Source organism: Stutzerimonas stutzeri, from assembly GCF_024448935.1.
Classification (GTDB): domain Bacteria; phylum Pseudomonadota; class Gammaproteobacteria; order Pseudomonadales; family Pseudomonadaceae; genus Stutzerimonas; species Stutzerimonas stutzeri_AO.
Genome location: NZ_JAMOIE010000018.1, coordinates 1 through 57,671, shown reverse-complemented (window position 1 = coordinate 57,671; position 57,671 = coordinate 1). Strand labels below are relative to the sequence as shown.

At 61.9% G+C, this 57,671-nt stretch carries 51 protein-coding genes and 3 pseudogenes (1 of these 54 running past the window's edge); 25 read left to right on the top strand and 29 right to left on the bottom strand.

The features are described 5' to 3' along the window. A protein-coding gene (locus NA637_RS07710; protein WP_256071723.1) for a serine hydrolase domain-containing protein crosses the window boundary here: on the top strand, positions 1-816 show its 3' portion. The gene continues 462 nt to the left of window position 1, outside the view; only the last 816 of its 1,278 coding nucleotides appear in the window; its start codon lies beyond the left edge, outside the window; it ends in the stop codon at positions 814-816. 126 nt (positions 817-942) lie between these two features. Here NA637_RS07710 and NA637_RS07705 read toward each other — a convergent pair whose 3' ends face one another. Beyond that, positions 943-1,317, bottom strand: a complete 375-nt coding sequence (locus tag NA637_RS07705; protein WP_256071722.1) for a transposase — start codon at positions 1,315-1,317, stop codon at positions 943-945. Between the two features lie 131 nt (positions 1,318-1,448). On the opposite strand from NA637_RS07705, the gene NA637_RS07700 reads away from it, so the two are divergent. The 5 genes from NA637_RS07700 (at position 1,449) to NA637_RS07680 (ending at position 5,660) form a co-directional block, all read left to right on the top strand. Beyond that, the gene (locus tag NA637_RS07700; protein ID WP_256071721.1) at positions 1,449-1,643 is read left to right on the top strand and encodes a hypothetical protein; all 195 of its coding nucleotides are present in this window, start codon (positions 1,449-1,451) and stop codon (positions 1,641-1,643) included. 32 nt (positions 1,644-1,675) lie between these two features. Next, positions 1,676-3,232: a long-chain-fatty-acid--CoA ligase gene (locus NA637_RS07695; RefSeq protein ID WP_256071720.1), complete on the top strand. Its 1,557-nt coding sequence runs from the start codon at positions 1,676-1,678 to the stop codon at positions 3,230-3,232. Between the two features lie 61 nt (positions 3,233-3,293). Next, positions 3,294-4,451 (top strand): C4-dicarboxylate TRAP transporter substrate-binding protein, encoded by a 1,158-nt coding sequence (locus tag NA637_RS07690; protein WP_256071719.1) that lies wholly within the window; start codon positions 3,294-3,296, stop codon positions 4,449-4,451. A gap of 181 nt (positions 4,452-4,632) precedes the next feature. Further along, positions 4,633-4,941, top strand: a complete 309-nt coding sequence (locus tag NA637_RS07685; protein ID WP_256071718.1) for a hypothetical protein — start codon at positions 4,633-4,635, stop codon at positions 4,939-4,941. Positions 4,942-5,390: 449 nt separating this feature from the next. Then, positions 5,391-5,660 (top strand): DUF4404 family protein, encoded by a 270-nt coding sequence (locus tag NA637_RS07680; protein ID WP_256071717.1) that lies wholly within the window; start codon positions 5,391-5,393, stop codon positions 5,658-5,660. Positions 5,661-5,718: 58 nt separating this feature from the next. Here the strand turns inward: NA637_RS07680 and queF are convergent, their stop codons facing one another. The 3 genes from queF to NA637_RS07665 all read right to left on the bottom strand — a co-directional run bounded on the left by queF (position 5,719) and on the right by NA637_RS07665 (position 8,363). Then, positions 5,719-6,549 carry an NADPH-dependent 7-cyano-7-deazaguanine reductase QueF gene (gene queF / locus NA637_RS07675; RefSeq protein ID WP_256071716.1) on the bottom strand — a complete coding sequence of 277 codons (831 nt, stop codon included), beginning with the start codon at positions 6,547-6,549 and terminating at the stop codon, positions 5,719-5,721. A gap of 105 nt (positions 6,550-6,654) precedes the next feature. Further along, positions 6,655-7,434, bottom strand: a complete 780-nt coding sequence (locus NA637_RS07670; RefSeq protein WP_256071715.1) for an ABC transporter permease — start codon at positions 7,432-7,434, stop codon at positions 6,655-6,657. Continuing rightward, complete coding sequence (locus NA637_RS07665) at positions 7,431-8,363, bottom strand: ABC transporter ATP-binding protein (RefSeq protein WP_256071714.1); 933 nt, start codon at positions 8,361-8,363, stop codon at positions 7,431-7,433. Before NA637_RS07665 ends, NA637_RS07670 begins: the two co-directional genes overlap by 4 nt. Before the next feature lie 410 nt (positions 8,364-8,773). On the opposite strand from NA637_RS07665, the gene NA637_RS07660 reads away from it, so the two are divergent. After that, a complete protein-coding gene (locus tag NA637_RS07660) occupies positions 8,774-11,221 on the top strand; it encodes an acyl-CoA dehydrogenase (protein WP_256071713.1) in 2,448 nt (815 codons plus the stop codon). Positions 11,222-11,514: 293 nt separating this feature from the next. Continuing rightward, the gene (locus tag NA637_RS07655) at positions 11,515-11,922 is read left to right on the top strand and encodes a PA2817 family protein (RefSeq protein ID WP_256071712.1); all 408 of its coding nucleotides are present in this window, start codon (positions 11,515-11,517) and stop codon (positions 11,920-11,922) included. Between the two features lie 127 nt (positions 11,923-12,049). Here the strand turns inward: NA637_RS07655 and NA637_RS07650 are convergent, their stop codons facing one another. The 7 genes from NA637_RS07650 to NA637_RS07620 all read right to left on the bottom strand — a co-directional run bounded on the left by NA637_RS07650 (position 12,050) and on the right by NA637_RS07620 (position 19,452). After that, complete coding sequence (locus tag NA637_RS07650; protein WP_256071711.1) at positions 12,050-13,039, bottom strand: TRAP transporter substrate-binding protein; 990 nt, start codon at positions 13,037-13,039, stop codon at positions 12,050-12,052. Positions 13,040-13,091: 52 nt separating this feature from the next. Continuing rightward, on the bottom strand, positions 13,092-13,919 hold the full coding sequence (locus NA637_RS07645) for an HpcH/HpaI aldolase/citrate lyase family protein (protein WP_256071710.1): 828 nt from the start codon (positions 13,917-13,919) through the stop codon (positions 13,092-13,094). 148 nt (positions 13,920-14,067) lie between these two features. Then, positions 14,068-15,273, bottom strand: a complete 1,206-nt coding sequence (locus tag NA637_RS07640; protein WP_256071709.1) for a CaiB/BaiF CoA transferase family protein — start codon at positions 15,271-15,273, stop codon at positions 14,068-14,070. A gap of 192 nt (positions 15,274-15,465) precedes the next feature. Then, on the bottom strand, positions 15,466-16,818 hold the full coding sequence (locus tag NA637_RS07635) for an MmgE/PrpD family protein (RefSeq protein WP_256071708.1): 1,353 nt from the start codon (positions 16,816-16,818) through the stop codon (positions 15,466-15,468). Then, positions 16,815-17,219, bottom strand: coding sequence for a VOC family protein (locus tag NA637_RS07630; protein WP_256071707.1), 405 nt, complete (start codon positions 17,217-17,219; stop codon positions 16,815-16,817). The genes NA637_RS07635 and NA637_RS07630 overlap by 4 nt, the downstream gene beginning before the upstream one ends. 134 nt (positions 17,220-17,353) lie before the next feature. Beyond that, complete coding sequence (locus NA637_RS07625; protein WP_256071706.1) at positions 17,354-18,517, bottom strand: acyl-CoA dehydrogenase family protein; 1,164 nt, start codon at positions 18,515-18,517, stop codon at positions 17,354-17,356. 113 nt (positions 18,518-18,630) lie between these two features. Then, on the bottom strand, positions 18,631-19,452 hold the full coding sequence (locus NA637_RS07620; RefSeq protein WP_256071705.1) for an FAS1-like dehydratase domain-containing protein: 822 nt from the start codon (positions 19,450-19,452) through the stop codon (positions 18,631-18,633). Positions 19,453-19,575: 123 nt separating this feature from the next. On the opposite strand from NA637_RS07620, the gene NA637_RS07615 reads away from it, so the two are divergent. Further along, positions 19,576-20,466 carry a LysR substrate-binding domain-containing protein gene (locus NA637_RS07615; RefSeq protein WP_256071704.1) on the top strand — a complete coding sequence of 297 codons (891 nt, stop codon included), beginning with the start codon at positions 19,576-19,578 and terminating at the stop codon, positions 20,464-20,466. A 279-nt stretch (positions 20,467-20,745) separates the two neighbouring features. After that, positions 20,746-22,056, top strand: coding sequence for an MFS transporter (locus NA637_RS07610; RefSeq protein WP_256071703.1), 1,311 nt, complete (start codon positions 20,746-20,748; stop codon positions 22,054-22,056). Positions 22,057-22,223: 167 nt separating this feature from the next. Here NA637_RS07610 and arfB read toward each other — a convergent pair whose 3' ends face one another. Then, positions 22,224-22,637 carry an alternative ribosome rescue aminoacyl-tRNA hydrolase ArfB gene (gene arfB / locus NA637_RS07605; RefSeq protein WP_256071702.1) on the bottom strand — a complete coding sequence of 138 codons (414 nt, stop codon included), beginning with the start codon at positions 22,635-22,637 and terminating at the stop codon, positions 22,224-22,226. A 137-nt stretch (positions 22,638-22,774) separates the two neighbouring features. Between arfB and NA637_RS07600 the strand changes: the two genes are divergently transcribed. Continuing rightward, positions 22,775-23,815, top strand: a complete 1,041-nt coding sequence (locus NA637_RS07600) for a metal-dependent hydrolase (RefSeq protein WP_256071701.1) — start codon at positions 22,775-22,777, stop codon at positions 23,813-23,815. Between the two features lie 160 nt (positions 23,816-23,975). Here the strand turns inward: NA637_RS07600 and NA637_RS07595 are convergent. Next, positions 23,976-24,149 (bottom strand): annotated as a pseudogene (locus tag NA637_RS07595) (amino acid permease); the annotation flags it as partial. A 232-nt stretch (positions 24,150-24,381) separates the two neighbouring features. Next, the gene (locus NA637_RS07590; protein ID WP_256071700.1) at positions 24,382-26,334 is read right to left on the bottom strand and encodes a HAMP domain-containing methyl-accepting chemotaxis protein; all 1,953 of its coding nucleotides are present in this window, start codon (positions 26,332-26,334) and stop codon (positions 24,382-24,384) included. Positions 26,335-26,669: 335 nt separating this feature from the next. On the opposite strand from NA637_RS07590, the gene NA637_RS07585 reads away from it, so the two are divergent. Then, complete coding sequence (locus tag NA637_RS07585; RefSeq protein WP_256071699.1) at positions 26,670-27,392, top strand: TorF family putative porin; 723 nt, start codon at positions 26,670-26,672, stop codon at positions 27,390-27,392. A 306-nt stretch (positions 27,393-27,698) separates the two neighbouring features. On the opposite strand, the gene NA637_RS07580 is transcribed toward NA637_RS07585, so the two are convergent. The 5 genes from NA637_RS07580 to NA637_RS07560 form a co-directional block, all read right to left on the bottom strand. Beyond that, positions 27,699-29,477 (bottom strand): ABC transporter ATP-binding protein, encoded by a 1,779-nt coding sequence (locus NA637_RS07580; RefSeq protein WP_256071698.1) that lies wholly within the window; start codon positions 29,475-29,477, stop codon positions 27,699-27,701. Next, entirely contained in the window at positions 29,470-30,102 is a 633-nt protein-coding gene (locus NA637_RS07575) for a DsbA family protein (RefSeq protein ID WP_256071697.1), read from the bottom strand. Before NA637_RS07575 ends, NA637_RS07580 begins: the two co-directional genes overlap by 8 nt. Before the next feature lie 58 nt (positions 30,103-30,160). After that, on the bottom strand, positions 30,161-31,096 hold the full coding sequence (locus tag NA637_RS07570; protein WP_256071696.1) for a rhodanese-related sulfurtransferase: 936 nt from the start codon (positions 31,094-31,096) through the stop codon (positions 30,161-30,163). Between the two features lie 203 nt (positions 31,097-31,299). Beyond that, complete coding sequence (locus tag NA637_RS07565; RefSeq protein ID WP_256071695.1) at positions 31,300-31,599, bottom strand: BolA family protein; 300 nt, start codon at positions 31,597-31,599, stop codon at positions 31,300-31,302. 13 nt (positions 31,600-31,612) lie between these two features. Further along, complete coding sequence (locus tag NA637_RS07560; protein ID WP_256071694.1) at positions 31,613-32,122, bottom strand: DUF2059 domain-containing protein; 510 nt, start codon at positions 32,120-32,122, stop codon at positions 31,613-31,615. Positions 32,123-32,271: 149 nt separating this feature from the next. Between NA637_RS07560 and NA637_RS07555 the strand changes: the two genes are divergently transcribed. Then, entirely contained in the window at positions 32,272-33,663 is a 1,392-nt protein-coding gene (locus tag NA637_RS07555) for a class II fumarate hydratase (RefSeq protein WP_256071693.1), read from the top strand. Positions 33,664-33,848: 185 nt separating this feature from the next. Here the strand turns inward: NA637_RS07555 and NA637_RS07550 are convergent, their stop codons facing one another. Together NA637_RS07550 and pap are read right to left on the bottom strand one after the other, a co-directional pair. Next, a complete protein-coding gene (locus NA637_RS07550) occupies positions 33,849-35,033 on the bottom strand; it encodes a thiolase family protein (protein ID WP_256071692.1) in 1,185 nt (394 codons plus the stop codon). Positions 35,034-35,212: 179 nt separating this feature from the next. After that, positions 35,213-36,700 (bottom strand): polyphosphate:AMP phosphotransferase, encoded by a 1,488-nt coding sequence (gene pap, locus NA637_RS07545; protein ID WP_256071691.1) that lies wholly within the window; start codon positions 36,698-36,700, stop codon positions 35,213-35,215. 159 nt (positions 36,701-36,859) lie between these two features. Here pap and mnmC point away from each other — a divergent pair, with 159 nt between their 5' ends. Together mnmC and NA637_RS07535 are read left to right on the top strand one after the other, a co-directional pair. Beyond that, complete coding sequence (gene mnmC / locus NA637_RS07540) at positions 36,860-38,833, top strand: bifunctional tRNA (5-methylaminomethyl-2-thiouridine)(34)-methyltransferase MnmD/FAD-dependent 5-carboxymethylaminomethyl-2-thiouridine(34) oxidoreductase MnmC (protein ID WP_256071690.1); 1,974 nt, start codon at positions 36,860-36,862, stop codon at positions 38,831-38,833. Between the two features lie 39 nt (positions 38,834-38,872). After that, positions 38,873-39,091: pseudogene (locus NA637_RS07535) on the top strand (hypothetical protein); the annotation flags it as partial. Here the strand turns inward: NA637_RS07535 and NA637_RS07530 are convergent. After that, on the bottom strand, positions 39,092-39,565 hold the full coding sequence (locus NA637_RS07530; protein ID WP_256071689.1) for a MarR family winged helix-turn-helix transcriptional regulator: 474 nt from the start codon (positions 39,563-39,565) through the stop codon (positions 39,092-39,094). A gap of 221 nt (positions 39,566-39,786) precedes the next feature. Between NA637_RS07530 and NA637_RS07525 the strand changes: the two genes are divergently transcribed. The 6 genes from NA637_RS07525 (at position 39,787) to NA637_RS07500 (ending at position 49,854) form a co-directional block, all read left to right on the top strand. Further along, on the top strand, positions 39,787-41,559 hold the full coding sequence (locus NA637_RS07525) for an N-acetylglutaminylglutamine amidotransferase (protein WP_256071688.1): 1,773 nt from the start codon (positions 39,787-39,789) through the stop codon (positions 41,557-41,559). Between the two features lie 83 nt (positions 41,560-41,642). After that, a complete protein-coding gene (gene ngg / locus NA637_RS07520; RefSeq protein WP_256071687.1) occupies positions 41,643-43,385 on the top strand; it encodes an N-acetylglutaminylglutamine synthetase in 1,743 nt (580 codons plus the stop codon). A gap of 141 nt (positions 43,386-43,526) precedes the next feature. Next, the gene (locus NA637_RS07515; RefSeq protein WP_272888946.1) at positions 43,527-44,726 is read left to right on the top strand and encodes an osmoprotectant NAGGN system M42 family peptidase; all 1,200 of its coding nucleotides are present in this window, start codon (positions 43,527-43,529) and stop codon (positions 44,724-44,726) included. Positions 44,727-44,898: 172 nt separating this feature from the next. Further along, positions 44,899-47,664, top strand: a complete 2,766-nt coding sequence (locus NA637_RS07510) for a hybrid sensor histidine kinase/response regulator (RefSeq protein ID WP_256071686.1) — start codon at positions 44,899-44,901, stop codon at positions 47,662-47,664. A gap of 10 nt (positions 47,665-47,674) precedes the next feature. Further along, complete coding sequence (locus NA637_RS07505; RefSeq protein WP_073300565.1) at positions 47,675-47,905, top strand: YheU family protein; 231 nt, start codon at positions 47,675-47,677, stop codon at positions 47,903-47,905. A gap of 353 nt (positions 47,906-48,258) precedes the next feature. Then, complete coding sequence (locus NA637_RS07500; protein WP_256071685.1) at positions 48,259-49,854, top strand: class I adenylate-forming enzyme family protein; 1,596 nt, start codon at positions 48,259-48,261, stop codon at positions 49,852-49,854. Here the strand turns inward: NA637_RS07500 and NA637_RS07495 are convergent. Beyond that, the gene (locus tag NA637_RS07495) at positions 49,770-50,279 is read right to left on the bottom strand and encodes a hypothetical protein (protein ID WP_423836706.1); all 510 of its coding nucleotides are present in this window, start codon (positions 50,277-50,279) and stop codon (positions 49,770-49,772) included. The genes NA637_RS07500 and NA637_RS07495 overlap by 85 nt on opposite strands. 123 nt (positions 50,280-50,402) lie before the next feature. Continuing rightward, a complete protein-coding gene (locus tag NA637_RS07490) occupies positions 50,403-51,017 on the bottom strand; it encodes a glutathione S-transferase family protein (RefSeq protein ID WP_256071683.1) in 615 nt (204 codons plus the stop codon). A gap of 783 nt (positions 51,018-51,800) precedes the next feature. Here NA637_RS07490 and NA637_RS07485 point away from each other — a divergent pair. The 4 genes from NA637_RS07485 (at position 51,801) to NA637_RS07470 (ending at position 53,728) form a co-directional block, all read left to right on the top strand. Then, positions 51,801-52,877: a phosphotransferase family protein gene (locus NA637_RS07485; RefSeq protein ID WP_256071682.1), complete on the top strand. Its 1,077-nt coding sequence runs from the start codon at positions 51,801-51,803 to the stop codon at positions 52,875-52,877. A 190-nt stretch (positions 52,878-53,067) separates the two neighbouring features. Further along, a complete protein-coding gene (locus NA637_RS07480) occupies positions 53,068-53,253 on the top strand; it encodes a hypothetical protein (RefSeq protein WP_423836705.1) in 186 nt (61 codons plus the stop codon). A 68-nt stretch (positions 53,254-53,321) separates the two neighbouring features. After that, positions 53,322-53,507, top strand: coding sequence for a hypothetical protein (locus NA637_RS07475; protein WP_256071681.1), 186 nt, complete (start codon positions 53,322-53,324; stop codon positions 53,505-53,507). A gap of 41 nt (positions 53,508-53,548) precedes the next feature. After that, complete coding sequence (locus tag NA637_RS07470) at positions 53,549-53,728, top strand: hypothetical protein (protein WP_256071680.1); 180 nt, start codon at positions 53,549-53,551, stop codon at positions 53,726-53,728. A 161-nt stretch (positions 53,729-53,889) separates the two neighbouring features. Here the strand turns inward: NA637_RS07470 and NA637_RS07465 are convergent, their stop codons facing one another. The 5 genes and pseudogenes from NA637_RS07465 to NA637_RS07445 form a co-directional block, all read right to left on the bottom strand. Continuing rightward, positions 53,890-54,714, bottom strand: coding sequence for a crotonase/enoyl-CoA hydratase family protein (locus NA637_RS07465; protein ID WP_256071679.1), 825 nt, complete (start codon positions 54,712-54,714; stop codon positions 53,890-53,892). 29 nt (positions 54,715-54,743) lie between these two features. Continuing rightward, positions 54,744-55,631, bottom strand: a complete 888-nt coding sequence (locus tag NA637_RS07460; RefSeq protein WP_256071678.1) for an SDR family oxidoreductase — start codon at positions 55,629-55,631, stop codon at positions 54,744-54,746. Beyond that, positions 55,628-56,443, bottom strand: coding sequence for an enoyl-CoA hydratase/isomerase family protein (locus tag NA637_RS07455; protein ID WP_256071677.1), 816 nt, complete (start codon positions 56,441-56,443; stop codon positions 55,628-55,630). Before NA637_RS07455 ends, NA637_RS07460 begins: the two co-directional genes overlap by 4 nt. Beyond that, a pseudogene (locus NA637_RS07450) lies at positions 56,427-56,998 on the bottom strand (acyl-CoA dehydrogenase family protein); the annotation flags it as partial. The gene NA637_RS07455 and the pseudogene NA637_RS07450, both read right to left, overlap by 17 nt. Before the next feature lie 285 nt (positions 56,999-57,283). Beyond that, positions 57,284-57,475 (bottom strand): SDR family oxidoreductase, encoded by a 192-nt coding sequence (locus NA637_RS07445; protein ID WP_256071735.1) that lies wholly within the window; start codon positions 57,473-57,475, stop codon positions 57,284-57,286. Positions 57,476-57,671: the final 196 nt, after the last annotated feature.

Sequence of the window (57,671 nt, the reverse complement as noted above, 5' to 3'; positions counted from 1 at the left end):
TATCGCAACGACATCACCTTCATGGGGGGTGATACCTCGCTGGCGGAAGTGGTCACCCGCCTGGCGCAGCAGCCGTTGTTGTGTCATCCGGGCAGCGAATGGCACTACAGCGTATCCACCGATGTGCTGGGACGCGTGATCGAAGTCATTTCTGGACAGCCGCTGGATCAATTCCTTCAGGAGCGGATTTTCAAGCCGCTGGGCATGGCCGATACCGCCTTTTCGGTTAGCGAAGATAAGCTGGACCGGTTCACGACCCTGTACACCACGGCCAGCGACGCCCCTCCGGCGCCTCCGCTGGGTCACGACATCACGCACGTAATCCCCGAGCCGCCAAGCGGACTGAAGCTTGCCGATCCGTCCGCCGGGGGCCGTTTCGCCAAGCCCGCCAAAGTGCTGTCAGGCGGCGGCGGCCTGACCTCGACGACCGCCGACTATCTGCGTTTTTGCGACATGCTGCAAAATAAAGGCGCGCTGAACGGCAAACAGGTGCTGGGACGTAAGACGGTGGAGTTCATGACCCGTAACCACCTGCCCGGCAGCATGGCCGATATGGGCCAGCCCCGCTTCAACAATGGCCATATGGGCGCCGGCCTAGGCTTCGGTCTGGGGTTCGCCGTGGTGCTCGACCCCGCCCTGGCACAAACTCAGGGCTCCGCGGGCGAGTACTTCTGGACCGGCATGGCGAACACCCAATTCTGGATCGATCCCCAGGAGGACATGAGCGTCATCCAGATGGCTCAGCTCATGCCGTCTTCGCTGTTACCCTTGCGCCGCGATCTACGCTCGCTGGTCTATCAGGCACTGGTCGAGTAACGCCGACGACGCTAGCCCATGATAACGAACTCCCGTGCAGGCCAGCTGCAGAAGGATGTTTCACCATAGCAGCGCTGGGCCCCTTGTGGGTAATAATCTCCATAAGCCGTCAGTGCGGTCCCACGGTCACCGCCCTCGCGCGCCCGCGAGACGCGAGACGCGAGACGCGAGACGCGAGAACAGGCACTCGCGCAACGCGCCACGCCGGCGCAAGTCGAATCCGCACAACCGGCGCAGCAGCGTATCGGCATTGAGCCGCTCCACCAGGGCAGCGGTCCCGGACAAGCCCAGCACCGCTTCAGCGACGAACGCACGTGCCAACGCCACGCGCTCGCGCGGCGGTCGTCCCACCAGGCCATGCGCCGACGGTACGAACCGCTCGATCTTCACGCATTCCCGGATGCGCAGCAGGCGTGACATCGTCGGCGTCAGCGATGCAGAAACATCCGCTTCGACCAAGGGCAGCAACGGGTGCTGAAAATGATGATGGAATTGCGTCAAACGCCCGCGCAGGGCAGTATTATTCGGCGGGTGTGGTTGCTGTTTTGAGACCACAATCATGCCTTCGATGACGATACCCGCTCCACTCTTTTTGCGCCGTTGCGAGCAGGCAGAAATTCACTGGCGCCGGGGTGTTTTGCAAGAGCCTCGAGAGTTACCGCGAACGCTACGGCATCGAAGACGTTGAGGAAATGCTCGCGACATTTCGCCCCATCCTCGAGCGCTGGACACAACTGGTGGACGCGGTGGAATTCGAGGAAGACCTGACGAAGCTCTACTGGGATCAGGTCTACTCCACGGTGGACGTTGAGAACTATGGCCTTTAATCGAACAAAAACAAGATAAGGAGATTCAGCCAATGTACCTGACTCAACCTTTGCACAAGGCCCTTCAGGAAGCCCCCGGCAGGACCGCAACCGTGTACGGCGACCGCCGCCAAAGTTACCGCGAATTTGTATCCCGCGTTGCCCGGCTGGCGGCGGGGCTTAAGACGCTGGGCCTGAAGACCGGCGACCGGGTGGCGATCCTGAGCCTGAACTCGGACCGCTACGCCGAATCCATCTACGCCACTTTCTGGGCCGGAGGCGTTATTAACCCGGTGAACATCCGCTGGAGCCCGGCGGAGATCATCTACTCCCTCGACGACTGCGAGAGCAGCTTCCTGATCGTGGACGATGCCTTCAGCCCCATGATCGGCCCGCTGAGGGAAGGATCGAAATCCCTGCGCACGGTGATTTTCGCCGGGGATCAGGAAGCTCCGGAAGGTAGCCAGAACTTCGAGGCACTGATCCGGGACAGCGAGGAAACCGAGGACGCCCTGCGCAAGAACGATGACCTGGCGGCGGTCATGTATACCGGCGGCACCACCGGCAAACCCAAGGGCGTGATGCTCAGCCACATGAATCTGTTTTCCAACGGGCTGGGGTCCCAGGCAGTGGCCAATATGCCCCTGCAGTCGGTGACCCTCCACGCGGCACCCACCTTTCACGTGGCCGGCACCGGCCTGATTCTGCAGGCGACCGCACGCCACAGTACCAACGTGATCATCCCCATGTTTGACCCCAGAGCCGTACTGGAGGCTATACAGAACGAGAAGGTGATCGAGACCTTCCTGGTGCCCACCATGTTGCGCATGGTCCTGGCGCATCCTGAGTTCCGGAACTACGACCTTAGCAGTCTGCAGCACATGATGTACGGCGCCTCACCCATGGACAGCACCCTGCTCAAACGAGCACGGGAAGCGATGCCGCAGGCGGGCTTCCTGCAGAGCTACGGCATGACCGAGCTGGCCCCCACGGTGACCATGCTTACCAAGGACTGGCACAGCGACGAAGGTTTCGAGAGCGGCAAGATGATGTCCGCCGGCCAGCCTCTGCCCATGGTGGAGATTCGCATTGTGGATACGGACGACAATCCCGTGCCCCATGGCACCCGGGGCGAAATCGTAGCCCGGGGCCCGGTGGTTATGCAGGGTTACTGGAATAAGCCGGAGCAGACCGCCGATGCCCTGCGTAATGGCTGGATGCATACCGGTGACGCCGGCTACATGGACGATGACGGGTTTGTCTACGTGGTGGACCGCATCAAGGACATGATCGTCACCGGCGGTGAGAACGTGTACTCCGCCGAGGTGGAGGAAGCCGTGTTGCAGATACCCCAGGTAGCCCAGTGCGCGGTGATAGGTGTGCCCGACGATGACTGGGGTGAGCGGGTCCATGCCACCGTGGTTCTGCAGGAGGGTGAAGACCTGACCCTGAATGACCTGATGGCCCACTGCAAGACCCTGATCGCCAACTACAAGGTCCCCCGCAGCCTGGACATTCGGGACGAACTGCCCCTGTCCCCCACTGGCAAACTGCTCAAGTACAAGCTGCGAGAGGAACACTGGGCAGACCGCAACAGGAAAGTCAGCTAACGACGTGATACCGGCACACAATTGTCTCCTACTGATAACAACAAGAAAACCGGAGTAACCCATGATCAACCTTAAAAGTCCCATCGCCGGCTTCTCGGCCGGTGTAGTACTTACCTCCCTCGTGGCCGTCGACAATCTGGCGGCACGGGAATTGAGCTTTGCCTCAGGCGCCACCCCCAACTCTATCGGCTCCAAGAGTATCGAAGTCTTTTCCGATGTCCTGAATGATCGTAGCGGCGGTGAGCTGTCGGTGAAGCCGTATATGCAGTCCCTGCTGAGCTTTATGGAAACCCCACCGGGCCTGCGGGACGGCATGGCGGATTTCGGGGCTGTATTGACCCCCTATTTCCAGACCGAGTTTCCCAGCACCGTCATGCTGACCGAGCTGACCATGCTGCTGGAACTGGACAACACCTCGGCCCGTGAGGCGACCTACGCCTTCGGCGGCACCATTTCTGAGTATGTGTTCAACAATTGCCCCGAGTGCCAGGAGGAATATCGCAACAACAATCAGGTCTTCCTCGGCATCTCCGGCAGTACGCCCTATACCCTGATCTGCAACGAGCCGGTAGCCACTCGAGAGCAGATCCGCGGCAAACGTATCCGCAGCGGCGGCCCCCAATGGTCCCGTTGGGTGGAGGCCATGGGTGCATCACCGGTTTCCATGGCGGTGAACGAGGTCTACGAGGGCCTGGGCCAGGGCGTGCTGGATTGCACCGCCCACAACCTGCCCGACCTGACCAACTTCAATTTTATCGAGGTCACCACCGACGTCACCCTCGGGGTTCCCGGAGGGATTTTCGGCGGCATAGCCACCCATATGAATGCGGATGCCTGGACGGGACTTTCAGCTGACCAGCGGAAGGACGTGCTCTACGCGTCCGCGGCCCTGGCTGCCAAGATTGCGCGACTCTATGTGGAAGAGCACGAAGAAAACCGGGCCCTGATCGAGGAGAAAGAGGGCATCACGGTTCACCAGGCAGGAGATGAACTCAAGGCGGCCACCCGCAGTTTCATCCAGAACGACATCGCAACCATCGCCCAGCGGTACCAGGAAAACAGCGGTCTTGAGCGTTCGGACGAGATGATCAATGAATTCCGCGAGATTCTTACCCGCTGGGTGACGCTGGTCAAGGACGTGAAGACGCAGGAAGAGCTTCAGCAACTGTACTGGGACCAGGTCTATTCAAAGGTTGACGTCACCCAGTACGGCCTGTAACCCGCCAGGCCAGTTCCGGTTGCAACCAATCGGCGAGCCGGGCTTTGACTGACTAGACGATCGGGGTCCTGCCCGTAAATCGTCGAATCAGACGAAGCCCGGATTTTGCGTTCCGGGCCACGCTGTTCTGACCTCTTTCCCAACACCCAGGCCCAATCATAACTGCGCCAGGAGACGCACCATGCACGGACTCATGCAGGACCAACCCCTGCTCATTCCATCACAACTGGAGCACGCAGCCACCTTCCATCTCGACTCGGAGATCGTGTCCAAAACCGTGGAAGGCCACATTCACCGGACCAATTACGGGGGAAGTTTCCACCCGGTCAAAAAGGTCGCCAATGCCATCAGGACCATGGGCGTGGAATTCCAGGACCGGGTCGGCACCCTCGCCTGGAAAACCCATAGTGGCGCCGGTACCAGGTCCAGACTCTGCGGTGGCGGTTATATCAGGTGGCGGGGCGGATTGTGCGCGATGCCGGCCAACTGATTCTGAAGAGCAGCGAGCCGATGCGGGCGTTGTACCAGGCGGTGCGGGAACGTAGCCGGGAAACGGCCAGGAGCGGCATACCCTGGACGCCGCCGGAAGGAAGGCAGTCGGAGTCCTGTCCAGGCGGTCGCGCCAGGGTCGTCTGCGCCTGGTGATTGGCCTTTTGCGCCTAGAGGACAACAGTTCGTCGAAACAGGGCAAAAGGGCTCGGCCTTGGCGCAAACCCAGCCTTGCCCTGACCGCTTGCGGACCTCTGAGGCCCGGTATTTGGCCCCTGCGCCAATGGCGATCGCGGATTTTGAGCCAGTGTTTCACACATGCGGATCAGCAGTGCTGAACTTCACCACTCCACCCAATCAAATCAACGACAAGGCTGGGTCGCTGGTTTAATCTGATCTCATCGCGCCTTGGCGAAGCTGGCCCCAAAAAAATCTCAGAGGGATGAAAATATGCCGGAACATGATCTGCAGTCACAGCTTGCGGAGCTGCGTAGTCAGCTAGCCTCGGACGCTCCGCTTACGGAAGAAGAGCGCGCGTCGCTGCAACTGATTGCTCAGGAGATCGAGCTGCGCCTGGCCAACCAGGGCATAGTCGATCATCAGAACGATTCACTGGTCGATGGCGTCAACCTGGCGGTCGAGCGTTTCGAAGTCAGCCACCCCAATACGGCAATGACGCTGCGCAACATCATGCAAACATTGGCGAACATGGGCATCTGAGCGCAATCTGCTCGAGCCAGCAGAGCGTGGATGGGTCCACGCTCTGCGACCACAGCGTTTATTGCCGAACCTGCCGGCCATTGGCTGGCAATAGGTCGTGGGTGCTGCGATAGGGATTGATATCCAGCCCGCCGCGACGCACATAGCGTGCATGAACGCTCAATCGATCAGGTGTCAGCACGCGCTGCAAGTCGAGGAAGATCCGCTCAACGCACTGTTCATGAAAGTCCGCATGTTGGCGAAAGCTCACCAGATAGGCGAGCAGGCTGCCATGGGCCAGCGCGGCGCCCCGATATTCGATCACCACTGTGCCCCAGTCCGGTTGCCCGGTGACGGGGCAGTTGGATTTCAGCAGGTGACTGTAGACGCACTCTTCGACCTGACGCCCAGAGTCGCTGCGTAGTAGCTCGGGGCGCGGTGAATCATAGTCTTCGAGGGTGACATCCAGATCATCGATACAAATCCCGTCTAGCGCTGCAATCCCCTCTTCAGCGACTTCGTCCAGCGTCCGCAGGCGAACGCCAACAGGCTTGCCGGCCGCAGCGGACAGATCCCTGACCATTATTTCGACGAGCGCCTGGCGGCTCTCGAATACCGACTGGTTCAGTGAGTTCAGATAGAGCTTGAAGGACTTGGATTCGATGATGTTGGGCGAGTCCGCCGGAATGCTGAATTCACCGATGGCCACCACCGGCTTGCCGGACGGCAGCAGCCAGGACAGCTCGTAGCAATTCCAGATATCGACGCCGCAATAGGGCAAGGTGTCGGCAGTCAGCCCCAGCTCGGCCCACTTCGGTGCGCGGGGGATAGGAAAGAGTTGCTCAGGACTGTAGGTCGCAACATAGGCGCTGGATTTACCCAGCGGGGACAGTTCGGCGGGGTGCTGCATGACGGGAACCTGTACGAAAAACGACCGCAAGTGTAGCGGTTCCCGCCCGGTTTACCATGGCCCGGCCGCCGTTTGCTCCCGAACGGTCAGCCGCTTGACCTAAAACTACTGGCGCATGCCTCGGCCGCTCTTGAGCAAGTGAATGCACCACAGGTACATGCATACTGCCGCCACCGCCATGAAACTGATGGCGATGCCGATACGGATATCCGAGACGCCCAGGATGCCGTAACGGAACGCGTTGACCATGTGCAGGATGGGGTTGGCCAGCGACAGCGTCTGCCAGAACGGCGACAGCAGGTTGATCGAATAGAACACGCCGCCCAGATAGGTCAGCGGAGTCAGCACGAAGGTTGGAATGATCGAAATGTCATCGAAGTTGCGTGCGAACACCGCATTGATGAAGCCACCGAGCGCGAAAATCGTCGAGGTCAGCGTAATCACGAGCAGCGTGACGCCGAGGTGATGCACCTGCAGATCGGTGAAGAACATCGACAGCAGCGTCACGATCAACGCAACCGCTAGCCCGCGGGTAATACCGCCGAGGGCGAAGCCGATCAGAATCACGTGAGGCGACACTGGCGAAACCAGCAGCTCTTCGATGGATCGCTGGAACTTGCTGCTGAAGAAGCTGGAAACCACGTTGCTATAAGAGTTGGTGATCACCGACATCATGATCAGCCCTGGCACGATGTACTCCATGTACGTGAAGCCACCCATTTCGCCGATCCGCGCGCCGATGAGATTTCCAAAGATGACGAAGTACAGGACCATGGTGATCGCCGGGGGCAGCAATGTCTGCGGCCAGATGCGTGTGTAGCGGCGGATCTCGCGATGAACAATAGTCTGCAACGCGACCAGGTTGGGCCGAAATTCCGCGTTCATTTGGCCACCTTCGGCAGGTTGTTTTCCACCATCGAAACGAAAAGTTCTTCCAGCCGGTTGGTCTTGTTGCGCAAGCTCAGCACTTCGATGCCCTGCGCTGAAAGCAGGCGGAACAGATCGGTCACGCCCTGGCTCTTGTCCACCTGTACCTCCAGGGTGTGGTGGTCGACCAGACGCGCCGGGTAGGCGCCCAGCTCCGGCGGCACCAGTTGCGATTCCTTCAGGTCCAGCAGGAAGGTCTCGACATGCAGCTGTTTTAACAGTTCTCGCATGCTGGTGTTCTTGACGATCTTTCCATGGTCGATGATGCCGATGTTGCGGCACAGCTGCTCGGCCTCTTCCAGATAATGGGTGGTGAGGATGATGGTGATGCCTTCACGGTTCAGTTCGGTGAGGAACGACCACATCGAGCGGCGCAGCTCGATGTCAACACCCGCGGTCGGCTCGTCGAGAATCAGCAGCTGCGGTCGGTGAATCAGCGCGCGGGCAATCATCAGCCGCCGCTTCATACCGCCAGACAGCATGCGCGATGACACATCGCGCTTGTCCCACAGCCCCAGCTGGTTGAGGTACTGCTCGGCGCGCTCCTTGGCGACCTTTGCGGGAATGCCGTAGTAACCGGCCTGGGTGACGAGAATGTCGAAAGCCTTCTCGAACTGGTTGAAGTTGAATTCCTGTGGCACCACACCCAAGCAACGCTTGAGCCCGGATGGGTCGCGGTCAAGGTCGTGGCCGAACACATTGACCGTGCCGCCGGTCTTGTTCACCAGCGTCGAAAGAATGCCGATGGTGGTGGACTTGCCAGCCCCGTTGGGGCCCAGCAAGGCAAAAAAATCGCCTTCAGCCACATCCAGATCAATACCCTTGAGCGCCTCGAAGCCGTTTCCGTAAACCTTGGTCAACTGCCGGATGGACAGAGCAGTACTCATATAAGAATGCACACAACGCGGAGAAAGATTCAGAATAGATAAGGGCGCGGTGAAGCAATTGCAACCGCGCTGCCGCCTGATGGCAGCCGCAGCCCAACGACCTATTCCCGTTTCGCCACGGTCGCGACGAGGCCTACTCTTTGGGATTGGAGCTGTAGGGCCGAACGCGTTCGGCCGTCGCAACCTGCGGCCGATAAATTCGGCCCTACAGGACCCTGGCCGCAGCGGTGACGCGCGTTAGGAGCGATCGCCCCCACAGTTTCACTGCGCCTGGAGAAAGTCATTCCAGAACTCACTATCCCCGCTCCGGTCACTATCTGAAACCAAACGCGTCGTCCTGTCCCTTCACCCTGCACTCCTCGAAAGCCTATGCTCAAGAAGGACGCCATTCGACTAACAAGGAAAACCACATGACCCTGCTCTGGCTGCTCGTGTTACTCATCGGCATCGCCGTGATTGCTCACTTACGGGTTTCCCCCGTCCCCGCGCTGGCTATCGTTGCGGCTTATCTGGTTCTTATGGGCGCGGCCGAGGAGACGCCGGCCTGGCTGATGGTCATCCTCTGGCTGGTGCTGATTGCCGTCGCGGTGCCTTTACTGGTGGCCGATCTGCGCATCAAGTATTTCAGCGGCCCCATGTTCGACTGGTTCAAAAAGGTCCTGCCGCCTATCTCCGACACCGAGCGTGATGCCATTGACGCTGGCACGGTCTGGTGGGACGGACAGCTGTTCAGCGGCAAACCGGATTGGGACGTGCTGCTGGGCTATCCAAAGGCCGTGCTTACCGAAGAAGAACAAGCCTTTGTCGATGGCCCGACGGAAACCCTGTGCGCCATGGTCAGCGACTGGGAGATCGGCCAGCGCATGGACCTCCCTCAGGAAGCGTGGGATTACATCAAGGCAGAAGGCTTCTTTGCGCTCATCATTCCCAAGGAATACGGCGGCAAAGGCTTTTCCGCCTACGCCCACTCACAGATCGTCATGAAGCTGGCCACCCGCAGCGGCGACCTGGCGACCACCGTGATGGTGCCCAACTCCCTCGGCCCGGCCGAGCTGTTGATGCACTACGGCACCGACGAGCAGCGCAACCATTACCTGCCACGCCTGGCCAGTGGCACCGACATTCCCTGCTTCGCCCTGACCGGACCCTATGCCGGCTCCGACGCCGGCGCAATGAACGACAGTGGCGTGATCTGCCGCGGCCAATGGAAAGGCGAAGAGGTGCTCGGGCTGCGTCTGAACTGGGAGAAGCGCTACATCACCCTCGGCCCGGTCGCCACGCTACTCGGTGTCGCCTTCAAGACTTACGACCCGGAGCACCTGCTAGGGGACGAGGAAGAACTGGGCATCAGTCTGGCGCTGATTCCGACCGATACGGCTGGCGTCGAGATCGGCCGCCGTCACCTGCCCCTGGGCGCGGCGTTCATGAACGGCCCGAACTGGGGTAAAGATGTGTTCGTGCCCCTGGACGCGATCATTGGCGGGCGCGACATGATCGGCAAAGGCTGGATGATGCTGATGAACTGCCTCTCGGTCGGGCGTTCGATCTCACTACCGGCTACCGGTGCCAGTGCGGCCAAGACCTGCAGCTACGTCAGCGGGCGATACGCGCAGATCCGCGAGCAATTCAACGTACCGCTGTCGGCATTCGAAGGTATCCAGGAACCGCTTGCGCGAATCGGCGGCAACGCCTGGTTGATGGACAGCGCGCGGATTCTGACCGCCAACGCGGTCGACCTGGGGGAAAAGCCGTCGGTGCTTTCGGCCATCCTCAAATATCACCTCACCGAGCGCGGCCGCGAGTGCATCACCGATGCCATGGATATCCACGGCGGCAAGGGCATCATCATGGGACCGAACAACTACCTCGGCCGCATGTGGTTGTCGGCGCCCATTTCGATCACGGTCGAAGGCGCGAACATTCTCTCGCGCAACCTGATGATCTTCGGCCAAGGCGCAATCCGCTGCCATCCATTCGTGCTTCGCGAAATGGAACTGGTCCATGAGCCTGACCGCGATGCCGCCATCAAGAAGTTCGATACGCTGCTGATGCAGCATATCGGCTTCGCCGTCAGCAACACGGCTAGCACGCTGGTACTGGGTCTGACCTTCGGACTGTTCGGGAAGGCGCCGGGCAACCAACTGACCCGACCGTATTTCCGATCCCTGGACCGGATTGCAGCGGCATTCGCGATGCTCGCCGACCTGTCCATGATGTTGCTCGGCGGCGAGCTCAAGCGCCGTGAACGGCTCTCGGCGCGCCTGGGTGATGTGCTCAGCCACCTGTATCTGGCGTCGGCAGCGCTCAAGCGCTACCACGACCTTGGTCATCCGGCCGAGCAAGCGCCGCTACTGCGCTGGGCGCTGGAAGACTGCCTGTACAAAGCCGAGCAAGCCCTCGCCGACACGCTGGCCAACTTCCCCAACCGCCTGCTCGGTGGCCTATTGAAGGTATTGGTGTTTCCCTTTGGCGCTCGCCACAAGGGACCGTCAGATTTGCTGGATACGGAAGTCGCCGGCATTCTCGGGCGTCCGGAAGGCGACCCCGCCTTGGAGCAGATCCTGGAGGGCGTCTACCGCCCACATGGTCAGGACGAAGCCTTGGGTGCGCTGCGAGACGCGTTCGACACCCTGGCGGCCGCCCAGCCACTGCAGAAGAAGCTGCACAAAGCGCTCAAGGCGGGCGATTTCAAGCCCACTGCAGGCGAGGATCCGATCAGCGCAGCCCTCGCCGCTGGCGTATTGGATGCCGCCGAAGCGCAGCAGCTCACCGCTGCAGAGGCGGCGCGCCGCAAGGTCATCAGCGTGGATGATTTCGACAAGGAGCCGTTGGAGCTAACCGAAGGCATGGTTCGCTAGCTACTGCTGGCGACTCGTTTACTACCGACCCTATGGTCTCTGCCAAGCGTCGCGCGCAACACGCGGCGCTTGGCAAGCCACCTTTCCAACCAATGTCTGTCGCCCTGCAGGCAGCACCGTCAGCTAATGCCGGCTCCAGGTGAGAGCGCCCCGCCTTCTTCAAGGCACGTGACCACGCCGCAGCAATCCGACCTGCGTACCGAACCCAGTCCCACCACTCGAGTCAACTAGACACGTCCCCAATCAATCCGCGCACCTCTATAATCGAGCGCCCAACCCGACACAGGTGAACCATGGCCAATCCTTATCACGATCACAACCTGGCACTTCTGGCCCATCTGCGTGGCATCCTGCTTGCCATGGGTGAAACCGAACAGGTTTCGGAAGAAAGCCATGCGTTGTTTCTCGAGCGGTTCGACGAGCTGATCATGAACCTTCAGAACGTGCCGGAAGAACGGCACATGGGCCAGGACATGATCTGCCAGGTCTTCCACCGCTATCCGCAGATTGCCCATCTGGTCCCGCGAGATCTGCTCTGGTACTTCGGTGGGGATTGCTTGCACTTCATGCCGGACGAAGAGATCGAAATCTTCCAGCGGCTCGAAGAGCGCCGCTATGAAGCGGAGCAGAACGACGAGCCCTTCGACTGGAACATGGAAAGACAACTGATGAGCATGCCGGAACAGAGCCCTCGGCACTAAGCCCCTCCCCCAGATCGCCGTCTTACCAGGGCTTGGGCGCTCTACCGAGCCGAACGGCTGGGCGCCGATTTCTTACCGGCTGGAGCAGGGCCGCCGCAATCCCATGCGCGCGGCTCGCCTTCTGACTTTACGGTTGGTTGGCTGCCTCGGCAGCCTTGATCAGGTCCTTGCCAATGTCGTTCTCGAACTTGTCCCACACCGGTCGCATGGCTTCACGCCACTTGGCACGCTGCTCGGGGGTCAGTTCGATGACCTCGCTGGTGCCGGCCTTTTCGATCGCCTGGCGCGCTTCACGGTTGAGGTCGCCGGCCTGCTTGTTCACCGCGACGGTCACTTCTTCCATCACTTTTTCCAGTTCGCTGCGTACATCCGCCGGCAGCCCATTCCAGAACTCGGTGTTGATGATCACCATGTAGTCGATCACGCCGTGGTCGGAATGAGTAAAGTACGGCTGCACTTCATGCACCTTCTGGCTGTAGTAATTCGACCAGGTGTTCTCGGTGCCGTTGACCACGCCGGTCTGCAGGCCCTGATAGACCTCGGCGAAGCTCATCTTGCGCGGGTTGGCGCGAATGGCCTTGAACTGCTCTTCCAGCACATTGGAGGCCTGTACGCGGAATTTCAGGCCGCGCGCATCGCTCGGCTCGCGCAGCGGCTTGTTTGCCGACAGCTGCTTCATCCCGTTGTGCCAGTAGGCCAGGCCGGTGATGTTCTTGTCCTTCATGCTGTTGAGTAGCTGCTTGCCCTCGGGGCTGGCCTGGAAGCGGTCGACCGCCTCAATGTTGTCGAACAGGAACGGCAAATCGAAAATCTGGATCGCCTTGCTGTAATGTTCGAATTTCGCCAGCGAAGGCGCCAACATATGCACGTCACCGAGCAGCAATGCCTCCATCTCCTTACCGTCGCCGAACAGCGAGGAGTTGGGATACACCTCGACCTTCACCTTGCCGGGCAGGCGCTCCTCGGCCAGCTTCTTGAACAGCAGAGCGCCCTGCCCCTTGGGCGTTTTGTCCGCCACGACATGGGAGAACTTGATGAGAATGGGATCGGCGGCCTGGGCAAGGCCGAAGACGGAGAGAGAGAGCGCACAGGCGAGCGCTTTGAGGCTGATTCGCATGGGTAGTACCCCTTTTGTTTTTGTCGGTTAGTGCATATTCCGGGCGAAGTGGTCAGGGGACCGCTTGCCCGGCGCGTTGTAGCAGGCGGCGGGCACGACCGAGCACCGGAGCATCGACCATTTGTCCGTCCACCACGAAGACCCCATCGCCGGACGCGCCGGCCGTGAGGACACGTTGTGCCCAGGCCAGTTCCTCGGCGCTGGGCATCAGCGTTTCGTGCACCACAGCCACCTGGCTGGGGTGGATGCACAGCAGCCCGCCAAAGCCCATGTCACGGGCGTCGGCAGCGAACTGGGCGAGACCATGCAAGTTCTTGATATCCGGAAAAACGCTGTCAAGCGGCGGCGCCAAACGCGCCAGCCGTGAATACAGTAACAGTGCATAGCGCGCCTGATCGAGGATACGTTCGGCGCCCGGCGTGCCACTGGCAAGCCCCAGATCCAACCCCAGATCCAGCGCGCCGAAGGACAGCCGCTCGACGCCTGCGGCGGCGGCGATTTCCGCCAGCGCAGCCAGCCCGCGGGCGCTTTCGATGATCGGCCAGACCGGCTTGCCACAGGCTGCTGCGTCCGCCACCTGGGCGGCGCTTTCGACCTTGGGCAAGAGCACGCCGGTCACGCCGGCATGGGCCGCGCAAACCTTCAGGTCTTCGGCCTGCTGCGCATGTCCCGCCGCATTGATGCGCACCAGTACATGCGCAGACGGATCGGCAGCAAGAAAGGCGTCCAGATGGTTTCGCGCCGCAGCCTTGAGGTTTTCCGCAACGGCATCCTCGAGATCGACGATCACCGCATCGGCACCGGACGCCAGGGCCTTGGGGATTCGATCTGGGCGAGTGGCAGGGACGAACAGTGCGGTGCGCACAATGCTTGGGGTCATGGCAATCTCGTTTTATCTATTGGCTCATACGCACCCGCAGCAACACCGCTCTGGCAGGAGCGAGCCTGCTCGCGAACAGGCGGCTGCATCATGACGGTCGGATCGCCAGCAAGCTGGCTCCTACACGCGACGGGCTCGTTCAGGCCTGTCACACCGCTCCCTGCTCGTGCAGGCGCTGTATGTCGTCCGGCCCATAGCCCAGTTCCGCCAGCAGCGCATCGGTGTGTTGGCCGAGCGCGGGGATGGGGTCCATACGCGGCGTGAATGCGGCGTTACGCCCCGGCGGCAACAATGCGGGCAGTCGCCCGGATGGGCTGTCCACTTCGCTCCAGCGCTGGCGGGCCTTGAGCTGTGGATGAGCCCAGACACCGGCCATATCGTTGACGTGAGCGTTGGCGATGGAGGCCGCCTCGAGGCGCTCGATCACCTGTTCGTCGGTGAGGGTCGAGAAGGTCTCGATGATGATGGCGCGCAGTACCTCGCGGTTTTGCGAGCGCTTGAAATTGGCGGAAAAGCGCTCGTCATCCGCCAATCCAGGTTGCAGCAGCACCTTGTCGCAGAACATCTGCCATTCGCGCTCGTTCTGCAAGCCCAGCATGACGGTGCCGCCGCCCCCGGTGGGAAAAGGGCCGTAGGGATAGATAGTGGCATGCGCGGCGCCGGCACGCGGTGGCGGTGCCGCGCCTTCATAGGCGTAATACAGCGGATAGCCCATCCACTCCACCAGGCTTTCCAGCATGGACACGTCGATGCGGCTACCCTCGCCCGTCTTGTCACGCAGCATCAATGCCGAAAGCACCCCGGTATAGGCATACATGCCGGCAGCGATGTCGGCGATGGAACAACCGGCCTTGGCCATCTCGGTCTCACCCGGACCACCGGTGACGGAGAGAAATCCCCCCTCACTCTGGATCAGCAGGTCGTAGGCCTTCTTCTGTTCGTAGGGGCCGCCTTCGCCGTAGCCGGAAATGTCGCAGACAATCAACCTCGGGAAGCGCTCGTGCAGCGCCTCGAATGACAGGCCCATGCGCGCCGCAGCGCCGGGGGCGAGGTTCTGCACCAGCACGTCGGCCTTTGCCAGTAGCTGATCGAGCACTTCACCGGCGGCGCCCTGCTTGACGTCGAGGGTCAGGCTTTCCTTGGAGCGATTGGTCCAGACGAAGTGCGAGGCCAGACCGTCCACCCGTTCGTCATAACCCCGGGCGAAATCACCGGAACCAGGGCGCTCGATCTTGATCACCCGCGCGCCGAGGTCCGCCAGTTGGCGCGTGCAGAACGGCGCAGCAATGGCGTGTTCGAGGCTGACCACGGTGATGCCATCGAGTGGGCGGGGCTTGGCTGTTTTGTCATTCATGTTTTCTTCCTGCAATCTCGGTCATGCCAAGCGCTCGTAAACGTGCATGACACTTCTTGTAGGGTGGGCTTCAGCCCACCGGAGCATGTCACCCGGTGGTGGGCTGAAGCCCACCCTACGAGTATGCAATCTCGGTTTAGCCCGGCGTGGTTGCATACACATGGCTTCTTCGTATTGCCCGTAGGCCTCGCGTCAGGCCAGAACCCCAAGGTCCTCGATCTCGCGCAACCGCCAGGTCTTCTCGATCAGTCCGCCCGCCTCGTCGTCGCTGCGCGCCCCCGAGAACTGCACCAGCCGACGGAATTTGTCCTCCAGCTCGGCGCGATCGAGGGTGTTACCTGGATCGCCCTTGGGTTCGTCGATCGCCCCGAGCAGGGTCCGGCCGTCAGTGGTGTTCACCTCGACCCGGCCCAGCCAGCGCGCCGGATAGGCGCCGTCGACCTCTGCATCGAGCCGCATCGAGACCTTGTCGCGAAATGCCGCAACGGCCGGGTCGGTCAAGGCGAGGGAATGAAACTCGGGCAGCCCGGCCTTGCCATGCACGGCGATCAACCCGAGCACCGTGCCCATGGAAAACTTCGCCTGGTGCACGCTTTGCGGCACCGTTACCCGGCCGAGCACGTCGATCGCGCCCTGATGCACGCGGGTGGTGACGCTGGAAATATCCTCGGCGCACAGCCCTTCACGCTGCATCAGTTCCAACAGCGCATCGGCTGCCGGGTGCGTATGACGGCACGACGCGTGATACTTGAACGAGGTTTCCGCCAGTGCCCAGCGCGTGCCGAGACGGTCTGATAGCCGGCTCGGGTCGGCATCGCTGGACATACCGGCGGCCATCCCCTGCTCGCCTTCAAGAATGTTCTGCGCGCCGGTCAGGCCGTCCGCCGTCAGGTAGGCCGCCAGCAGCCCATCAGCGGCGGCCTTGGCCGTGTGCAGCTGTTTGGAGTCGGCGGCGTCGCGGAGAAACTCCCAGAGCCCCGCAGCCTGAGTGCCGGCACTGCCCAGCAAATGGGTGAACTGGTGCTGATCGAAATCCAGCAACTTGCCCACCGCCACCGCCGCGGCAAGGGTGCCGACCGTGGCGGTGGTATGAAAGATGCGGTAGTGCGAGCGACCCAGGAACTCCCCGATACGGATACCCGCCTCGTAGCCGGCGACCGACGCCAGCAGCAGTTCGCGGCCGGTTTTGCCGAGATCCTGCGCGGCAGCCAGCGCGGCAGGGAACACCACCGTTGCTGGGTGCAACACCGAGCTGTTGTGCAGGTCATCCTGCTCGACCAGGTGAGAACTCGCGCCGTTCACCAGTGCGGCAAAATAGGCCGAGCTGCCGGAACGATTGACGAAAATCCGTGCCGGGCCATCAGCCGGGCCCATCCGGGCGGCATAGTGCTCGAACAATGGGATTGGATGGGAGCCCGCGCTGGCCAGCGCCGAGCCGAGCCAGTCAAGAAAGAGGTCTTCGGTGCGCGCCAGCACCGCATCGGGGAGCTGCTCGTAACGCAGCCCGGCGAGGAATTCGGTGAGCGCCTGGGTGTGTTGACTCATGACGCGGCCTCCAGCGAGTTGGCCAATGGATTGGAAAGTTCGATGAGATTGAAATCGGGATCGCGGACGTACACCGAGCGGATCGGGCCCGTCGCGCCGGTGCGCTGCACCGGTCCCTCGACGATCGCCACGCCTAGGCGCTCGAGATGCGCAACGACCTCGTCCAGCGGCGTGGCAACGATGAAGCAGAGATCCGCCGAACCCGGCGTTGGCCGTTCAGCCTTGGGCTCGAATTCGCGACCGGCCTGGTGCAGGTTGATCTTCTGCTGGCCGAAGGCCAACGCCTTGCGCCCTTCACCGAAGCTCACCGCCTGCATGCCAAGCACGCGACGGTAGAAATCTTCGGTAGCCGCGAGATCGCGGACGGTCAGGACGAGGTGATCGAGGTGGTTGATCTGCATGACACCGCTCCTCCGTTGACGTTTTGCCCGCGTAAGTGGGCTGAAGCCCACCCCCGATTGGCCGGTGGATTTGTGGGCCGGTAAGGTGAGAAACCGCGAAGCGTTTTCCACGGATCAAACGCCTACGTGAGCCATCAGAACGAACGCGGCAGTTCGAGCAAGTGCTCGGCCACGTACGACAGGATCAGGTTGGTGGAGATCGGCGCCACCTGATACAGCCGCGTCTCGCGGAACTTGCGCTCGACGTCGTATTCGTTGGCGAAGCCGAAGCCGCCGTGGGTCTGCAGGCAGGCGTTGGCTGCCTCCCATGACGCTTTTGCCGCCAGATACTTGGCCATGTTGGCCGCAGCCCCGGCGTTGCGACCGCTGTCGTATTCCTCGCAGGCGCGCCAGCGCATCAGATCGGCCGCCTCGATCTCGATGTGCGCCTCGGCGATGGGGAACTGCACGCCCTGGTTCTGCCCGATGGGCCGACCGAACACCACCCGCTCGCGGGCATAGGCGCTGGCCTTCTCGACGAACCAGCGGCCGTCGCCGATGCACTCGGCGGCGATCAGCGTGCGCTCGGCGTTGAGTCCGTCGAGGATGTAGCGAAAGCCCTTGCCCTCTTCGCCGATCAGGCTGGTGGCTGGAATCTCCAGGTTGTCGAAGAACAGCTCGTTGGTCTCGTGATTGACCATGTTGGCGATCGGCTGCACCGTCAGGCCGTTGCCGATGGCTTCGCGCAGGTCGACGAGGAAGATCGACATGCCCTCGGACTTCTTTTTCACCTCGGCCAGCGGCGTGGTGCGCGCCAGCAGGATCATCAGGTCGGAGTGCTGGATGCGCGAGATCCACACTTTCTGGCCGTTGATCACGTACTTGTCGCCCTGCCTGACCGCAGTGGTCTTGATCTTGGTGGTATCGGTGCCGGTAGTCGGCTCGGTAACACCCATTGACTGCAGGCGCAGTTCGCCGCTGGCCAGCTTCGGCAGGTAAAAGCGCTTCTGCTCGTCGCTGCCGTGTCTGAGCAGGGTGAACATGTTGTACATCTGCCCGTGCACGGTGCCGGAATTGCCACCGCAACGGTTCACTTCCTCAAGGATTACCGAGGCCTCCGCCAGACCGAGCCCCGAGCCACCGTATTCTTCCGGGATCATCGCCGACAGCCAGCCGGCCTGGGTCAGCGCCTTGACGAAGGCTTCCGGGAAGCCCTTCTCTTCGTCGAGCTTGCGCCAGTATTCGGCGGGAAATTCGGCGCAGAGGCCGCGGACACCTTCACGGATGGCGTTCAGCTCTTCGATCTTGTTCGGATTCATCTCGGTTCCTCGATTCTTTTCGTTGTCGCGGCAGACGCAGGGTGGATCACGCTTTACCGATCCACCGCCCGGGTCTTTCGGTGGATGTAAAAACGACATCCACGCCGGTCCTGTCACTCGAATTGCACTTCCGCTTTCTGTGCCAGACCGTTGTGGTCTCCGGCCCATAGCTCGGCCTCGCCCGGCGCAACGATGCGCCCGCCCACCTCGAAAGGCTGCGGCGCGATCAGAGGCCGCAGGCCGCGATAGGTAAGGCGCTTGAGACGCGCCTCCGGATGGGCGCGGCAGAACGCGCGCAGGTTCAGCGTGGCGATCAATGGGCCATGCACGACGAGCCCCGGATAGCCTTCGGCCTCCGTAACGTAGGGCCAGTCGTAGTGGATTCGATGGCCATTGAAGGTGACCGCCGAATAGCGGAACAGCAGCGTCGGGGACGGCGTCACCGCCTCGCGCCAATGGCCGGCGGCCATAGGTTCGCCGCTGCCGGACTTCGGAGGGCTCGGCTCGCGGTAGACGATGTCCTGCTCCTCGCGGATCGCCAGTCGACCGTCCTGCATATAGTCGTGTTGCACGGTGACGAACAGCAGTGCGCCGGTTCGGCCGAGTTTTTCTTCGACCTGTCTGATGGTTGAAATGCGTGTAGCTTCGGCGCCCGCCGTGAGCGGCTCGAAAAACTCGACACGCCCTCCGGCCCACATGCGATTGCGATCGTCCGCCGGTGGCAGGAATCCACCCCTTGCCGGATGGCCGTCTTCCCCCAGACCGCTTTCGGCAATCGGCTGCTGGAAGAAACACCACTGCCACAACGGCGGTAGCCCCTCACCGTGGGCCGGGGTCGCTTCGCCCAGTGTCGCGGCAATTCGCATCAGCAAATTGCGACTGAGCTGGTCATGGACCTCCTCGGTGCGGCCTATCCAGGCGGTTACGTCGGTCATCTCGGGCTCCGGCTGTCTTGTTTGGCGTAGCATGCTATGCATGATGCGTTCCGAGAATTTGCATTTGCTGACAGCAGCGTTCGGCTATGCTGAACGCCGTTTTTCCTCTTTCGAGCGTCTGGTATGCACTTCGATCTGGCCGATCTTCGCCTCTTCATCCATATCGCTGAATCGCCCAGCCTGACCCAGGGCGCACGCCGCGCGCACCTGTCGCCAGCGGCCGCCAGCGCTCGCATCAAGGCGCTGGAAAGCCAGTTCGACAGCCGCCTGCTCTACCGCGACAGCCGCGGTGTCGAGCTGACGCCGGCTGGCCACAAGCTGCTGCAGCACGCACGCCTGATCATGCGTCAGGTCGATTACCTGAAGAGCGAGTTCACCGAATATGGCACCGATTCGGCCGGCCATATCCGCATCTTCGCCAACACCACGGCGGTGACGGAATTTCTTCCCGAGATACTGGCGGGCTTTCTCGCGCAACGCCCCGGCGTGACCGTGGATCTGCAGGAGCGTCTGAGCCGTGACATCGTTCGGGGCGTGTTGGATGGCAGCACAGACATGGGCATCATCGCCGGGCCGGTGCGGGCCGAAGGGCTGCAGATCCTGCATTTCAGCACCGACCGTCTGCTGCTGGCCGTGCCACTCGGCCATCCGTTGTCGGCCGAAAAGCGAGTGACCCTGCGCCAGACCCTGAGCTATCAGCATATTGGTCTGCATGAAGGCAGCACGCTATTGACCTTTCTTCGCGATCAGGTGGAAAAGCTCGGCGGCGCCCTTTCACTGCGGATCCAGCTGTCCAGTTTCGAAGCCGTGTGCCGGATGATCGAGGCCGGCGTCGGCATCGGCATCATCCCGGAATCGGCCGCACGCCGGCACAGCCGCACCATGCAACTGGCGCGGGTCGAACTGGACGAGCCTTGGGCGGTGCGCGAACGCAGCATCCTGATTCGCGACCTGGACGCCTTGCCCGGCAGCGTTCGCGCACTGATCGCAACCCTTCTGCCGGGACAAACCTGAAAATTTGAGCCAAGCTTCGGATACGAACCGGCCAGCCTTGATCCACTGTGCCGTCAGGCTGCAAGCCTTAGCGGACCAAGGCAAGCAGTTGCAAGTGCGTCGCTGGAAATAGCGCTTCGCTTTGAATCCTCGGGCTAAAATGCTGCCAAAGCTGCATGCACCGCACCCGTCTGCGATCATTTATTAACGATATTTTAGGTACTTACAAGTTATAACGGCAGGCAGCCCGTGGTAGGGCAGCCTGCTATCACGGATTTACTTGCTTAGGGTTGTTTGCCGATGACGTCCATACTAGCCCCCATCAGCTCGCTGCTGGGCGGCGTTGCATTCCTCCTTCTCGGCCATGGATTGCTGAACACGCTGCTGACGCTGCGCGGCATCGAAGAAGGCTACTCCACTGGGTTGATCGGCCTGCTGATGTCCGGCTACTTCGCCGGTTTTCTGGTCGGCACCTGGCTGGCGCCTTCGCTTATCCGGCGCATCGGCCATATCCGAACCTTCGCTTTCTATGCCGCCCTGGCCTCGGTGACCGTGCTGCTTCACGTGCTGATCGTGAATCCATGGGTGTGGTTGATGCTGCGCCTGATGTACGGCGTGGCCCTGGTCACGCTGTACATGGTTATCGAGAGCTGGCTCAACGCCCAGGTCAGCGGCGAAAAACGCGGTCAGGTGTTTGCCCTGTACATGGCCGTCAACCTTGGCTCGCTGGCGGCCGCTCAGCAATTGCTGAGCCTCGACAGCCCCATGAACTTCACGCTGTTTGCGCTGGCCGCAATCCTGATCTGCACCGCGCTGATGCCGATTACCCTGACACGCCAGGCACAGCCCGCACAGCCCGACATGCCGGCTACCGACCTGTTGCAGTTGGCTCGAATCGCCCCGCTGCCGCTGATGGCCGCCGGGATCTCCGGCCTGACGCTTGGAGGATTCTGGGGGCTGGCGCCGGTTTACGCCTCGCAAAGTGGCTTCGATGCCTCGGGCGTAGGTCTACTGATGAGTATCACCATTCTCGGAGGTGCCGTTCTGCAGTGGCCGATCGGGCTGTTTTCCGACAAGCATGACCGCCGTCTGGTGATGCTTTGGGTGGTGGCGATCGCTGCGATCCTTGGCGGCCTGATCACCCCGCTGACATCCGGCCCGTTACTGCTGGGGATGATGTTCGTCTGGGGTGGTCTGGCGTTTTCCATCTACTCCATTGCCGTGGCGCAAATGGTCGACCAGCTGCACCCGGACGAAATCCTGTCGGGCTCCAGCGGTCTGCTGTTGGCCAACGGCTTCGGCGCTGCCTTCGGCCCGGTGGCCGCCGGTGGCTTGATGAGTTTTTTCGGACCCAAGGCCCTGCCGGTGTTCTTCGCCGTGACCCTGGCGTTCCTGGCGATCTATTCCTACTTCCGCTCGCGCCGGGTGTTCGATCTGGTTACCGAACCGCACGGCCATTTCACACCGATGTTGCGCACCAGCCATACCGTGCTCGAGTTGATGCCTGATACGCCGGAGGGCGAAATCGCCGAGACGGATATTCTCGACGAAGGCCTGCAGCCCGTCGACGAAGCAGACGCCGTCGAACCGCGGACCGGCACGCATTCTTAGGCGGGCAATGTTGGACTGCTCCTGGCGCTCACCACGTCGCTGAGCTCCTGGCGACCCGCGATTCGCGACTCGCGACTCGCGACTCGCGACTCGCTATTACAGGCTTGCAGAGCAAACCAGAACCAGGCGAGTCGTGTCTGCCAGCGATGCAGTGCCGCTGGCAGGCCTCAGAAATCCACTTTGCCACGCCCAGCCTTGATCGCACCGCGCTTGGTCTTGCCTTCCAGGCGCCGCTTTTTCGAGCCCAACGTGGGGCGCGTCGGGCGACGCGCTTTTTCCACTTTCGTCACGCTACGGATGATCTCGGCCAGACGCTCCAGGGCATCGGCGCGGTTCTGCTCCTGGGTCCGGTACTGCTGCGCCTTGATCACGATGACACCGTCGCTGGTGATGCGGCTGTCGCGCAGCGCCAGCAAGCGCTCCTTGTAGAACGCTGGCAATGACGACGCGTTGATATCGAAGCGCAAGTGCAGCGCACTGGACACCTTGTTGACATTCTGCCCACCGGCACCCTGGGCGCGGATGGCGGTCAGTTCGATTTCGCTGTCGGCTAGCTGCACATTGCTGGATATGTCGAGCATCGATCCTTCAACCATCGGGATGGAAAGGACATTGTCCACAACAGGAGCGTGGCGGACACGTTTTTATATGGTATGGAGTCGCTACGGGTCAGCCGGTTCGGCTACCGTAGCGCGCTCGAAACAGATGGAACCCCTGCATGGACTCGATAACCCAGGCCCTTCTCGGCGCCACGGTTCAGGCATCGCTGCTGGGCCGCTGGCAAGGCCGCAAGGCCCTGCTCTATGGTGCAGTGCTCGGCACCCTGCCCGACCTTGATGTGGTCATCGATTACGGTGATGCAATCGCCGACATGACCTATCACCGAGGCTTCAGTCACTCACTCTTGGTTCTCAGTACGCTGGCCGTTGTGTTGGCCTGGCTGGCGCGACGAATACGACCTGATCCAGCGTACAGCGGCATGCGCCTGTTCCTCACGGTCTGGCTGGTGCTGGTGACGCATGTGTTGTTGGACGCCTTCACCAGTTATGGCACCCAGCTATTCTGGCCGCTGACCACACCGCCGGTGGCCTGGTCCAGCGTATTTATCATCGACCCGCTCTACAGTATTCCGTTGCTGCTGGCGGTGTTGGTCGGTGCTATTGCCGGGCTGGAGGGTCGCAGCCCCCGCTTGGCGGGTGTCGCGCTGGCGTTGTCGACGGCGTATCTCGGCTTCACCCTGGCAGGCAAGCAAATGGCCGAGCAGCGCGTCGAAACGGTGATGGCGGAGCAAGGCATTCAGGCAAGTCAGCTGTTCAGCACACCGACGCCATTCAACAGCCTGCTATGGCGGGTCATCATCATCGGCGACGATCGCTACCATGAAGCGCTGGTGAGCTGGTTCGATGACCGACCACCCGAACTGGTAGCCATCCCGCGTGGCAAACGGCTTGCCGCGGTACTGCGCGAGTCGCCGCAGCATGCCCGATTGCAATGGTTCACCGGTGGCGTGTTGCGCTACGACGAAGTGGCGGGGCAGCTGTTGGTGACTGACCTGCGCCTCGGCATGACCGGCTTCCACCCCTTCCGCTTCGCCCTGGCCGAGCGAAACAGCGCTGACTGGAGACTGATCCCTTTTGTCGACCGACTCCCAGCCGAACGCGGTGATATGAGCCGGCTCAAGCAGATCTGGCGGCGCATCTGGCATCAACAGCCGGGGCTGCCCTTGGCTGAATGGGCCGCCGAACTCAATCGACGCTAACCGTCGCGCGCCCTTTGCGCCAATGCCCGATTCCATAGAGCAAGGCACCCAGCGCCATCAACAACCCGGCACGCAACCAGGTGCCGGCGCCTTGCTGGGACAGCAGCAGACAGGAGATCATCGCCAGGACAGGCAGAAGGGTCGGCGTGCGACAATGCGGCGCGACCAGCAGCGGCACCCAGACTGCCCTGCCCGCTTCACCCGCAATCTTGCCGACCAGCGCATACACGCCGGCATCCAGCACGTCACCGAGGATGAACAGAAACAGCGCTGGGCCAGTGATCGCTTGCTTCAGCCGGGACTCGCCCCGCAGCGAACAGGTTGGTTTTATCATCGGCCAGCCTCGATTTGCAGGCAGAAACCGGCGAGCGACAAGGCGTTCATCTTCTTCTCCCGAGCATGCACCCGCGTCGCCCCACAGATCGTAGATGCGGCGCCAGTTGGCCTTTTTCTCCCGAGCATGCAGCCGCGTCAGCTTTTCTGGATAGGTGGAGTCTCGCCGGGTTCAGCGCCATAAACGACAAAGCCCCGGCAAGAACCGGGGCTGTGGGGTTGCAGAGAAAAACTCAGGTGCGGAAGCGCGCCACCAGCCCTTGCAGCTCGACGCCCAGGCGCGCCAGCTCGGCACTGGCCGCGGCGGTCTGCTCGCTGCCGCTGGCGCTTTGCTCGCCAATGTCGCGAACACGGGTCACGCTCTCGGAGATGTTCTCAGCGACGGCGCTCTGCTGCTCAGCTGCCGCCGCGATCTGCTGGTTCATCTGCTCGATGGTCGAAACCGACTCGGTGATGCGGCCGAGCGCGATGCCTGCTTCGCTGGCCAGGTCGACGGTGCATTGGGTCAGGTTACGGCTGGTCTGCATTTGCTCAACGGCCTTTTGCGCTACGCGCTGCAGGTTGGCGATCAGGCCTTCGATTTCCTCGGTGGAGTCGTGCGTGCGGCGAGCCAGGGCGCGGACCTCGTCAGCCACCACGGCGAAACCGCGGCCCTGTTCACCGGCGCGGGCGGCTTCGATCGCCGCGTTGAGTGCGAGCAGGTTGGTCTGTTCAGCCACCGCACGAATCACTTCCAACACGGTGCCGATACGACCGCTTTCGGTATTCAACTCTTCGATGGCATGAGCGGAATGCTCGACCTCGCCAGACAAGCTGCCGATCTGGACAATGGCATCCTTGACGACGAGATCGCCCTGACGCGCCTGCTGGTCGGCCTCGCGGGCTGCATGCGATGCCTGCTCCGCATTTTGTGCGACGTCTTGAACGGTGGCTGCCATCTCGTGCATGGCGGTAGCGACCTGATCGGTTTCCTCCCGCTGCTTCTGCACCCCGGCACTGGTCTGCGCCGTCACCGCGGACAGCTGCTCCGCGGCGGTAGCAATCTGACCGACGCCACCACCGATGCGGCCGATCAAGCTGCGCAGGCTCTCGGTCATGTCGGACATCGCTTTCTGCAGCTGGCCGAGTTCGTCGCGACGGGTCACTTTCTGCGACTGGGTCAGGTCACCGTCGGCCACGCGCTGCGCCAGTTGTACGGTGTAGCGCAGCGGTAAGACGATCATGCGGGAGATCGCCATCGCGGCCACCAGGCCAATTACCACGGCCAGAACGCTGATGATTCCGAGCCAGGTGTAGGCGCTGCGGTGATGCTCCTGCATGGCCTCGGTGGCACCCGCCAAAGCCTGATCGGCAGTGTCCAGGATGCGCTGAGCCTGGTCCACCATCGCTTGTTCGAGCGCGATGCGCTCGGCGCGGTTGCTGCGGAACTCACCAAACGCCTGCTGATAGGCCGCCAGAGCGGTGAGCGCACCATCCATGGTGGCTTTCTGCTCGTCGTCGAGCCAGGTTTTCAGACTGCTGCCGATGGTGGTCACGTCCGCATAGGACTCGTTCCAGCTGTCCACCACGGCTTGCGCGCTATTGGCGATGAACATGCTTTCGAAGGTACGCAAATCGAGGATGCGCTTGGTCAGCCCGGACGCTGCTTCGGCGATGGTCAGCGGGTCGCTGCCCTTCAAGTGGTCACCTTCCAGCCGCAATACGCGCACGGCATCGTACATGTCCAGTTCGATGTACTCGAACTCTTCACGGCTTTTTTGTGCGGCATCGGTCATGCGCTCGCGAAGCGCCACACTCTTGCCGATCAGCTGACCGTATTGAGTGAAGTTGTCGGCATAGATGGCCGCATCGCTGCGAATCTGCTGCAGCTTCTGCTGGTCTGCTTCAGACGCGCTTTGCGCGAGTGCGTCCAGCTCCTGATTGAGCCTGGCCAGGGTGCTGCGCAAGGCCGCGGCGGATTCGTCGCTGCGAGTCAGCGCAAATTCGCGCTCCAGGCCGCGAACCTCGAGAATCGCAGCGTTGATGCGTAACAGCTGATTCATCTGGCTCGCCCGCCCGAGGATTTCGTCGACGGTGATAAAGCCGGTACCGGCCACGCCCAGGGTCAGCAGCAGTACTACGCCAAAGCCGTAGATCAGCTTCTTGCCGACCGGGATGTTGGTAAAAAAATTCAGCACTAATTCCATCGAAAACATTCCACAAATCAAGGGCACCCCAGGTGAGTCGGCAAAGATTACTAATAGTTGAGTAATTGATCAGGATTTTTTGGCGCCTTAAGGCTAACGACCTGGACATACCCGATGCATCGAAGCGGTGCAGTCTCTTTCGGATGCCGGCAAAGCGCCCCAGCGCAGCGCAGCGATGCTTCTGCAGCACACAAAAAAACAACAGTATCTTTATGATTCATAAATAATTTTATGAATTGGCAAGCATCCTGCTTTGAGAGCCTCACCCTGATTACTTGCAATCAGGTTTCCAGGACGAGGGCCCACCCTCGCGTACCGACACAGGGAGTCAAAACATGTTCAAAAAACTCACAGTGGCAGTTACCGCAGCGTCCGCAATGGGCTTCAGCGCCTTGGCCGTCAGCGAGACGGTGCCCTCTCCACTCGGCGATTTCGACGTCAGCATGACCGCCACTCTGGCCAGCGATTACATCTGGCGCGGCCAATCGCAGACCGCCGGCGAAACCGCTATCCAAGGCAGCCTGGACGTCGCACACGAAAGCGGTCTGTATGCCGGGATCTGGGCCTCGAACGTCGACGATGCGGCTTTCCCGGGCAACACCAGCGGCGCCGACATCGAAGTCGACTACTACGTCGGCTACGGCTATGGCTTCACCGATGACATCTCCGCCGACCTGCAGCTGGCCAAGTACGCCTACCCGCAGGCCAGCGAGTGGAACGGCTACGAAATCATCCCGAGCATCACCGCCTACGGCTTCACCCTGGGCTACAAGTACGGCGTCGAGACCGGCGTGCATCCGTCCTACACCTGGGCCGGCTACGAATACGAGTTGCCCTACGAAACGACCCTGTTCGCCAGCTACGGCTACACCGATGCCAAGGCCGGTGGCGAGGACTACAACGACTGGGCCGTCGGCGTGGGCAAGACCCTCTTCGGCCTGGACGTGACACTGGCCTACACCGACACTGACATTTCTTCGGAGAACTGCGAAGCCACCTATGGCAAGGACGACTACTGCGACTCCAACCTGACCGTCGCGGTTTCCAAGTCCTTCTGACCGGGTGGCCGGCCGCCGCGAGACGGCCGGACCATGCAAACCTTTGGTTTTGAGCCGCTCCAGCGGGGCGGTTTTTTTAGGCCACGTCTCGCTTGCCGTTGCATAAGGTTGCAGGTTGGCTCGGGGCGCATAGCCTGAGAAGCGAAGGTTGGGTTGAGGAGCGGAGCGACGAAGCCCAACACGTTCGTGCCGATTCCAGTTGGGCTTCGCTGCGCTCAGCGCCAACCTACCGGCACATGCCCCATCGGGCTGTCCAAACCCAGAAACCCGCAACGGGGACATCGCCTTTTATGGCACCCGTCCCGCTCAGTGCTGCAGGTGCCCGTACAGCCGGGCGTACAGGCCACCCTCGGCGATTAGTTGCTGGTGATCTCCTTCCTCCGCGATCCGCCCACCATCGAATACCAGTACCCGGTCGGCCTGTTTCACCGCCGACAAACGGTGAGCGATGATCAGTGTCGTGCGCCCTCGCAGGAAACGGTTGAGCCCCTGATGCAAGGCATACTCGGTGGCGGCATCCAGCGCCGACGTAGCCTCATCGAGGATGACCACTTTGGGCTCGGCCAGCACCATGCGCGCCACCGCCAGTCGTTGTCGCTGTCCTCCTGAGAGGCGCACGCCGGAACGGCCAACAATGCTCTCCAGCCCGGCTGGCAGCTGCCGGATCGTATCGGCCAACTGAGCGATTTCCAGCGCATGCCAGCATGCCTGATCGTCCCGCTCGCGACCCATCAGCAGATTGGCGCGCACCGTGTCGTTGAACAGGGCCGGATGCTGCAGCACCACGGCGACGTTGTCGCGAACCGTAGCCAGACCAATGTCCTGCACCTCGATCCCGGCGAACCGGATATGCCCGGCCTGGGGCTGATAGAGGCCCAGCAGCAACTGCACCAGGGTGCTTTTGCCGCCGCCGCTGGCACCGACGATGGCTACTTTCTCACCCGCCGCGATGGACAGATCCAGCCCTTCCAGCACCGGCTCATCCTGATAGGAGAAGCGCAGCCCCTGGACCTCGATGGCGACGGTATCGCGGCCAACGAACGGATCCTGACCACCGGGATACTGCGGCTCGTCGGCACGCGCCAGCAGCTGGTTGATGCGGCTTAGCGCACCGCCCGCCGCGTAAAAGGCGTACTGCAGATTGAGCAGCTGCTCCACCGGGCCGATCATGAACCACAGGTAGCTGAACACCGCGAGCATCTGTCCGATGGACAGGTCGGAAAACAGCACCGCGAGCATGGCCGCGGCACGGAAGATGTCGATACCGAACTGGAACAGCAGGCCACTGGCGCGGTTGGAGGCGTCTGTCTTCCACTGCGAGGCCACCGCAAAATCACGCACTTCCCGCGCGCGCAGGCCGAGGCGTCCGAGAAAGAAACCCTGGCGGTTGCCGGCGCGCACTTCCTGGATCGCATCCAGCGTTTCGGTGAGCGCCTGGGTGAATAACGACGTGCTGTCGTTCTCCAGCTTCTTCAGGTGCTTGACGCGCTTGCCCAGCTGCACCGTGGCGTAGATCACCAGAGGATTGAACAGCAGGATCAACAGCGCCAGCTGCCAATGCATCCACAGCAGGATCGCCGCCGTACCGGCAATGGACAACACGGCGACCAACAGCCGGCTGAGGGTCTCGCCGATGAATTTATCGATAGTCTCGAGATCGGTGACCAGATGGGCCGCAACCGTCCCTCCACCCAGGCTTTCGTATTCGCTCAGCGCAATACGCTTGAGCCGCTCGATCAGCCGTACCCGGATGCGATAGACCAGATCCTTCGACAGTCGAGCGAACAGCCGGGCCTGCAGAACGTTGAAAATCAGAGCCGATGCGCGCAGCAACAGCGTTACGCAAAGCATCAGGCCGATATAGCCGACGGCGGTCTGCCACTCCGCCGGAAGAACGTTGTTCATGACCTCAAGCGCGGCGTCGCCCTGCTTCAACAGCACCTCGTCGACCAGCAACGGCAACAACAAGGGAATCGGCACGCTGCACAGCGTGGCCAGCACCGCGACCAGATTGGCCAGCACCAGGGCTTTGCGGTGGTGAAGTGCGAGGCGGCGGATTTCGGCCCAGCTGAGCTGATCAGGCATCGATATTGTGATCCAGCCAGCGCGCCAGCAGCGGTGACAGGGCTTCGAGCGGTTGGAATCCGTTCGTCACCAGTGCCAGCTGGCCGCCGTGTTCAGCCAGCAAGGTAGGAAATCCCGCGATGCCAAGATTGCGCGACCACTCGAAGTCCGCAACGGTGGCATCGCGGGCGGCCTGGGAATCGAAGCGGTCGGCGAACTCGCTACGCGGAATGCCAGCGGTCTCGGCCAGTTCGACAAGCTCCGGCGGCAGCGTGACGTTGCGCCCCTCGACGTAGAAGGCCCGCTGGATCAGCCCGGCGAGTCGCCACGCGGCGTGGCTGTCGAGGTCACGGGCCGCAACCAGCGCTCGGCAAGCCGGCTCGGTGTCGTAGACCAGCCCGCCGGGCAAGCCGGCCTCGAAGTTGAACGGCTGTCCGCTCGCCTCGTGAACCGCATGCCAGTAGGAGGCGGTGCGATCGCGAGCGGCCTGATCCATCGCGGTACGTTCCTGACGCAGTCCACCAGCCACTAGCTCCGAACCCACCCCGCGCACCCGGGCCTGTTCGATCAGCGCCTGCACGACCGGCGCGAAGCCCCAGCACCATGAGCACATCGGGTCCATCACGTAAATCAGTCGGTTGCTCATCGGCGCTCCGGTTCTATCAGGGTAGAGCGCGTCTGGCGCGCTTCATGGCGGTACTCGGTTACACACCCGCCTTGCGATAGTTGTAGCCAATGGGGTGTGGCTGGTTGCGCTTCAGCGCCAGCTCGATCTGCTTCTGCCGCTCCTGCGCGCTATGGCGTGTCTTCTCGCTGAGGTTATCCCAGCAATGAGGGCAGCTGATGCCTGGAGCGTAGTGCTCCGATTGGCGGTCCTCCAGCGAAATCGGTGTACGGCAGGCGTGGCACTGATCGAAATCACCTTCGGTGAGGTCATGACGGACGGTCACCCGGTTGTCGAACACGAAGCAGTCGCCGCGCCAGCGCGTTTCTTCTTGCGGCACTTGTTCGAGGTATTTCAGGATGCCGCCCTTGAGGTGGTAGACCTCCTCGAAGCCCTCGCCGAGCAGGTAGCTGGAAGCCTTCTCGCAGCGGATACCACCGGTGCAGAACATCGCGACCTTCTTGTGCCTGGCCGGGTCGTAATGCGCCTTGATGTAATCGGGAAATTCGCGGAAGGATTTGGTTTGCGGGTCCACTGCGCCTTCGAAGGTACCGATGGCCACTTCGTAGTCGTTGCGGGTATCGATCAGCAGCACCTCAGGATCGTCGATCAGGGTGTTCCAGTCCTTCGGATCGACATAGCTGCCGACGCGCTGGTTGGGATCGACGCCAGGCACACCCAGGGTGACGATCTCCTTCTTCAGCTTGACCTTGGTGCGATAGAAGGGCTGCTCGTCACAGTAGGATTCCTTGTGATCGATATCGGCCAGGCGCGCGTCGGTGCCGAACCAGGCGAGCACGGCATCGATCCCTTCACGGCTGCCGGACAGGGTGCCGTTGATGCCTTCTTCGGCCAGCAAAAGCGTGCCTTTGATGCCATTGGCCTCCAGGGTTTCGAGCAGGGGTTCACGCAACGCGACGTAGTCCGGCAGAGAGACGAACTTGTACAGCGCCGCAACGACGATGTTCTGGGTCATGCGGGTAAATTCCTCCAGTGGTCACCCACGCAAAGGGCGGACCGGGAATGCGAAAACGACAACGCCGGCGTGAGCCGGCGCGGCGCGCATTCTAGCAGGGCGCTAGAGACCGATAAAAGCGCTGAAGGCGGGAGGCTTGACGATTGTCGGGGAGATAGCCTTGGTCTTTCCATCCAGCCTCAAGCGCCTTGCGCGGCTTTCGCCTATTTATGCCCCCCGGCACACACCGGTGATACAGGCGCGACGCCCTGCTCGGCCCACTCTTCAGGGGTGTAGGTGTGCAGTGCCAGGGCGTGAATCTGTTGCATGAGATCGCCCATTGCAGCGTAGGCGCGCTGGTGGCGCTTGACCGCATTCAGGCCGGCGAACTGCTCGCTGACGATCACCGCCTTGTAATGGGTTTGCTGGCCGCGGCTGTGCATGTGGCTTTCGTCCAGCACTTGCAGATGCTGAGGTTGCAGTGCGCTTTGCAGCGCCTGTTCGATGGATTCGAGTGTGGACATCGGGGCGGCTCCGTCAGGGCTTTTTCTGGGTATCGAGTTCGGCAGTCATCTCTGCCAGCAGCTTGTTTACCTGGGGTACGGCACTTTGCAGCTTGGCCTGGGTAACCTGCGCCGAGCGCGCATTCAGCTCCGGCAGTTTGGTCAGCATCTTCTTGCCAAGCGCCGAGTCGTAGAAGTCGTTCAACTGGCTGAGCTCCTGCTCGGTGAAGGTTTCGGTGTAGAGCTTGATCAGGTCCGGCTTGACCTGCTCCCAGCCGATCGCCTTGTCCAGCGCGGCATCGGCCTTCGATTGGTAGCGCTCGAGCAGTGCGCGCTTGCTCGCGGGCGCCTGGGTCTGCTCGAAGCGCTCGGCGAACATCTGCTGCACCTGGGCATACACCGGCACAGCGAGTCGATCAGCATTGACCAGTTCCAGGAAACGCTCGGCCTGGGCCTTGTTACCCGCACTGTCAGCGTTGGCCTGGCCACTGAGCAGCGCCATCGACAGAACGCTACAAAGGCCGAATGTACGAAGAATGTGCATGAGATGATCCTTGGCGATCGTTAAATGAGCCTCAATGGAGACATTCTGCGCGCGGAGTTCCCGGCGCTCAAGGAACAGCTGCAGGCCAGATTGAACCTGCGCCCACAGCCAGCAACCTAACAGGGATACCTCATCGATGGGAGCACGGCATGACACGCACCGAAACCGACAGCCTGGGTCCAGTGGAAGTCCCGGAACAGGCTTACTGGGGCGCCCAGACACAGCGCTCGCTGATCAATTTCGCCATCGGCGAGCAGCGCATGCCCCTTGCCGTCTGCCATGCGCTGGCACTGATCAAGAAAGCCGCGGCGCGGGTCAACGACCGCATAGGCGACCTACCGCCGGACATCGCGCGTCTGATCGAACAGGCCGCCGACGAAATACTCCACGGCCAGCACGACGATCAGTTTCCTCTGGTGGTCTGGCAGACGGGCAGCGGCACCCAGAGCAACATGAACGTCAACGAGGTCATTGCCGGGCGCGCCAATGAACTGGCCGGCGGGGCACGTGGCGGCAAGAGCCCGGTGCACCCCAACGACCACGTCAACCGCGCGCAGAGCTCCAACGATTGCTTCCCCACCGCCATGCACATCGCCATTGCGCGAGCGATCCATGACGATCTGTTGCCCGCCATCGCCGAGCTGTCTGGCGGCATCGCCGAACAGGCAGCACGCCATGGTCAGCTGGTCAAAACCGGGCGCACCCACATGATGGATGCAACCCCAGTGACCTTTGGCCAGGAGTTGTCGGCCTTCGTGGCCCAGCTGGATATCGCCGAACAGGCGATTCGACATTCCCTGCCCGCCGTTTACGAGCTGGCCCAGGGCGGCACCGCAGTGGGCACCGGTCTCAACGCCCCGCATGGCTTCGCCGAAGCGATTGCTGCTGAACTGGCGGCACTCTCCGGTCTTCCATTCGTGTCTGCGCCGAACAAGTTTGCCGCCCTTTCCGGCCATGAGCCGCTGGTCGCACTCTCCGGCGCCCTGAAAACACTGGCCACGGCGCTGATGAAAATCGCCAATGACCTGCGCCTGCTCGGCTCGGGCCCGCGCGGTGGTTTCGCCGAAGTGCGTTTGCCCGCCAACGAGCCGGGCAGCTCGATCATGCCAGGCAAGGTCAACCCGACGCAGTGCGAGGCATTGTCCATGCTTGCCTGCCAGGTGATGGGCAACGACGTGACGGTCGGCTTCGCCGCGAGCCAGGGCCATCTACAGCTCAATGTGTTCAAGCCGGTGATCGTGCACAACATGCTTGAGTCGATCCGACTGCTGGCCGACGGTTGCCGCAACTTCAACACGCATTGCATCGTCGGCCTCGAGCCGGACGCCGCGCGGATGGCCGAGCATCTGGAGCGGGGGCTGATGCTGGTGACCGCGCTGAACCCGCATATCGGTTACGACAAGGCAGCCGAGATCGCCAAGAAGGCCTATACCGAAGGCACCACCCTGCGCGAAGCGGCACTGGCGCTGGGCTATTTGACCGATGAGGAGTTCGATCAGTGGGTGCGGCCGGAAACCATGCTGGAGTCCAGCCGCGGCTGACCCAGCCGGCTTCAATCGTGAGAACGCGTGCGGCCTTTGGTCGAATGAATTCGACCCTACAAGCGCTGCATGCGGCCCCACCGCGCCCGATTCAGGTAGGGGCGAATTTATTCGCCCATCTCATTGTGCGTTACAGCACAACTAAAAACCCGCGCCAGGCGCGGGTTTCTTGTGTGGCGGTCGGCTCAGCGCGCCGCTTCGAACAGCCCAGACGCACCCATGCCGCCACCAACGCACATGGTCACTACGCCATAACGCAGGTTGCGACGCTGCAGTTCCCGGATGAGGTGGCCCGCGGTACGCGAGCCGGTCATGCCGAATGGGTGGCCGATGGAAATCGAGCCACCATTGACGTTGAACTTCTCATTGTCGATTTCCAGCGTATCGCGGCAATACAGGCACTGAGAGGCGAAGGCCTCGTTGAGCTCCCACAGGTCGATGTCGCTGACCTGCAGACCGCGTGCCTTGAGCAGGCGTGGCACTGAGAACACCGGGCCAATGCCCATCTCCTCAGGCGCGCAACCGGCCACGGTGAATCCGCGGAAGAAGGCGCGCGGCTTGAGACCGAGTTCGAGCGCCTTGTCCAGGCTCATGACCAAGGTCATCGAGGCGCCATCGGAGAGCTGCGAGGCATTGCCCGCGGTCACCGACCCATCATCGGCAAATACCGGTTTGAGGCCCGACAGGCTTTCCAGCGTGGTATCCGGGCGGTTGCAGTCGTCACGGTCCACCACGCCTTCATGCTCGGTGCGCTCGCCGGTGTTCTTGTCCTCGGTGAAGTAGCGGACGTTCATCGGCACGATCTCGTCCTGGAACAAGCCCTCAGCCTGGGCCCGGGCGGTACGCTGCTGACTCTGCAGGGAATAGCTGTCCTGCTGCTCGCGGGTGACGTTGTAGCGACGCGCGACCAGCTCGGCGGTTTGCCCCATGCTGTGATACAGCCCAGGAACGCGCTCCTGCAGGACCGGATTGAAGAGGTTGTCGCTGTTGCGGCTCTTGGCCGTCATGGTGATCGACTCGACGCCACCGGCAACGATGATATCGCTGCAGCCGGACGCGATCTGATTGGCCGCGATGGCAATGGACTGCAAGCCAGACGAGCAGAAGCGATTGAGTGTCATGCCCGCGCACTGGATGCCCAGGTTCGACAGCACCGCCACGTTACGACCGATGTTGTAGCCCTGTGCGCCCTCGTTGGAGCCGGCGCCGACGATGCAGTCCTCGACCAGCTTGGGATCCAGCCCGCTACGCGACAGCAGCGCGTTGACGCAATGCGCCGCCATATCGTCAGGGCGGGTCATGTTGAACTTGCCGCGGAAAGACTTGGCCAGGCCGGTCCGGACGCTGTCGACGATCACTACTTCACGCATGGCATACCTCGAATGGTTGGGCAGACGCCATGCCGCGCTGCACGGCTGCGCCGCGGGTCTGCCTGTTGGACGATGACCGGAGCATAGTTCCTGCCCTTCGCCCATGGCGACGACCATTCAGCAGGGATATGGTCAACCATCGCCCGGCCGGCCGCGGCTTTGCTTAGCGAATCCGTCCTCTACTTGGTCTCGATGGCGGCTTCCAGGCGGTTGTTCAGCGTGCGCAACACCTTGACCCGGGCAAAGCGCTTGTCGTTGGCCTCAACCAAGGTCCAGGGCGCAATTTCGGTGCTGGTGCGATCGACCATGTCCGCCACGGCATTGCTGTAGTCGTCCCATTTTTCGCGGTTGCGCCAGTCCTCCTCGGTGATCTTGAAGCGCTTGTGCGGCGTGTTTTCACGTTCCTGGAAACGCTCCAGCTGCGTTTGTTTGTCGATGGAGAGCCAGAACTTGACCACCACCACGCCTGCGTCGACCAGCTGTTCCTCGAACTCGTTTATCTCGGTATAGGCCCGCAGCCACTCGTCTGGCGAGCAGAAGCCCTCGACACGCTCGACCAGCACGCGGCCGTACCAGGATCGATCGAAGATGGTGAACTGCCCGCGCGCCGGGACGTTGCGCCAGAAGCGCCACAACCATGGCTGCGCCAGTTCGTCCTCGCTGGGCGCGGCGATTTGTATGGTGCGATACAGCCGCGGATCCAGCGCGCCCGTGACCCGCCGGATAGCGCTGCCCTTGCCCGCCGCGTCGTGACCCTCGAACAGGGCCAGCACCCCACGCTTGCGCAAACGCGGGTCGCGTAGCAGCTGAGACAGGCGCGCCTGCTCCTGGCCTAACTGCTCTTCGTAATCGTCCTTGCTCAGCGTCTGCCCAAGGTCGAGGCTGTCGAGCAGGCTCAATCGATCGAGGTTCAGCTCGATCGGCGCGGTGTGCGGCTGTGAGGGCTGGCTATCGGCAGCGTCGAGCGCGGCATTCAGCCCTTCGAGCAGCAGCCGACCAGCCGTGAGGCTGCGATAACGTTCGTCGCTGCCCTCGATCACGTACCAGGGCGCGAAATCCCGACTGCTCCGGCGCAGGATCAGTTCCCCATGGCGCACGAACTTGTCATAGGTCTTGGACTGCTGCCAATCCAGCGGGCTGATGCGCCAGCTGTGCAGCGGATCATCCTTGAGCGATTCGAGGCGCTGCAGCATCCGCTCCTTGGACAGGTGAAACCAGAATTTGAAGATCAGCATGCCTTCATCGCAGAGCATCCGCTCGAAACGTTGGGCGCGATCGATGGCCAACCCCAGCTCGGCTTTCTTGATGCGGCCATGAACCCGATTCTCAAGCATCTTGCTGTACCAGTTGCCGAAAAAGATGCCGGTCTGGCCTTTCGGCGGCAACCGACGCCAGTAGCGCCAGGCGGGCGGATGCGAGAGTTCTTCGTCCGTCGGCACATCGAAGCTGTCGACCCGGATCAGCCGCGGGTCCATCCACTCGTTGAGCAGCTTGATCGTTTCGCCTTTCCCGGCACCCTCGATGCCATTAATCAGGATGAGCAATGGAAACCGCGCCTGCTCTCGGAGGCGGTACTGCGCTTGCAGCAACGCTTCACGCAGAACGGGCACTTCGTTGTTGTAGGTGTCCTTGTCGATGGTGTGGCCGATTTCTGCGGACTCGAACATCGTGTACTCCAAGAATAGATGTGTGATGAACCCTAGCATGCAGCTCCGCCTGTTAGCGCCTGGTGCGCTGGCCTGCGGGCTTATCGATGCGACAAAGCGCGCCCGCGGCAGGTTTCGCGCTGCTGCTAGAATGGCGATTTTTCTCCGCAGGAAACATCGATGTCCGCCGCGATCCCACCCGGTTTTGAACATGCCGAGCTCGACTGGGACGAGAACGGCCAACCGCAATCGCGGCGCTATGGTGACGTATATTTTTCTCGCGGCTCAGGCATGGCCGAAACCACCCACGTATTTCTGCAACCCAACCGATTGGCCGAACGTTTCGCCGCGCTTCAGGCCGGGGAACGCCTGGTGATCGGCGAAACGGGCTTTGGTACTGGCCTCAGTTTTCTTTGCGCCTGGGCGCTGTTCGAGCGCACAGCGCCTGCCATTAGCACCCTGCACTTCGTCAGCGTTGAAAAGCATCCACTCACGCGCGACGACCTGCGTCGCGCGCTGACGTTGTGGCCCGCACTACAGCTGCAGGCGCGCCAGTTGCTCGACCAGTATGTGGCGATCAATCCGGGATTCCAGCAATTTCGTTTCGGCCGGGTGACGCTGACGCTATTGGTAGGCGATGCGCTCGACCGGCTGAAACAACTGGATGCCCGGGTAGACGCCTGGTTTCTCGATGGTTTCGCACCGCCGAAGAACCCGGACATGTGGCAGCCTGAGCTATTCGAGCAGGTGGCGCGGCTGTCCGCCCCGGGCGCCACGCTGGCGACCTTTAGCAGCGCCGGCAGTGTGCGACGAGCCCTCAAGGGAGCAGGCTTTGAGGTCAAGCGGATACCGGGCTTCGGCCAGAAGTGGGAAAACCTCCAGGGCCACCTTGCCGCATCGCCAGGAACCTCGGAGCGTCTGTGGTTTGCGCGCCCGTCGCATCAACCAACGCAGCGCAAGGCACTGGTCATCGGCGCAGGCCTGGCGGGTTGCGCCAGCGCCGCCAGCCTGGCGGCGCGCGGCTGGCAAGTGACACTGCTGGAGCGGCATGACGATGTGGCCCAAGAGGGTTCTGGCAATCCCCAGGGTGTGCTCTATCTGAAGCTGTCAGCGCACGGCACCGCGCTTTCGCAGCTTGTCGCCAGCGGCTTTGGCTACACCCGTCGGTTGTTGCAGAACCTGCAGCAGGGCCAGGACTGGGATGCCTGCGGCGTGCTGCAGCTTGCCTTCGACCACAAGGAAAGCGCCCGCCAAGCCGCACTGTCCGACGCCTTTCCGCCCAGTCTGCTGCGCGCGGTGCAGCGCGAAGAAGCCGAGCAGCTGGCGGGCGTGGCGCTGGACCATGGCGGGCTGTTCTATCCGGACGCGGGTTGGGCGCATCCGCCAGCGCTGTGTCGCTGGCTGATCGCGCACCCCGCCATCGAGCTGCTTCGCCACCGGCACCCGGTCGAGCTGCGCCGCGCCGGCGAGCGGTGGCAGGCGCTGATCGGCGATGAGCTGCTGGCCGAGGCGCCGGTAGTGATCCTGGCTGGCGCCGCCGACGCTGCGCGCTTCAGCCAAAGTGCCTGGCTGCCGCTCAAGCGTATCCGCGGACAGATCACCGCCCTGCCGGTGACCGAACAAAGCAGCGCGTTGCGCACCGTGCTCTGTGCCAAGGGCTACGTCGCCCCACCCCGTGAGGGTCAGCACACGCTGGGGGCGAGCTTCAATTTCGCCGAAACCGATCCGGCTCCGAGCGCAGCGGAGCACCATTCCAACCTGGAGATGCTCGCGGAGATGTCCGCTGATCTGCATCAGCGCCTGGCGGCCGACGCCGTCGATATCGACCAACTGCATGGACGCGTCGCGTTCCGCTGCACCAGCCCCGACTATCTGCCCATCATCGGCGCGCTGGCCGATCCAGCACGCTTCGCCGAAGCCTATGCCGTGCTGGCGAAGGATGCTCGGCAAGTGCCTGATACGCCGTGTCCCTGGCTTGATGGGCTGTACGTCAATACCGCACACGGCTCGCGCGGCCTGATCACCGCGCCACTGTCGGGCGAGCTGCTCGCCGCGTGGCTGAATGACGAACCGCTGCCCGTACCGCGCGCCATCGCCGAAGCCTGCCACCCCAATCGATTCCTGCTGCGCCAGCTCATTCGACGGATCGACTGAGCGTCTCATCGAGCGCCTGCCTATTCGAGCCTCGTGACCGTGGTTAACGCCGGGCTCGCGGTGACCGCGCAGTTGCGGAGCCTGGTCACGGCCGACATGCGCTTGCTGCGCGAAGCCGAGGGCATGCCGGAGCTGCCCTTGAGCAGCATTGTCCTGCTGCGCAACGAACGTAGTCAGTCGCAAGTCAGCGAAACACTGGCCGAGCATATCGTCGAAGGCTTTCGCTATAGCAGACAGCAGGCTCAGCCGGGCTGCTGACTACTCCCTCGAACCGCATATCGAGGCGGCGCGAAGCAGCGCCGCAGTGATTCCGTGCTGCTCCCATTCCGGCAACGCCGCGAAACGTGCAACGAACTCCGGCGGCAGCAAAGACGGAGCCTGTTGCTGCAGTGCGCGACCCTCGTCAGTCAACAGCAACCATTGGCGGCGGCGGTCCTGATCATCGCGCTGGCGCGACAGCAGTCCGCGCTCGGCGAGCCGGTCCAGCTGCCCAGACAGGGTTGCAGGCGTAAGGCTGACGCGCTTGCTCAGCGCACTGGCCGTGAGCTGTCGTTCGCTCGCAAGCACCTGCAGAATCATTAGCTGCACCGGGCTCAGTCCACCGTAACGTGCCAGCCGCTTGGCATGCACTTCGGCGTCCTGCTGCAACCGCCGCAGCGCCTGAAACAGCGACAGTTCAAGCCTGCTCTCCGACTTTTCGATAGTTTCAGCTCGAATATTTTCTTCGTTCATAAACAACATAATCAGCTGGGTCACGGTTTGACATGAAAGCACTTTCTTTGTTTCCCTGTAAAACCTGACTGACGCAGCAGGGTGCGACTCAGCCTGTGCGGGACGCACCTGAATGATCACCGCAGCCGGCGAGCCAGAGCGCTATACGCTGGTCTGAAAACCTGAACTTCGCGATCCGAGCATCAGTCACACTCCCCAACGGCAACACCGGTAAGGATCTTATGTGCGGCATAGCTGGCGAACTTCGCTTCGATAATCAACCGGCCGATCTGGCCGCGGTTGAACGCATCACTCAATCCCTGACTGCTCGCGGCCCGGACGCCTGTGGCTTCAACAGCCAAGGCCCTCTGGCGCTCGGTCACCGACGCTTGAAAATCATGGACCTGTGCGAGGCCTCGGGTCAGCCAATGGTCGATTCGGCACTCGGTTTGTCGATGGTGTTCAACGGCGCCATCTACAACTATCCGGAATTGCGCGCCGAGCTGGAGGCACTGGGCTATCGCTTCTTTTCCGAGGGCGACACCGAGGTGCTGCTCAAGGGCTTTCATGCCTGGGGCGAAGCCTTGTTGCCGCGCCTGAATGGCATGTTCGCCTTCGCCATCTGGCAGCGCGACGTACAGGAACTGTTCATCGCCCGTGATCGCCTCGGCATCAAGCCGCTCTATCTGTCGCGCACCGGCGCGCGCCTGCGCTTTGCCTCGACGCTCCCGGCGTTGCTCAAGGGCGGCGACATTGCCGGTGTGCTGAACCCGGTGGCACTGAACCACTATTTGAGCTTCCATGCCGTAGTGCCGGCGCCGGACACGCTGATTGCGGGTATCGAGAAGCTGCCTCCCGGCACCTTCATGCGTATTGATGCCAGCGGCAAGACCAGCCAACACCGCTGGTGGACGCTGGAGTTCGGGGCGTCGGAAGAGGAGCAAGACTACAGCTTCGAAGACTGGCAGGAGCGCACCCTGACAACCCTGCGCGAGTCCGTCGCCTTGCGTCATCGCGCGGCGGTCGACGTGGGCGTGCTGCTGTCCGGTGGCGTCGACTCCAGCTTGCTGGTCGGCCTGCTTCGCGAAGCCGGCGCTGCGGATAACTTGCAGACCTTCTCCATCGGCTTTGAGGATGCCGGCGGCGAGCGTGGCGACGAATTCAAGTATTCGGATCTGATTGCGCAGCATTACGGGACGCGCCATCACCAGCTGCGGATTCAGGAGAAGGAAATCCTCGAACAGCTGCCTGCCGCCTTTCGCGCCATGAGCGAACCGATGGTCAGTCACGACTGCATCGCCTTCTACCTGCTCTCACGGGAAGTATCCAAACACTGCAAGGTAGTCCAAAGCGGTCAAGGTGCCGATGAGCTGTTCGCTGGCTATCACTGGTATCCGCAGGTGGACGGTGCCGACGACCCCGTCGAGGCTTATCTCAACGCCTTCCGCGACCGCAGCTTCGAGGAATACGCCGACACCGTGCAGCAGCAGTGGGTCAAGGGCGACTTCTCCGGCGACTTCGTTCGTCAGCACTTCGCCCAACCGGGCGCCGATGCGGCCGTCGACAAGGCCCTGCGAATCGACAGTACGGTGATGCTGGTCGATGATCCGGTCAAGCGCGTCGACAACATGACCATGGCCTGGGGCCTCGAGGCACGGGTGCCGTTTCTCGATCACAACGTGGCCGGGCTTTCGGCACGAATTCCCGCGAAGTACAAGCTGCCCGATGGCGGCAAGTATGTGCTCAAGGAAGCCGCGCGCAAGGTCATCCCGGCCGCGGTCATCGACCGCCCCAAGGGCTATTTCCCGGTGCCGGGCCTCAAGCACCTGCAGGGTGACACGCTGAACTGGGTGCGCGAGCTGCTGACGGACCCGAGCCAGGATCGCGGACTGTACAACCCGGCAATGCTGGACAAGCTGTTCAACGACCCGGAGGGCCAACTGACGCCCCTGCGCGGCTCGAAATTATGGCAGCTGGCAGCGGTCAATCTATGGTTGAGCGAACAAGGCCTCTAACAACCCGATCATGACGGCACGGCGCCCAGGCGCGTTGACAGGACGAATGCCGCGACGTCGTGACAAGCTCCAAGGACCGTACCATGCAGAAGTCTCAAGCCTATGGACAGCGGCTGTTACGCGGCCAGACACCGACCTACGAGCGCCTGCAGCAACGACTCGCGGAGGATGGCCAGGCGCAACCTCGGGCGCCTGTAACCCTGCACTGTGGCTGGGGCCGGATTCTGATCGGACACACCTACTCCGACCCTGAAAAGCTCGCTGCCGACCTGCTCCATGAACAGGCCGGGGAGCGGGACATTGCGCTGTACGTTGCCGCGCCGCACCAAGTGCTCGCCTATGCGCCGCAGCAGCTGTTCCTTGACCCCTCGGACACCTCTCGCATCTGGTTCACCGACTACCGCCCGGCCCGCCGCAGCTTCCGCGGTTTCGGCATTCGGCGCGCCCAGAGCGAGGCGGACTGGAAGGCGATCAATAGCCTGTACCAGTCCCGCCATATGCTGCCCGTCAACCCGGAGCTGTGCACCCCACGAGAGCAAGGTGGTCCGGTTTATTGGCTGGCCGAGGACGACGACTCCGGCCAGATCATCGGCAGTGTCATGGGCATCAATCACCACAAGGCTTTCAACGATCCGGAGAACGGCTCCAGCCTCTGGTGTCTGGCGGTCGCGCCGAACTGCAGCCGCCCTGGCGTAGGCGAAGCGCTGGTTCGCCATTTGATCGAACACTACATGGGACGCGGGCTGGCCTACCTCGATTTGTCAGTGCTGCACGACAACAAGCAGGCCAAGGCGCTCTATGCCAAACTCGGTTTCCGTGACCTGCAGACCTTCACGGTCAAACGCAAGAACACCTTCAACCAGCCCTTGTTTCTGGGGCCTGGCCCGGAAGCCGAGCTGAATCCCTATGCCAGGATCATCGTCGACGAGGCACGGCGCCGTGGCATCGAAATCACCATCGACGACGCCGACGCGGGCCTGTTCACCCTGACCCAGGGCGGCCGGAAGGTGCGCTGCCGCGAATCACTGTCGGACCTCACTTCAGCGGTAAGCATGACGTTGTGCCAGGACAAGAGCCTGACCCACCGCACCCTCGCCCGCGCCGGGCTCAAACTGCCAGCGCAGCAGCTCGCGGGATCGCCAGAGGACAACGAGGCGTTTCTGCAAAGACATGGCCGTGTCGTGGTCAAGCCGCTCGATGGCGAACAGGGCCATGGGGTCTCGGTCGATCTGCGTAGCCCTGAGGACGTGGAACAAGCGATTACCCGCGCACGCCACTTCGATCAACGCGTCTTGCTCGAAAGCTTCCATCCCGGCCTCGATCTGCGCATCGTGGTGATCGGCTATGAGGTGGTCGCTGCGGCAATTCGACGTCCCTCCGAAGTAATTGGCGACGGCCGCCACTCCATCCGGGAACTGATCGAAACCCAGAGTCGCCGCCGCCAGGCCGCGACCGGTGGCGAAAGCAAAATCCCGATGGATGAGGAAACCCAGCGATGCATCAGCGAAGCCGGCTTCGATTACGACAGCGTGCTGTCATGTGGCCAGCACCTGACGGTTCGTCGTACCGCCAATCTGCATACTGGCGGCACGCTCGACGATGTAACCGATCAGTTGCACCCCGAGCTGATCGACGCTGCCGTCCGCGCGGCCCGTGCGCTGGATATCCCGGTGGTTGGTCTCGATCTGTTGGTGCCGGCGGCAGACCGGCCTGAATACGTGTTCATCGAAGCGAATGAGCGAGTCGGCCTGGCCAATCATCATCCACAGCCGACCGCCGAACGCTTCGTCGACCTGCTCTTCCCACTCAGCTACGGCACCCATTAGCGGGCCAACCAGGCGATTGATAGCCTGGCTCCGGCACCTCATGTGGCGGAATGGCCCAGCCGCCTCGCTTGTGGCGCTACCGCAGCTCAACTTCACTCACCTAGATGGCGGCGGCCCGTTTTTCGCCGCCAAGGAATGATCATGATTGCCAAGCTTCCAGAACCAGACCTCAACTACCTGCAACGCGTGCTGCTGGAAATGCTCGCCATTCCCAGCCCCACCGGCTTCACCGACACCATCGTTCGCTACGTGGCGGAGCGGCTGAAGGAGCTTGGCATTCCCTTCGAGCTGACCCGTCGCGGGACCATCCGCGCCACACTCAAAGGCCGTCGGTACAGCCCGGATCGAGCCATCGCCGCACACCTGGATACCATCGGCGCCAGCGTCCGGGAGATCCAGGACAATGGCCGACTTGGCCTGTCCCCGGTGGGTTGCTGGTCCAGTCGTTTCGCCGAAGGCAGCCGCGTCAGCGTGTTCACCGACACCGGCGTGGTCCGCGGTAGCGTGCTGCCGCTTCTGGCCTCGGGACATGCATTCAATACCGCGGTCGACGAGATGCCGATCAGCTGGAACCACGTCGAACTGCGCCTGGACGGCTACACGGCGAGCCGCGCCGACACGCTTGCGCTAGGAATCAATGTGGGCGATTTCGTCGCGTTCGACCCGATGCCCGAGTTCACCGACAGCGGTTACATCAGCGCGCGCCATCTGGACGACAAGGCCGGAGTGGCAGCCTTGCTGGCGTCGCTCAAAGCCGTGGTTGAAAGCGGCCGGGAGCCGCCGATCGACTGCCATCCGCTGTTTACCATTACCGAGGAAACCGGTTCCGGTGCAGCCGGCGCCCTGCCCTGGGATGTCAGCGAGTTCGTCGGCATCGACATCGCGCCGACGGCCAAGGGTCAGGAATCCAGCGAACACGCCGTCACCGTAGCCATGCAGGATTCAGGCGGGCCTTATGATTTCCACCTGTCGCGGCACCTGTTGAAACTGGCCGAAGCCAATGAGGTCCCGGTGCGTCGCGATCTGTTCCGCTATTACCACAGCGATGCGCAGTCGGCGATTGCCGCCGGTCACGACATCCGCACCGCTCTGCTGGCCTTTGGCTGCGACGCGACGCATGGCTATGAGCGCACCCACATCGACAGCCTGGCGGCCATGAGCCGCTTGATTTCGGCTTACTTGCTGAGCCCACCGGTCTTCACCAGTGACGCCCATACGAGCAAAGACTCGCTGGAAAACTTCAGCCATCAACTGGAACACGTGACCCAAATGGAGAACGACACGCGCGTGCCGGCAGTCGATTCGATCTTCGACAGGCAAACCGATGATTCGTCCGGTTGATGGGCACGTTTCATGATGCGCCGCCAACTGGAAGGCAATTGCCGATTGCGGCGCGGCGCTGATCCGGGCAAAGTCGCAAACCTCTGAAACAGTCAGGCATGAAGCGAAGGGATTTGTCCTTCGCGCGACTGGAAACTGCGTTTTGCAAGTTTGCACGCCTTGGGTCAATAACATGCTGCCGCGTCTTTTTCTGGCCGTCTTCCTGTACTGTCTGACCGCTCAGGCATCGGCGTTCGAGCCCGTGCCCGTGGATTCACAGCATTTTCGCCAAGCACTGGGCAGCTCAAGTTACTTTCTGAGAGACCCTGCCGCCGAACTGAGCGTGGCCGAGGTGTTCGCGCTACCCGAAAAGACCTTCGAGCCGGTGTCAGGCGTACATCCCAATCAGGGGAAGAACGATTCGGTCTGGTGGTTCCGTGTCGAGCTGGACAACCAACTCCACGACCCTCTCGGCGGCTTCGTCGAAATCAACTACCCGCTGCTCGACGATATCCAGCTGTATCTCCGTCACCCGGACGGCCGGATCAGCCGACAGCACTCGGGGGACAACCATCCGTTCAATGAGCGCTCGGTCAGGGTCAGTAACTTCTTGTTTCCATTGGAGCTCGCGCCGGGCACCTCGACCGTGCTGGTGCGCGTGCAAAGCACCAGCACCCTCTACGTCCCGCTGTATTTCAGTACCTATGCAGCCAACGCCGAAGCGCTCGAAGATTCAATGGGCTTCGCCGGTGCCTTCTATGGCGTGCTGTTTGCAATGTTCTGCTACAACTTCTTCCTGTTCCTCTCGCTGCGTGAACCGGCGTATTTCTGGTACCTGATCTACAACCTCAACGTCGCCCTGTTCGCACTCAGCTTCGATGGTCTACTGGTCAAGTGGCTGAACGATGCAGGCGGTGTGGTCGCGTTAGGCATCTACGCGCTGATGCTCAGCCATTGCCTGGTGTCGATCCAGTTCACCCGCCATTTTCTGCATACCCAAGAATACTTCCCGCGCCTGGACTTCGCCCTGCGTGTGGCGCTAATCCTGTCGATGGGCGCGCTGCTGTCCGGTTTCGTTCTGGAAATGCGGGTCTGGAGCGTGCTCGCCAGTGTGATGGTCATCGGCTCGTCGATCGGCCTGCTGCTGACCGGTGCGTTCGTCTGGAGCCGCGGCGTGCGCTATGGCCTTTATTACACGCTGGCCTGGGGCGTCCTGCTGGCGACGTTCGTCATCGCCACAGCGGGTTCCCTGGGCTTCAACCTGCTGGGCCTGTATGGCGCGTCGATTGTCAAAGTCGGCATCGCCTTCGAGTTGATCACCCTGTCGATCGGGCTCGCCGACCGTATCAACCTGCTCAAGGAAGAAGGCTTCCGTTCGCGCCAGGCAGCCGAGCGGGCAGAAAGCGAGAACCAGGCAAAAAGTCGCTTCCTGGCGAAAATGAGCCACGAGATCCGCACGCCACTAAACGGCGTTTTGGGCATGCTGCAATTGCTGCGTGAAACCCCGCTGGATCGTAACCAGCGCTTCTACCTCGATACGGTAGCCAGCTCCAGCCACTCACTGATGACGGTCATCAACGACATCCTCGACTACGCACGGATCGGTGCCGGCAAACTGGTCCTGGAGGACATCGAGTTTGACCTGGAAGCGCTGGCCTCCGAAACCATCAGCCTGTTCACGGCCCAGGCGCTGCAGAAGCAGCTGAACCTGCATCTCAGCCTTGCGCCCGGGGTGCCACGCCGCCTGCGCGGCGACCCGACCCGCCTCAAGCAAGTCCTGATGAATCTGCTGAGCAATTCGTTGAAGTTCACCGAGCAGGGTTGCGTGGTACTGCAGGTCGTCTGTCAGGGACCGGAGGGCGGCCGAAGCCTGGTCTTTTCGATCACCGACAGCGGCATCGGCATGCGCGCCGAGGTGCTGGCCCAGCTGTTCGAGTCCTTCGCACAGGGTGATTCCAGTACAACCCGACGCTACGGTGGCAGCGGCCTGGGCTTGGTCATCAGCAAGGAACTGGTGGAAATGATGGGCGGCCAGATCGAAGTGCAGAGCACGCCCGGCCAGGGCAGCCAGTTCAGCTTCGACATTCCGCTGCGGGAGGCGAGCGACAACTCTGACCCCCTCACGACCTTGCTCGAGGGCCGAACCGCCGTGATCGCGTCTCGGGAAATCTGTGCACTGGATGCGATGGGCAATCTGCTCCACCGTTGGGGCATGCGAATCGTCCGTTGCGAGGAGCCGCAACGACTGCGCCGCTACCTCGACGATCAGGCTTCAGCCCCGCTGCTGGTGATCATGGCACCCTGGCCTGGCAAACCACAGGCATGGCTCAACGCCGTGGCCGACCAGCTCGAACCGAATCAGCTTGTGATGCTGCTCTACCCGCCACAAAGCGAGCCCTCACCTGCTTCGTCATCGTTGCACCTGGCAAGCCTGCCGCTGCCCCTGCTGCTCGGCCCCTTACGCGAAGCACTGCATCGTCTCTATCAGCGAACCCGAACGTCAAATGGCGCTGCGATGGTAGCCGCAGACAACCTGACAGGCCGCAAGCCACTCATCCTTGCAGCCGAGGACAACCCGGTCAGCCAGGTGGTCGTGTCCAGCCTGCTGCGCAAACGCGGCTATGAGGTCATGGTTGCTGAAAACGGGCGCAGGGCAGTCAGTGCATACAGTGAGAACCCGGCCGCCGTGCAGCTGATTTTGATGGACTGCGAGATGCCGGAAATGGACGGCTTCGAGGCCAGCCGACAGATCCGCCGACTCGAAGCGCAATTGCAGCTGCGACCCGTGCCGATCATCGCACTGACCGCTCATGTGCTTGAGGAGCACCGCCGCGCTGGCAGCGAGGCCGGCATGGACGATTTCATTGGCAAGCCATTGGACAGCGAGCAGCTGTATGCTTACCTGGACCGGTTCCTCAACGCGCCGGTCAGCGAACCCGATCTGCACCACCCCACTTGATCCGACGCCGATGCTCATCCCTTACGACCAGCTCGAACCTGACACCCTGACCCGCCTCATCGAAGACTTCGTGACCCGCGAGGGCACCGATAATGGCGACGAGACGCCACTGGAAACCCGCGTCGAGCGGGTACGCCAGGCACTGCGCAAAGGCACCGCGGTCATCGTGTTCGATGTTGATCATCAGCAGTGCCAGCTCGCACTCAGGCGCGACGTGCCGAAGGAATGGCTGGAAGACTAGATTTCAGCTGAATACCCCGCCGTCACGCTCCCAGGCACACAACGGGGCCCACACGGCCTCGTTGTGCCATCCGCCATCAAGCACCCGCCCGCACCGCATTGCGGGCTGCACGGAATCGCCCCCTTCGCTCGCAAAGTGCCCCGGAAAGCTTTCCTCCAGGCGTGCGACTATCTCCGCGCTGATGGAGCGGCGGTTGGTTTTCGCTGATTGCCAGAGCCGAATACCCCGGCCATGCTCTTAGCTTTTTTGTTCTTAGCCAGCTGCGTATGGTGGCGCTAAAGCTGACCAGCTGAAAGCCGGTGGTTTAACCTAGTGATGGAAAATAAAAATACCCATACCGGAGATCCAGTACCATGAGCACCATCCCGAACTTTGCCATCCACCACGAACTGCATTTTGGCGACCGCGTCGTCCGTTGTTACCGGGACCGGCTGCCCAGCGTGCTTGCCTCGTTCCAGGCTTCCGTGGAGCGGGCCCCGGATGCGGATTGCATCGTTTGTGGTGACGACCGGCTGAGCTACCGGCAAACTGCAGACAGGGCCGATGCCATGGCCGGCCAGTTGCGAAACCGCGGTGTCCAGGAAGGCGACCGGGTGGCCCTGCTGATGGGCAACTGTACGGAGCTGGTCCTGTCGGTGCTGGGTATCCTCAGGGCCGGTGCCATCGTTGTTCCGCTGAATGCGCGCGAGCAGGCGCCGGGGCTCCGCTACATGCTGGAACACTCGAACGCCAGGGTCATCATTTTCAGTTCCGATCAGGCCAACAAGCTCCCAGCCCCGGACCGCCTGCCGGGTCTCGAACATCGGTTCGCGGTGGGTGAAGAGGTCATACACAGCGAGCCCTTTGATAACCTGATCCGGGTCGAGGGTTCGGATCTACCCCTACCAGACACGCGTGAGGAAGACACCGCGGTCATTCTCTACACCTCGGGCACTACGGGTACGCCCAAGGGGGTCATGCTGACCCACTTCAATATCATCCACTCGGTCATGCACTTTGAGCACACCATGGCCCTGGGCGATGGCGAGCGCAGCCTGCTGGTGGCACCCGGCAGTCACGTCACCGGTCTGGTGGCCAATGTGTTCAGCATGCTTCATGTGGCCGGATGCGTGGTGGTAATCCCCCAATTTGATGCCGTCCAGGCGGTGGAACTGATCGCCCGGGAAAAAGTGACCCACAGCGTGATGGTACCGGCCATGTACAACCTGTGTCTGCTGCGGACCAATTTTCGGGACCACGATCTCAGCGCCTGGCGGATCGGGGGCTTTGGCGGCGCCCCCATGCCGGAGATTACCATTGACAGGCTCCGGGAACAGTTGCCGAATCTAGAGCTGATCAATGCTTATGGCGCCACCGAAACCACTTCTCCGGTCACGGTCCAACCCCTGGGCGATGCTGGCCGGCACGCCGACAGTGTCGGTCAGGTTGTGCCCTGCGGTGACGTGCGGGTCATGGATGAACGTGGCCACGAAGTGGAGCCCGGACAGTCCGGGGAACTCTGGATCAGCGGCGCCATGGTCGTACCCGGTTACTGGAACAATCCGGAAGCCAGCGCACGGGAATTCACCGCCGGCCACTGGCGCTCCGGCGACATTGGTTCCATCGACGAGGATGGCTTTGTCAGGGTCTTTGATCGCAAGAAAGACATGATCAACCGGGGCGGCTATAACATCTACAGTGTGGAACTGGAGAACCTGATCACCGGCCACCCGGCGGTGGTTGAATGCGCCGTGATCCCCCATCCGGACGACGTACTGGGTGAGAAAATCCACGTGTTCGTGACCACACTGGAAGGCCAGGAACTGGCGGAGGAAGACATCCGGCAGTTCTGCCGGGAGAATCTGGCGGACTATAAGGTTCCGGATTATGTAACGCTCCAGGAAGAGCCGCTACCCCGCAATGCCAACGGCAAGCTGGTGAAAGCCAAGCTGAAGGAACTGATTGCCTGAGGCCATTGATACAGGGACTCAATCACCTCCGTGTATTTCTCATAGATCTTGCTGCGCCGAACCTTCAGGGTAGCGGTAACCTCATCGTCGTCATGGTCCAGCTCCTTGGTCAGCAGATAGAACCGCTTGACCTGCGCTACCTGGGGAAGCTGGTCGTTACCCAGCCTGATCTGATCGTGAATCAGCTCCTGGACCCGTGGATGCTCCGCAAGGCTGCGGAAAATTGTGTAGGTTACCCGTTCCTGTTCCGCCCACTTGGCCACGTTCTCGTAGTCGATCTGGATCAGGGCGGACACGTATTTGCGGGCTTCGCCGATGACGATGCATTCCTTGATGCAGGGGCTCGCCTTGATGGTGTTCTCACTTTCGATGGGCGACAGGTTCTTACCTCCCGCGGTTATGATGATGCCCTTGAGGCGGTCCACGATGCGCAACTGGTCGCCCCGCCACTCTCCCACGCTGCGCAGTCAGCCATTCCGTAGTGCGCCGGCGGTCAATGCGTCACTGACCACGGCGTATCTGCGCCCGGTGCCGACAGAGGAGCGCGCTTAGGCGCCGGCGGAAGGCCGGGCTTTCATGCGTTCGTGCCAAGCCTTGAGGCGAACCTGGTCATCCGCAATGGCAAGGCGGTTGACCTTGTTGAACTCGACCGTGCAGAAGGCGCTGACATCGGCAGTGGTGAGTTGGTCCCCCACCAGGTATTCGCGCCCTTCCAGATGCGCATCCAGCACGCCGAAGAATTTCTCCGCCTGACCCCGGCATTCGGTGCCCCATTCAGGGAAGCATTTCATGCGATCCTTGAAGACACCGCTTATGTGCTGGAATGCCATGCCGGTGGGGAGAAAGAAATAGAAATCAACCCAGCGGACCCACTGCTCGACCAGCGCTTTCTCCTTCGCATCCCGTCCCATCAGCGGCTTCTCGGGGTGGAGCTCTTCAAAATAGCGGCAGATCGCCATGGTCTCGGAAATGCAGGTGCCATCGTCTAATTCCAGCACCGGAACTTTCTTCATGGGGTTCTTCGCCGCGAACTCGGGGGTGAGGTTGTCGCCTCCCTGGAGGTCAATCTGGACGAATTCGACCTGATCGGTGAGCCCTTTTTCTGCAAGATACATACGAACTCGCCTGGGGTTAGGCGCTTGGGCCATCTCGTAAATCTTCATGCCTACTCCACTGTTATTTATTGTTAAACTCGGTCCGCTGATTCCAGCCCCGACAGCGATCCTGCTGCACGCCTTGTGGATTGGCAGAGAGGGCCGAGGGTTTGCTATCCCTACAGGCAAAACGGGCGAAAACGAACCGGCGGGTTCCTGTTAGGATGCCCATGATCGAGCCTAGCCCGTCATTAAGGTTCCGTCAAGGACGGCTGCGCTGAAAGGTGCGCGTACCTGAAGGCCCTCAAGGACAGAACCCGCCCAGGGCAATCGCACATAGATAATGATTCTCCGTCCGCCGTGTCTTGCTCCTCACCTTGTCCTTGAAGGCCTTGAGGCTCTTCTTGCGCACCCAGCGTTTCCCCGCCTCGACACGGTAGCCCAGGAAATTGAATCCCTGACCCCGGTCGGCAGTCCCCAATATGGGTCTTGTCGGGATGCAGGGTCAGGCCGTTTGTCGTTACCCATGCCTGAACATGGGCCAAAGCTTGCCGCCCCCCCGGGAAGGCGCCGCCGAACACCTGGAGCTTGACTAATATTCTGGGGGGCGGACGCTTACCGCCACTGCCCCTACCCTGACCGTTGCTATCACGCCCAGCCTGGGGATAGGGGTAATGCCGTGTTCCCATTGCGGGCATTGGCCTGGTTCCGGCAACTGTACTAAACTGTACAAAATCGTCCATTGCGACGATATCTAGTAATGGCCCCTTGTCATACTGTCTGGTCATCAATAGTGAAATGAACTACATGTGGGTCGCACACTTCAGATGCGACCCCAGATGGGCCTAACAGATGAGTTCCAGTACCACTCAGCAATTCGGCAAAATCGGCTACCAGACAGATTTTGATGTCGAGGGGCTGTTCAGTTATCTCAGGCAGCACTTTCCTCATCTCTCGGCATCAATTGAGTCCGGCGACCTGTCGTTAGTCCCCATATCCGGCGGCCAGTCCAACCCCACCTACTTCCTCACTGTTGGTGACCGGGAACTGGTGCTTCGCAAGGCGCCTGGGGGCGAGACCCTGCCGGGTGCCCATGCAGTCCACCGGGAATACCGCATTATGGATGCGCTGGCGGACTCGGACGTACCAGTACCAAAGATGGTGATGCTGGAGAACGATACCAATATCCTCGGTGCGCGCTTTTACCTGATGGAGCGCCTGGACGGGCAGGTGTTCCATGAAAGCATCCTGCCGGAACATTCCCCGGCGGACCGGTCTGAGATCTATCGCGACAAGGCGAGAATCCTCGCCAATCTCCACCGCGTGGACGTGGTGGAAAAAAATCTCCAGGACTACGGTCGCACCGGGTCTTTCTTCACCCGTCAGATTCACCGGTGGACTAAACAGTGGGAGCTGTCGAAAACCCGAGAGATTCCCGAAATCGACCAGCTGGCAAAGTGGCTGAAGGAAAACGATGACGGCGATGAAACGTTGACCCTGGTCCATGGCGACTACCGCATGGGCAATCTGATGCTGCACCCGAAGGAGCCCCGCATCGTCGGCGTGCTGGACTGGGAACTGTCGACACTGGGGCATCCCCTGGCGGACCTTGCCCATGCCACTGCCATGTGGCACATCACTCCGGAAGAGTACGGCGGAGTAATGGGAGCTGATCTCAAGGGCCTGGGCATTCCGGAACGCCAGCAATTCGAGGATATCTACCTGGAAGCGGCCGGCTTCAGCAACGGGCTGACCACCTTCCACCGCGCTTTTGCCCTGTTCCGCTGGGCCGTGATTTTTGAAGGTATCGCCAAGCGCGCGCAGTCCGGCAATGCCGCCGCCAAAAACGCCGATGCCGTAGGCGCTCTCTCCGTCACTCTGGGCCGACGTGGCGCCGAGTTGCTGTCCGGAAACAGGCTGCCAGGCTGACAGAAGGCATCCGATTCACCGGAGTAGGAGCAATCTGGCAACCGCAGGGTTAGTGGCCGGTTCGCTCTGTTTCACCGGGGCGGCTGGCGCCGAAACCCTGCGCATCTCATCCGGCATGGGACAGCAGCACTTCTAGGGGGAACTGAAGAGTCTGTCAGGCACTGATCTGGGCGCAGCGGCTCTGAAGGCCGTGTTGGAGCGGTCCCGTCTGGGCAGCACCGATGTCAGCGAGGTCATGATGGGCAATGTCCGGTCGGCCGGCCTCGGCCAGGCACCGACGCGGCAGGCGGCACTCGGCGCCGGGCTGGACCTGTCCACGCCCTGCACCACCCTCAGCAAGGTGCACGGTTCCGGCCCATGCTGGCCCACGACCTGATCACTCACCGTGGGCAATGCTGACATCATTGCCGGTGGTATGGAGAGCATGACCAACGCCCCTACCTGGTGCCCAAGGAGCGCAACGGCGCCCGCCTGGGCCACGCCGATATGCTGGGCCACATGTTCTTTGATCTGGAAGACGCCTACGACAGGGGCCGGCTGATGGATACCTTCGCCGAATCCTGTGCCGACCATTACTGCTTTACCCGGGAACAACAGGACGAGTACACCCGGCCTCGGACCGGGCGCTGAAAGCCACCGAAAAGGGGCGCTTCCGCAACGAGATCACGGCCGTGAATACCGGTCGCGGCCAGGTGGAGGTGGACGAGCAGCCTGGCAAGGCGCGGCCCGAGAAGATTCCCACCCTGAAACCGGCGTTCCGCAAGGATGGCACGGTAACAGCCGCAAATGCCTCGTCCATGTCCGACGGCGCCGCCGCCCTCATCCCGATGCGACAGCCCGAAGCGGAGTAGCGCGGCCTGACGCCGCTCGCCGCCATTCGTAGCCACAGCAACAGCAGCCACGCCCGGGCGCCTGAGTGGTTCACAACGGCACCGGCGGGCGCCATTCAGGGCCTGATGGAAAAGACAGGCTGGAATGTAAAGGAACGGAGGGTGGCGTGCCTAAGGCCTGCTCACTCCTCCGGGTCAGCAAACTTCGGCGCCCGCTTCTCCAGGTTGGCATACACCGCCTCTACCTGGTTGGCGCTGCCGATGATGCGGTCCTGCTCCCGGGACTCCTCCAGCAGGATACGGGCCGCGTCCTCCTTAGGAGTGATGGCGCTGTTCAGCAGCCGCTTCATGGCACGGATGGCGTCCGGGCTCTTGCCGGCGATGGTCTGCGCCATGGTCAGGGCCTCCTCCCTGGGATTGCCACTGACGTGGGTCGCCAGGCCCAACTCACAGGCTTCCTGGCCTGACAGGATACGGCCTGTATAGCACAACTCGCGGGCGATATCGGGACGGACCAGTTCGTTGAGCAACACCATGCCACCCATGTCCGGCACCAGACCCCACTTCACTTCCATAACCGCCCACTGGGAATCCGGTGTGGTGAAGCGGATATCGGCCCCCAGGGCCACCTGCAGGCCCCCGCCAAAGACCACACCGTGAGTCGCCGCGATCACCGGTACCGGCACCTCCCGCCACACCATGGCCACATATTGGGCCAGGTTCGAGTCGCCGTGACTACGGGGCTCAAGACCCTGGCCGCCGACGCCGGCACCGCCGCCATCGGCCATTTTCGCGAAGTTACCCATATCCAGGCCGGCACAGAAGCAGCGACCCTCGCCACTGAGCACCACGGCGCGTACGCTCGGGTCGTTCTTCAGTTTCTCGCCTGCGTTGGCCAGGTTGGTAAACATGCCGGTATCCAGCGCGTTCATCTTGTCGGCGCGGTTCAGGCGAACCTCGACCACGCCTTCATGTTCAGTGCGGATAACCTGTACGGTTTCGGACATAGTGACTTCCTCGGGTTAAGCAAGCCGGCTCAGGTAGAACGCTGGGCCTTGTCCTGGTTGTTCACGGAAGTAATGGCTTCCCGGGCCTGGCGCCATTCGTCATCGCCCCAGGCGGCCAGTGCGGTGAAGTTGGCCCCGTCTGCCTGGTACTGCCCGCCATCAATGGCGATGGTCTGACCGTTGACGTATTCGGAACCGGGGTCCAGCAGGTAGACGGCCAGGTTGGCCAGTTCCGGGTAGCGGCCCGGTCGCCCCATGGGACTGTCACCCAGGTCCATTTCTCCCAGGGGCCCCAGGCGTTTGGTCATGCCTTCGGTGGGAAACAGGCCCGGCGCGATGGCGTTCAGGCGAATGCCGCGGTTGCCCCACTCTACCGCAAGTGATTGTGTCATCGCATTAACGCCGGCCTTGGACATGGCCGAGGGCACCACGAATGGTGATCCGTTCCAGACCCAGGTGGTCACAATGGACACCACAGACGCCGGCTTGCCCTCTTCCAGCCAGCGCTTGCCGCAGCTCTGGGTCACCAGGAAACTGCCCCGGAACACGATATTGGCGACGGCGTCAAAAGCCCGGTGGGACAGATCCTCAGTGCGGCTGATAAAGTTCCCGGCGGCGTTGTTGACGAGACCAGTCAGAGCGCCGCCGTCCTCCCAGATTCTGGCCACCATGTCGTCAATGGCATCGGGGCTGCGGATGTCGCAGGGAATGGCGGTCATCTGGCCGCCATGGCGCTCCATCAGTTCCCGGGCGGTTTCCTCAAGCACATTACCTCGCCGGCCGCAGATGTAGACATGGGCCCCCAGAATCAGGCAGGCTTCGGCCATTTCCCTGCCCAGGCCCGTGCCGCCACCGGTGATGAGGATCCGCTGGCCGTTCATCAGGCCGTCACGGTACATCAGATCTTCTGCCTTCATGATTGTTCTCCTTCGGAGGAATAGTGGGGTTCGCGCTTCTCGAGGAAGGCGCTGACGCCTTCCCGGAAGTCATCGTCCTGTATGCAGAGGATCTGGTTGCGGTCCTCCAGCGCTACCACGGCTTCCAGGCTCTGGGCGTCTATAGCCAGACCCAAGGCTTCCTTGGTCAGCCGCAGGCCCAGGGGCGTGGCGCGCAGCATATCGGCCACCAGGCCATCGGCGTGCTCCTGAAGCTGCTCCAGCGGTGCCACCATGCTGGTGAGCCCCAGTTCCCGGGCTCTGTCGGCGACCATGAAGCGCCCCGTCAGCAGATACTCCGCGGCCGCCGAGCTGCCCACCATGCGGGGCAGAAAATAGCTCACCCCAACATCGCAACCACTGATACCCAGTCGGATAAACGCGGCGTTCATGCGAGCGTCCGGGGTCAACAGACGGACATCGCTGGCCAGGGCAAGCGCAAAGCCGCCGCCACTGGCCGCACCTTGGACAATGCTGATGATCGGCTGAGGACAGCGGCGCATGGCGACCATGATGTCCCTTACGGCTCGCTGCTCGTCCAGGGCACCGCCAACCCGAGGATTAATGGGGGTCTCCGCCTGCTCTTTCAGGTCCAGGCCGGCGCAGAAAGCCCGGCCCTCGGCGGCCAGCACCACCACACGAATGTCGCGGCGCTGGTAGAGTCCGGTAAAATAATCCCGCAGGGCGTGAACCAGAGGCCGGTTGAGGGCATTGAGGGCGTCCGGCCGTGACAGGGTCAGGCGGGCGACACCATCGGACTCAACAATGCTGAGGACGTCAGTAGCTGAAGCCATGGTTTCTATCCTCTGTTAAAAGTTTCCGGGCAATCAGCAGCCGCTGCACTTCGCTGGTGCCCTCGTAAATCCGGGTGATCCGGGCATCCCGGTACAGGCGTTCGACGGCGTAGTCTTCGAGAACCCCGTAGCCGCCGTGGATCTGGATGGCGCGAGAGCACACCTGCTCCGCCAGTTCGCTGGCGAACAGCTTGGCCTGGGATGCTTCCGACAGGCAGGGCTGGCCGGCAGTCTTGAGTCGGTCACCAGCAAACGGGCCGCATTCAGGCGGGTATGCATGTCCGCGAGCAAGGTGGCGATGCCCCGATGGTCGGTCAGGCGCACACCGAACTGGACCCGCTCCCGGGCGTATTTCACAGCCGCTTCAAAGGCAGCCCGAGCGACGCCTACGGCTTGCGCCGCAATGCCGATCCGGCCGCCTTCCAGGTTCGAAAGAGCGATCGCCAGCCCTTTGCCCCGCTCGCCGAGCAGGTTTTCCTCGGGGATACGGCAGTCGTCCAGGCTAATGGCGCAGGTATCGGAGCCACGAATGCCCAGCTTGTGCTCCAGCCGGTCCTCCAGGAGTGCCAGTTCACGCTGGGCGAACTGGCGGGCCATGTCCCGAATCATCCGCTGGTCTTCGTTGAAGTCGATGTCCTGCATGCTGGCGCTCTCTTGTTTTTATGCCTGCTTGGAATCTGACACAGCCCTTAACCGGTCGCCTCGTCGAAAAAGACGGAAATTCGCTCCGGCGTGCGTGGCCTCATCCATGGTGGTCATCCGCCATTGGGGGGACTTGTCCTTGTCGACGATCGGCGCCCGGATACAGGCTGCCAATCAACCCCAGTAACGAATCCGGGATCACATCAAGGCAACCGACAACCCGCCATCGACGACCAGGTTGGTACCGCTGACGTAGGAGCCCGCTTTACTGCACAGGTACAGCACTGAGTAGCCGATATCTTCCGGTTCCCCCAGGCGTTTCACTGTATTCTTCTCGACGATGCGCTTCTTGGTGTCAGCGTCAAAGGCATCGGCCAGTTTGGTCTGGATGACGCCAGCTCTTAGAAGCCCTTAGGGAACGCTGAATAAATCGGCGAGCAGGATGAAGTGGGCGGCATTCCGTCGCAAGGCGCACGGACCGCAGGAACCCGAGCCTATAGGGTATAGGTGAGGATTCCGACCGGGCTGGCACTCCAGCACCGCGCAACGCAGCAATCCGCCTGCGCAGACATTTATGCAGTGTTTT

Coding starts and splice junctions, on each gene's coding strand:
- NA637_RS07695 (WP_256071720.1), top strand. CDS start 1,676: ATGTACCTGACTCAACCTTTGCACAAGGCCCTTCAGGAAGCCCCCGGC.
- NA637_RS07690 (WP_256071719.1), top strand. CDS start 3,294: ATGATCAACCTTAAAAGTCCCATCGCCGGCTTCTCGGCCGGTGTAGTA.
- NA637_RS07685 (WP_256071718.1), top strand. CDS start 4,633: ATGCACGGACTCATGCAGGACCAACCCCTGCTCATTCCATCACAACTG.
- NA637_RS07680 (WP_256071717.1), top strand. CDS start 5,391: ATGCCGGAACATGATCTGCAGTCACAGCTTGCGGAGCTGCGTAGTCAG.
- queF (WP_256071716.1), bottom strand. CDS start 6,549: ATGCAGCACCCCGCCGAACTGTCCCCGCTGGGTAAATCCAGCGCCTAT.
- NA637_RS07670 (WP_256071715.1), bottom strand. CDS start 7,434: ATGAACGCGGAATTTCGGCCCAACCTGGTCGCGTTGCAGACTATTGTT.
- NA637_RS07665 (WP_256071714.1), bottom strand. CDS start 8,363: ATGAGTACTGCTCTGTCCATCCGGCAGTTGACCAAGGTTTACGGAAAC.
- NA637_RS07660 (WP_256071713.1), top strand. CDS start 8,774: ATGACCCTGCTCTGGCTGCTCGTGTTACTCATCGGCATCGCCGTGATT.
- NA637_RS07655 (WP_256071712.1), top strand. CDS start 11,515: ATGGCCAATCCTTATCACGATCACAACCTGGCACTTCTGGCCCATCTG.
- NA637_RS07650 (WP_256071711.1), bottom strand. CDS start 13,039: ATGCGAATCAGCCTCAAAGCGCTCGCCTGTGCGCTCTCTCTCTCCGTC.
- NA637_RS07645 (WP_256071710.1), bottom strand. CDS start 13,919: ATGACCCCAAGCATTGTGCGCACCGCACTGTTCGTCCCTGCCACTCGC.
- NA637_RS07640 (WP_256071709.1), bottom strand. CDS start 15,273: ATGAATGACAAAACAGCCAAGCCCCGCCCACTCGATGGCATCACCGTG.
- NA637_RS07635 (WP_256071708.1), bottom strand. CDS start 16,818: ATGAGTCAACACACCCAGGCGCTCACCGAATTCCTCGCCGGGCTGCGT.
- NA637_RS07630 (WP_256071707.1), bottom strand. CDS start 17,219: ATGCAGATCAACCACCTCGATCACCTCGTCCTGACCGTCCGCGATCTC.
- NA637_RS07625 (WP_256071706.1), bottom strand. CDS start 18,517: ATGAATCCGAACAAGATCGAAGAGCTGAACGCCATCCGTGAAGGTGTC.
- NA637_RS07620 (WP_256071705.1), bottom strand. CDS start 19,452: ATGACCGACGTAACCGCCTGGATAGGCCGCACCGAGGAGGTCCATGAC.
- NA637_RS07615 (WP_256071704.1), top strand. CDS start 19,576: ATGCACTTCGATCTGGCCGATCTTCGCCTCTTCATCCATATCGCTGAA.
- NA637_RS07610 (WP_256071703.1), top strand. CDS start 20,746: ATGACGTCCATACTAGCCCCCATCAGCTCGCTGCTGGGCGGCGTTGCA.
- arfB (WP_256071702.1), bottom strand. CDS start 22,637: ATGCTCGACATATCCAGCAATGTGCAGCTAGCCGACAGCGAAATCGAA.
- NA637_RS07600 (WP_256071701.1), top strand. CDS start 22,775: ATGGACTCGATAACCCAGGCCCTTCTCGGCGCCACGGTTCAGGCATCG.
- NA637_RS07590 (WP_256071700.1), bottom strand. CDS start 26,334: ATGGAATTAGTGCTGAATTTTTTTACCAACATCCCGGTCGGCAAGAAG.
- NA637_RS07585 (WP_256071699.1), top strand. CDS start 26,670: ATGTTCAAAAAACTCACAGTGGCAGTTACCGCAGCGTCCGCAATGGGC.
- NA637_RS07580 (WP_256071698.1), bottom strand. CDS start 29,477: ATGCCTGATCAGCTCAGCTGGGCCGAAATCCGCCGCCTCGCACTTCAC.
- NA637_RS07575 (WP_256071697.1), bottom strand. CDS start 30,102: ATGAGCAACCGACTGATTTACGTGATGGACCCGATGTGCTCATGGTGC.
- NA637_RS07570 (WP_256071696.1), bottom strand. CDS start 31,096: ATGACCCAGAACATCGTCGTTGCGGCGCTGTACAAGTTCGTCTCTCTG.
- NA637_RS07565 (WP_256071695.1), bottom strand. CDS start 31,599: ATGTCCACACTCGAATCCATCGAACAGGCGCTGCAAAGCGCACTGCAA.
- NA637_RS07560 (WP_256071694.1), bottom strand. CDS start 32,122: ATGCACATTCTTCGTACATTCGGCCTTTGTAGCGTTCTGTCGATGGCG.
- NA637_RS07555 (WP_256071693.1), top strand. CDS start 32,272: ATGACACGCACCGAAACCGACAGCCTGGGTCCAGTGGAAGTCCCGGAA.
- NA637_RS07550 (WP_256071692.1), bottom strand. CDS start 35,033: ATGCGTGAAGTAGTGATCGTCGACAGCGTCCGGACCGGCCTGGCCAAG.
- pap (WP_256071691.1), bottom strand. CDS start 36,700: ATGTTCGAGTCCGCAGAAATCGGCCACACCATCGACAAGGACACCTAC.
- mnmC (WP_256071690.1), top strand. CDS start 36,860: ATGTCCGCCGCGATCCCACCCGGTTTTGAACATGCCGAGCTCGACTGG.
- NA637_RS07530 (WP_256071689.1), bottom strand. CDS start 39,565: ATGAACGAAGAAAATATTCGAGCTGAAACTATCGAAAAGTCGGAGAGC.
- NA637_RS07525 (WP_256071688.1), top strand. CDS start 39,787: ATGTGCGGCATAGCTGGCGAACTTCGCTTCGATAATCAACCGGCCGAT.
- ngg (WP_256071687.1), top strand. CDS start 41,643: ATGCAGAAGTCTCAAGCCTATGGACAGCGGCTGTTACGCGGCCAGACA.
- NA637_RS07515 (WP_272888946.1), top strand. CDS start 43,527: ATGATTGCCAAGCTTCCAGAACCAGACCTCAACTACCTGCAACGCGTG.
- NA637_RS07510 (WP_256071686.1), top strand. CDS start 44,899: ATGCTGCCGCGTCTTTTTCTGGCCGTCTTCCTGTACTGTCTGACCGCT.
- NA637_RS07505 (WP_073300565.1), top strand. CDS start 47,675: ATGCTCATCCCTTACGACCAGCTCGAACCTGACACCCTGACCCGCCTC.
- NA637_RS07500 (WP_256071685.1), top strand. CDS start 48,259: ATGAGCACCATCCCGAACTTTGCCATCCACCACGAACTGCATTTTGGC.
- NA637_RS07490 (WP_256071683.1), bottom strand. CDS start 51,017: ATGAAGATTTACGAGATGGCCCAAGCGCCTAACCCCAGGCGAGTTCGT.
- NA637_RS07485 (WP_256071682.1), top strand. CDS start 51,801: ATGAGTTCCAGTACCACTCAGCAATTCGGCAAAATCGGCTACCAGACA.
- NA637_RS07465 (WP_256071679.1), bottom strand. CDS start 54,714: ATGTCCGAAACCGTACAGGTTATCCGCACTGAACATGAAGGCGTGGTC.
- NA637_RS07460 (WP_256071678.1), bottom strand. CDS start 55,631: ATGAAGGCAGAAGATCTGATGTACCGTGACGGCCTGATGAACGGCCAG.
- NA637_RS07455 (WP_256071677.1), bottom strand. CDS start 56,443: ATGGCTTCAGCTACTGACGTCCTCAGCATTGTTGAGTCCGATGGTGTC.